This is a genomic window from Mammaliicoccus fleurettii (genome assembly GCF_002018435.1).
GTDB lineage: Bacteria > Bacillota > Bacilli > Staphylococcales > Staphylococcaceae > Mammaliicoccus > Mammaliicoccus fleurettii.
Map to the genome: position 1 here is coordinate 1 of NZ_MWJM01000016.1, position 42605 is coordinate 42605.

41 protein-coding genes are annotated in these 42605 nt (G+C 31.9%); 23 read left to right on the forward strand and 18 right to left on the reverse strand.

Annotated features, from left to right (window positions below):
- Positions 1–614: 614 nt before the first annotated feature.
- The 3 genes from B2G86_RS11065 to B2G86_RS11075 are packed head-to-tail and all read right to left on the reverse strand — an operon-like array spanning position 615 to position 2446.
- Positions 615–890, reverse strand: a complete 276-nt coding sequence (locus B2G86_RS11065) for a GNAT family N-acetyltransferase (RefSeq protein ID WP_078358185.1) — start codon at positions 888–890, stop codon at positions 615–617.
- A gap of 21 nt (positions 891–911) precedes the next feature.
- Positions 912–1838, reverse strand: coding sequence for a manganese-dependent inorganic pyrophosphatase (locus B2G86_RS11070; RefSeq protein WP_078358187.1), 927 nt, complete (start codon positions 1836–1838; stop codon positions 912–914).
- Positions 1839–1897: 59 nt separating this feature from the next.
- Entirely contained in the window at positions 1898–2446 is a 549-nt protein-coding gene (locus tag B2G86_RS11075) for a cysteine hydrolase family protein (protein ID WP_078358188.1), read from the reverse strand.
- 88 nt (positions 2447–2534) lie between these two features.
- On the opposite strand from B2G86_RS11075, the gene B2G86_RS11080 reads away from it, so the two are divergent.
- Both B2G86_RS11080 and B2G86_RS11085 read left to right on the forward strand, forming a co-directional pair.
- Positions 2535–3641 (forward strand): glycosyl hydrolase family 28-related protein, encoded by a 1107-nt coding sequence (locus B2G86_RS11080; RefSeq protein WP_078358190.1) that lies wholly within the window; start codon positions 2535–2537, stop codon positions 3639–3641.
- 12 nt (positions 3642–3653) lie between these two features.
- Positions 3654–4103, forward strand: coding sequence for an iron chaperone (locus B2G86_RS11085; RefSeq protein ID WP_078358193.1), 450 nt, complete (start codon positions 3654–3656; stop codon positions 4101–4103).
- Between the two features lie 57 nt (positions 4104–4160).
- On the opposite strand, the gene B2G86_RS11090 is transcribed toward B2G86_RS11085, so the two are convergent.
- The 12 genes from B2G86_RS11090 to B2G86_RS11145 form a co-directional block, all read right to left on the reverse strand.
- On the reverse strand, positions 4161–4970 hold the full coding sequence (locus tag B2G86_RS11090; protein ID WP_078358196.1) for a prephenate dehydratase: 810 nt from the start codon (positions 4968–4970) through the stop codon (positions 4161–4163).
- 14 nt (positions 4971–4984) lie between these two features.
- Positions 4985–6043: a nitric oxide synthase oxygenase gene (locus tag B2G86_RS11095; protein ID WP_078358199.1), complete on the reverse strand. Its 1059-nt coding sequence runs from the start codon at positions 6041–6043 to the stop codon at positions 4985–4987.
- A 65-nt stretch (positions 6044–6108) separates the two neighbouring features.
- Positions 6109–6741, reverse strand: coding sequence for a bifunctional phosphoribosyl-AMP cyclohydrolase/phosphoribosyl-ATP diphosphatase HisIE (gene hisIE, locus B2G86_RS11100; RefSeq protein WP_078358202.1), 633 nt, complete (start codon positions 6739–6741; stop codon positions 6109–6111).
- Positions 6738–7496, reverse strand: a complete 759-nt coding sequence (gene hisF, locus B2G86_RS11105; RefSeq protein ID WP_078358205.1) for an imidazole glycerol phosphate synthase subunit HisF — start codon at positions 7494–7496, stop codon at positions 6738–6740. The genes hisIE and hisF overlap by 4 nt, the downstream gene beginning before the upstream one ends.
- Positions 7493–8197 carry a 1-(5-phosphoribosyl)-5-((5-phosphoribosylamino)methylideneamino)imidazole-4-carboxamide isomerase gene (gene hisA / locus B2G86_RS11110; protein ID WP_078358207.1) on the reverse strand — a complete coding sequence of 235 codons (705 nt, stop codon included), beginning with the start codon at positions 8195–8197 and terminating at the stop codon, positions 7493–7495. The genes hisF and hisA overlap by 4 nt, the downstream gene beginning before the upstream one ends.
- Positions 8190–8771 carry an imidazole glycerol phosphate synthase subunit HisH gene (hisH, locus tag B2G86_RS11115; RefSeq protein ID WP_078358209.1) on the reverse strand — a complete coding sequence of 194 codons (582 nt, stop codon included), beginning with the start codon at positions 8769–8771 and terminating at the stop codon, positions 8190–8192. Before hisH ends, hisA begins: the two co-directional genes overlap by 8 nt.
- On the reverse strand, positions 8771–9349 hold the full coding sequence (gene hisB, locus B2G86_RS11120) for an imidazoleglycerol-phosphate dehydratase HisB (protein WP_078358212.1): 579 nt from the start codon (positions 9347–9349) through the stop codon (positions 8771–8773). The genes hisH and hisB overlap by 1 nt, the downstream gene beginning before the upstream one ends.
- Positions 9321–10331 carry a pyridoxal phosphate-dependent aminotransferase gene (locus B2G86_RS11125; RefSeq protein ID WP_078358214.1) on the reverse strand — a complete coding sequence of 337 codons (1011 nt, stop codon included), beginning with the start codon at positions 10329–10331 and terminating at the stop codon, positions 9321–9323. Before B2G86_RS11125 ends, hisB begins: the two co-directional genes overlap by 29 nt.
- Before the next feature lie 3 nt (positions 10332–10334).
- Entirely contained in the window at positions 10335–11591 is a 1257-nt protein-coding gene (gene hisD / locus B2G86_RS11130; protein ID WP_078358215.1) for a histidinol dehydrogenase, read from the reverse strand.
- Entirely contained in the window at positions 11581–12198 is a 618-nt protein-coding gene (hisG, locus tag B2G86_RS11135; protein WP_078358216.1) for an ATP phosphoribosyltransferase, read from the reverse strand. Before hisG ends, hisD begins: the two co-directional genes overlap by 11 nt.
- 14 nt (positions 12199–12212) lie before the next feature.
- Entirely contained in the window at positions 12213–13043 is an 831-nt protein-coding gene (locus tag B2G86_RS11140; protein ID WP_078358217.1) for an ATP phosphoribosyltransferase regulatory subunit, read from the reverse strand.
- A 185-nt stretch (positions 13044–13228) separates the two neighbouring features.
- Positions 13229–14395 carry an MFS transporter gene (locus B2G86_RS11145; RefSeq protein ID WP_078358218.1) on the reverse strand — a complete coding sequence of 389 codons (1167 nt, stop codon included), beginning with the start codon at positions 14393–14395 and terminating at the stop codon, positions 13229–13231.
- Between the two features lie 144 nt (positions 14396–14539).
- Between B2G86_RS11145 and B2G86_RS11150 the strand changes: the two genes are divergently transcribed.
- From B2G86_RS11150 to B2G86_RS11200, 11 genes are all read left to right on the forward strand, one after another.
- Positions 14540–16012, forward strand: coding sequence for a nicotinate phosphoribosyltransferase (locus tag B2G86_RS11150; RefSeq protein ID WP_078358220.1), 1473 nt, complete (start codon positions 14540–14542; stop codon positions 16010–16012).
- On the forward strand, positions 16012–16833 hold the full coding sequence (gene nadE, locus B2G86_RS11155; RefSeq protein WP_078358222.1) for an ammonia-dependent NAD(+) synthetase: 822 nt from the start codon (positions 16012–16014) through the stop codon (positions 16831–16833). Before B2G86_RS11150 ends, nadE begins: the two co-directional genes overlap by 1 nt.
- A gap of 64 nt (positions 16834–16897) precedes the next feature.
- Complete coding sequence (locus tag B2G86_RS11160; protein ID WP_078358224.1) at positions 16898–17467, forward strand: DUF2179 domain-containing protein; 570 nt, start codon at positions 16898–16900, stop codon at positions 17465–17467.
- On the forward strand, positions 17457–17633 hold the full coding sequence (locus tag B2G86_RS11165; protein WP_078358225.1) for an NETI motif-containing protein: 177 nt from the start codon (positions 17457–17459) through the stop codon (positions 17631–17633). Before B2G86_RS11160 ends, B2G86_RS11165 begins: the two co-directional genes overlap by 11 nt.
- A gap of 301 nt (positions 17634–17934) precedes the next feature.
- Positions 17935–19230: an adenylosuccinate lyase gene (gene purB / locus B2G86_RS11170; protein WP_078358226.1), complete on the forward strand. Its 1296-nt coding sequence runs from the start codon at positions 17935–17937 to the stop codon at positions 19228–19230.
- Between the two features lie 78 nt (positions 19231–19308).
- Complete coding sequence (locus B2G86_RS11175) at positions 19309–19611, forward strand: YerC/YecD family TrpR-related protein (protein ID WP_078358228.1); 303 nt, start codon at positions 19309–19311, stop codon at positions 19609–19611.
- 825 nt (positions 19612–20436) lie between these two features.
- Positions 20437–21138, forward strand: a complete 702-nt coding sequence (locus B2G86_RS11180; RefSeq protein WP_078358230.1) for a M15 family metallopeptidase — start codon at positions 20437–20439, stop codon at positions 21136–21138.
- A 107-nt stretch (positions 21139–21245) separates the two neighbouring features.
- Positions 21246–21929 carry a heptaprenylglyceryl phosphate synthase gene (gene pcrB, locus B2G86_RS11185; protein WP_078358231.1) on the forward strand — a complete coding sequence of 228 codons (684 nt, stop codon included), beginning with the start codon at positions 21246–21248 and terminating at the stop codon, positions 21927–21929.
- A gap of 12 nt (positions 21930–21941) precedes the next feature.
- Positions 21942–24122 carry a DNA helicase PcrA gene (gene pcrA / locus B2G86_RS11190; protein WP_078358233.1) on the forward strand — a complete coding sequence of 727 codons (2181 nt, stop codon included), beginning with the start codon at positions 21942–21944 and terminating at the stop codon, positions 24120–24122.
- A 3-nt stretch (positions 24123–24125) separates the two neighbouring features.
- On the forward strand, positions 24126–26129 hold the full coding sequence (gene ligA / locus B2G86_RS11195; RefSeq protein WP_078358238.1) for an NAD-dependent DNA ligase LigA: 2004 nt from the start codon (positions 24126–24128) through the stop codon (positions 26127–26129).
- Between the two features lie 11 nt (positions 26130–26140).
- Positions 26141–27328, forward strand: a complete 1188-nt coding sequence (locus B2G86_RS11200; RefSeq protein ID WP_078358240.1) for a CamS family sex pheromone protein — start codon at positions 26141–26143, stop codon at positions 27326–27328.
- 94 nt (positions 27329–27422) lie between these two features.
- Here B2G86_RS11200 and putP (B2G86_RS11205) read toward each other — a convergent pair whose 3' ends face one another.
- The gene (putP, locus tag B2G86_RS11205; RefSeq protein ID WP_078358241.1) at positions 27423–28955 is read right to left on the reverse strand and encodes a sodium/proline symporter PutP; all 1533 of its coding nucleotides are present in this window, start codon (positions 28953–28955) and stop codon (positions 27423–27425) included.
- A 256-nt stretch (positions 28956–29211) separates the two neighbouring features.
- Positions 29212–30735 carry a sodium/proline symporter PutP gene (gene putP, locus B2G86_RS11210; RefSeq protein ID WP_078358243.1) on the reverse strand — a complete coding sequence of 508 codons (1524 nt, stop codon included), beginning with the start codon at positions 30733–30735 and terminating at the stop codon, positions 29212–29214.
- Between the two features lie 165 nt (positions 30736–30900).
- Between putP (B2G86_RS11210) and gatC the strand changes: the two genes are divergently transcribed.
- The 10 genes from gatC (at position 30901) to B2G86_RS11260 (ending at position 41712) form a co-directional block, all read left to right on the forward strand.
- Entirely contained in the window at positions 30901–31200 is a 300-nt protein-coding gene (gatC, locus tag B2G86_RS11215; RefSeq protein WP_078358244.1) for an Asp-tRNA(Asn)/Glu-tRNA(Gln) amidotransferase subunit GatC, read from the forward strand.
- Between the two features lie 3 nt (positions 31201–31203).
- Positions 31204–32670: an Asp-tRNA(Asn)/Glu-tRNA(Gln) amidotransferase subunit GatA gene (gene gatA / locus B2G86_RS11220; protein WP_078358246.1), complete on the forward strand. Its 1467-nt coding sequence runs from the start codon at positions 31204–31206 to the stop codon at positions 32668–32670.
- A gap of 6 nt (positions 32671–32676) precedes the next feature.
- A complete protein-coding gene (gene gatB, locus B2G86_RS11225) occupies positions 32677–34104 on the forward strand; it encodes an Asp-tRNA(Asn)/Glu-tRNA(Gln) amidotransferase subunit GatB (protein ID WP_078358248.1) in 1428 nt (475 codons plus the stop codon).
- A gap of 292 nt (positions 34105–34396) precedes the next feature.
- Positions 34397–35857 (forward strand): helicase HerA-like domain-containing protein, encoded by a 1461-nt coding sequence (locus B2G86_RS11230; RefSeq protein ID WP_078358249.1) that lies wholly within the window; start codon positions 34397–34399, stop codon positions 35855–35857.
- Positions 35858–35928: 71 nt separating this feature from the next.
- Positions 35929–36894: a diacylglycerol kinase gene (locus tag B2G86_RS11235; protein WP_078358251.1), complete on the forward strand. Its 966-nt coding sequence runs from the start codon at positions 35929–35931 to the stop codon at positions 36892–36894.
- A gap of 60 nt (positions 36895–36954) precedes the next feature.
- Positions 36955–38328 carry a 23S rRNA (uracil(1939)-C(5))-methyltransferase RlmD gene (gene rlmD, locus B2G86_RS11240; protein WP_078358261.1) on the forward strand — a complete coding sequence of 458 codons (1374 nt, stop codon included), beginning with the start codon at positions 36955–36957 and terminating at the stop codon, positions 38326–38328.
- Between the two features lie 131 nt (positions 38329–38459).
- Complete coding sequence (locus B2G86_RS11245; protein ID WP_078358253.1) at positions 38460–39596, forward strand: PQQ-dependent sugar dehydrogenase; 1137 nt, start codon at positions 38460–38462, stop codon at positions 39594–39596.
- 99 nt (positions 39597–39695) lie between these two features.
- Positions 39696–40241: a DUF3267 domain-containing protein gene (locus B2G86_RS11250; protein ID WP_078358255.1), complete on the forward strand. Its 546-nt coding sequence runs from the start codon at positions 39696–39698 to the stop codon at positions 40239–40241.
- Positions 40242–40310: 69 nt separating this feature from the next.
- A complete protein-coding gene (gene dinB, locus B2G86_RS11255; protein ID WP_078358257.1) occupies positions 40311–41378 on the forward strand; it encodes a DNA polymerase IV in 1068 nt (355 codons plus the stop codon).
- 118 nt (positions 41379–41496) lie between these two features.
- Positions 41497–41712, forward strand: coding sequence for a hypothetical protein (locus B2G86_RS11260; protein ID WP_078358259.1), 216 nt, complete (start codon positions 41497–41499; stop codon positions 41710–41712).
- A gap of 44 nt (positions 41713–41756) precedes the next feature.
- Here B2G86_RS11260 and B2G86_RS11265 read toward each other — a convergent pair whose 3' ends face one another.
- Positions 41757–42311 carry a 3'-5' exonuclease gene (locus B2G86_RS11265; protein ID WP_078358260.1) on the reverse strand — a complete coding sequence of 185 codons (555 nt, stop codon included), beginning with the start codon at positions 42309–42311 and terminating at the stop codon, positions 41757–41759.
- Between the last annotated feature and the right edge of the window lie 294 nt (positions 42312–42605).

Here is a 42605-nt window from a genome sequence, read left to right on the forward strand (position 1 = left end):
ATATATTTTGTTAATACCCTAGAAAAACCAATGGTTGATTACATCTAAAGATATTACACAAAATTATGGACTTGACTCTTTTAAGAGTACCAGTATAAGCAAGTTTCAGCAAAATTGCTGATAAGAGGTGTAGTAAAAGCAAGTTTCAGCAAAATTGCTGATAAGAGTATCAGTAAAAGCAGGTTTAAGAGAAATTGCTGATAAGAGTATCAGTAAAAGCAAGTTTCAGTAAAATAGCTGATAAGAGTACCAGTATAAGCAGGTTACAGAGAAATTGCTGATAAGAGGTGTAGTATAAGCAGGTTTAAGCTAAATTACTTATAAGATTAGCCATAAAACCAGCTTTGATTACAAATAAAAAGTGCCTAAATTGAGAACGATTTTGTAAAGTGCGGACGCCTGAGGGAATAGTATGAGTGAGAGACTATAGGCTCGAACCATACCCCTAGGCAAGCATGCACGAACAAAATCGTAAGATTGTATAAAAGGTAGGCAAGCATGCACGAATAAATTCGTAAGATTTAAAAAATAAGCATATCACTGTAAACTTTAAAAATTCAGTTACGTGATATGCTTATTTTTTTGAGTTAGGAATTATATCCGGACTCTTATCATTATTTTTTTAATACGTCGTGTGTGCTTTGGTCTTTAGTCATAACATCTTGAACGTAAGGGCATACTGGATCAATAACTTTACCTTCTGATCGTGCTTTATCAATTACAATATCAACTAGCTTTCTAGCCATTCCGTGACCTCTTAAAGAAGGGTCAACAAATGTATGATCTACAACGAGCGTCTTACCATCCAAATCTTGATACGTAATTTCTGCCTCAAAATCATTTTCCGAGTTACCTACATAAAACTTGTTTGTACCTTGTTTGATTTCCATTGCAATCACACTCCTTATAAATTATTTACCTAATAATTCATCGATTGGTGGTACAACTTGTTTCTTACGTGACACAACGCCAGGTAATACTGCTACATTACCATTTAATTCAGTATTAAATGCTTTTGCAACTGCTTGTTGTTCTTTACCTAAAGCAATCACTGTTGAATCACTGTTTAATATATCAGTAATAACAAATACGAATAAATCGTATTGTTCATTTGCAATTATTGCGTTGATTTCATTTTCAACATCTTCTTGAATTTCAAGAACTTCTTTTACATCTACAGTGTTAACTTGAGCGATACGTACAAGTTTGTCACCCATGTTGAATGATTTAGCATCCATATTTAATAAAAATTCTGGTGTTTTACCTTTAACTGAAGCACCAGCTTTAAGCATTTCTAATCCATATTCATTTAAATCAACATTGGCAATTTCAGCTAATTCTTCACAAGCTTTTTTATCTTGGTCTGTACATGTTGGTGATTTAAATAGAAGTGTGTCAGAAATAATAGCTGAAATCATTAATCCAGCAATTTCAGGTTTAATTTCTATACTGTTTTCATTGTACATTTTTTTAAGGATTGTAGTTGTACAACCAACTGGCTCAGCTCTGTAATATAATGGGGCACCAGTTTCAAAATTACTAATACGATGATGATCAACTACCATTGTTATAGTCGCATCTGTAATATCATCTGCACTTTGTTGGAATTCGTTATGGTCAACTAAAATAACGTCTTTACCTTTTAAAGGTGTTTCTAATAATGCAGGTGCATCAACTTTGAAATAATCTAATGCGTATTGTGTTTCATCAGAAATTTCTCCAAGTCTAACTGCTTGAACATCATTTCCAAGTTCTTTTTGTAAATCTTCCATTACTAATGCTGAAGCAATAGTATCTGTGTCTGGATTCTTATGTCCAAATATAAATGTGTTTACCAATGTAAATTCTCCTTTAGCTTTGAATATTCTGTCACTTTATTTTACCACGAACATCTTGTCTATTCTACAAACGCGCCTATACTATTTTCAAAATGTGTAAGTGCCCAATCATGCCCAGCTTGATTAAATGAGGCTACACAATTTTTAGGAATATGAATTTTATAATTCAGATTATAAGCGTCTATAGCAGTATGGAGTACACAAATATCAGTACAGACACCAACTATCTCAACAGTATCAACTGCTCTTTCTCTTAACAAACTATCTAGATTCGTACCGAAAAATGCACTATATCTTGTTTTATCTAACCAAAATACATTTTTGGAATTTTGGATTTCTTCGTATTGAGATTTTAATGTGTTGTATAATTCTCTACCGTTCGTTCCCTTAATATTATGGGGTGGAAAGAGTTTCGTTTCAGGATGATAAGGATCATTTTCAAAATGGTAATCCATTAAATAAAAAATTAAATCTTGATTAGTATTATAATCTTCAATTTTGTTATATATATTTTTTTCGATTTTTTGACCAGGTTCACCACAAGTTAGTTTCCCATCAGTAGCAACAAAATCATTTGAATAATCTACAACTATTAATGCTTTCTTCAATTAAATTCCCCCTAATTGTCTATAATTTAATTTCAGTGTAATATGAATATATATGAAAGTATACGCTATATTAAGGTGGTTATGAAGTATGAAGAATATAGTTAACGTGAAAAATTATGGTGCTAAAGGTGGGTGTGGGTTAACCGATACAATTGGTATCCAATTAGCATTGTTACAAGCAAGAAAAGGACCAGTAACTGTTTATATCCCAAAAGGTGTTTACCATATCATTTATGAATTAGTTATTTATGAAAATACAACACTTATTCTAGATGATGAGGCAACTCTTATAAGAAAATCATCTAATGCAATGCTGAAAAATGGTCATAAATTTAAAAAATACTATGGATATAACGGCCATAGTAATATAAATATTATTGGTGGAACTTTCGATGCGTATGGACATACTAATAATACTAACAATACGATTATGTCGATAGGTCATGCTAGCAATATTCAAATTCATAACGTAACTTTTAAAAATGTTGTAGGTGGACATGCAATTGATGCGTGTGGTTTAGATGGTTTTTATGTGAGTAAGTGTAAATTTTTAGGATTTCGAGATGATAGTGGTAAGAGACTATTTAGTGAAGCGGTACAGATAGACATACAAACTAAGGGTGCATTTCCTAAGTTTGGAGCACCTGATGGTACGATTACTAAAAATGTCTTAATAGAAAATTGTTATTTTGGAAACTCTGGAGATCCAAATATGTCAGCATGGAACAGGGCGGTTGGTTCACATGCAAGTATGTATAATGCGTTTTATGAAAATATTCATATTCAAAATAATACATTTGAAGGCTTAGGAGATTTTGCGGTTACACTTTTAAAATCAAAAGAAACAACAGTAACAAATAATACATTTATTGATTGTGAAGGTGGCGTCCGGTATTTAGCAGTACCGACCGGTAAATATTCATTAGATATTAATCAGTTTGATAGAGGTGGACAAGCAGGTTCAACATTATTAATTGGAGAAAATACATTTAAAAACATTAAAAGTAAACAAAGTATTCTCGTTAAGAGTTATGAAAAAGTTAAGAATAAAGATATTTATATTTTCAATAATCATTTTGAAGGAGACACTTCAAATAACATTAAATTCATAAAATCAACTGATATATATTTAATGAATAATAAGCATTTAACGCGCATTGACAAAGATAAAGTAGATAGACTAATACAAATATAAGAGGTGTATCTAATGAATGAAATAGAAAGTTATATTGATCAAATCGATGCAAAAAGAAAAGAAGCTTATATTAAATTGTATGAAGTAATTCAAGAACATCTTCCAATTGGATTTGAACCAGTATTACAATATGGCATGCCTACATTTGTAGTACCACTTAATACTTATCCAAAAGGTTACTTAAATAGAACTGACGAACCACTGCCATTTATTAGTATAGGCGTTCAAAAAAATCATATTGCCTTATATCATATGGGATTGTATGGAATGGAAGAACTCAAAGAATGGTTTGAACGTGAATATGCAGAACGAGTTCCAACGAAATTAAACATGGGTAAAAGTTGCATCAGATTTACAAATACAAAAACGATTCCCTATGATTTGATTGGTGAGTTGAGTGAAAAAGTTACAGTAAAGGAATGGATAAATAAATACGAAACGGGTCATAGAAATAGTAAATAAATAAAAGGGTGGGACGAAGAAATCTTTTAATAAAATCAGATTTCTGTCCCACTCTTTTTATATATGTTTATCAAAATTACCTAGTACTTTCACATTAAATTCTAAGGTTTTCAATATCGTAATAACTTTTTTCATTTCTACATCATCTGCACTACAATCAGCTTGTACAAAGAAATGATACATTCCAAGTTGAGTCTTTAGTGGACGTGATTCAATCCATGAAAGGTTAATGTTAAATAGTGCAAATGTATTTAATATACTTGCTAGTAGACCAGGTTTATCTTGATCTGGAGTGATCAATAATATACTGTCTGTTGCTTTTTTAACTGGTTTTTCTTGAGCAGATAGTACTAAAAACCTTGTTGTGTTATGTGGATAGTCTTCAATATGTTGGTGTAGAGCGATTATTTCATTATTAGTTTCTTCTAAACCAATTGGTGCAATTGCAGCAGTATGGTCATCTATCTCATCTAAACTTTGTACTGTACTGTCTGAATACCGATATGTAAAGTTATGATTCTTAATGAATTTTGAAGTCTGATTAATAGCTGGTGCGATTGAAACGACTTCATTTATATCTTCTAATTTTGTTCCCTTTTTAACATAAAGTGAAAAGGAAATGTCTAAATGTAATTCATCTATAACATGAATTTTTTGTTCTGTTAATGAGTCTGCAATAATGTTAATCGTTCCTTCTATAGAATTTTCTATAGGAGCAATTGCTATATTTTGTGGATCTGTTTCTATTGCTTTAACAACTTCGTATAAATTTGATTTTGGTATATATTCTTCTATTTCATTTTGTTTATATTTTAATGCAGCCATATGTGAAAATGTTCCTAATGGCCCTAAATAATATAATTTCATAAAAGACTTCCTTTCTAATGGAATGGACAACCTTGTTCTGTTTGTTTATATAAAAAGTTAGGACTTCTCATTTCATTATCATAGCCTTTATGATAATTATGTACAAGTGAGGGTGAAAGAGGGGGAGCTAGCCAACTCCATTTACCTGTAACTTTTCTATTAACATTATTTTCATTGTCTTCGAACTTTTTAAACTGCTTTGATGCGTTGTAATGATCTACTATTGAAACTCCAGATTGTTTAAACGAATGAAAAACAGCGTAGTTAAATTCTACTAAAGCTTTATCTCTCCAATAACTTGATGTTGTTGATGTATCTAAATTAAAAGCTTCAGCTATATCTTTCAATTTGTCATAACGATATTCATCTGTAAAGTTTCTAACCCCAATTTCAGTTTCCATATACCAACCATTAAATGGAGCAGTATGATAATAAAGCCCACCAATTTCTAAATCCATATTAGATATGATAGGTACTGCATACCATTTTAATTGCAACTTTTCTAAAGCAGGAAATTGCTCATGTTTGATTGATACTTCTTTAATTAATCCTTCAGTATAAGAGTGGAATTGCAGCGGTTGTTTATTAATACGATAAATAAGTGGGAGTATATCAAAGTCAGAATGCTTACCTTGCCAATTTAGGTGTTGAGCGAGTTGAGTGGTTTCTCTCGACTTAGGATCACCATAATTTTCATACCCAGCATATCGGATAAGCTGTTCATTCTTAATTTCAATTTGATTAGAGTATATACTAATCATAGGTTTAATTTTGCCATTATTTGTAGCTTGTTCAATATGTTCTTCAATAGAGTGTAGAAATTGTTTTTCACTATTGATATGTCTTAAATCTCTGACAGTTAATTTGTCCCAAAAAAGGCGTCCTATACATCTATTAGAATTTCTCCACGCTACTTTAGCACCATACTCAAGTTCATCTTTATTATGTGTATATGTTCCTGTTTGATTTATTTCATCTTGTATTTCTTGAATTCTTTTATGCGCTTTTGTTTCATCTATATTAAGTTCTTTATACATATCTATAATAAAAGTAGTCGCTTTTTCTTGTATCATAATTACACCTCTATGTACTAGTATAAGCGACTACTATATTTTGGCAATATGTGATTTATGACAAATTACCAATTATTAATATTCTTGCGTTCACCTTTGAAATTACCTGATTTTTTGTGACGTTCTTTCAATACATCAACTACTTCTTCAAATTTCACGCCTCGATCATGAAGAAGAACAAATAGGTGGTAAAGTACATCTGCTACTTCATTAGTTAGTTCCAAGTTATCATGTTTCATAGCAGCTATAACAACTTCGAAAGATTCTTCACCAAATTTTTTTGTAATTTTATCTATACCTTCAGATAACAAATAGTTAGTATAAGATTTTTGATTATTTGAGTTTACACTTTCTTGAATTGTTGACTCTAACGATTCAAGAGAATAAGGTTCATCGGTATTGAAACAACTAATCGAACCAGTATGACAAGTTGGTCCATCTGGATTAACTTGTAATAAAATTGTATCTTGGTCACAATCTAATTTTATATCTAAAACATGTTGAATATTATTTGAAGATTCGCCTTTTTTCCAAAGACGATTTTTACTTCTTGAATAAAACCAGCACACTTTTTCTTGAACTGTTAAGTTATAAGCTTCTTCATTCATATAGCCAAGCATTAGTACTTGACCTGATTGGTAATGTTGCAATATTGCAGGCACTAAACCTTTTGAAAAATCAGGTGTTAATTGACTCATCGTACATTCACTCCTTCGTTAGATAAATGTGTTTTAACGGCTTGAATTGTTGTTTCTTTATCATGGAAGATACTAGCAGCAAGTCCAGCTGATACGTCTGTTTCTGTGAATAAATCGACAAAATGTTGACTATTACCTCCGCCTCCTGAAGCGATGACTGGAATGTTTACGAGTTTAGTAATTTCGCTTAATAATGTGTGGTCGAAGCCTTGTTTAACACCATCATAATCCATACTTGTTACAAGCAATTCACCTGCGCCTAAACTTTCTACTTCTTTGACCCAGTCTAGCACACGTTTATCTGTTCTTTGTTTACCACCGTGAGTATAGCAATACCAATCTTGAAGTTGTTCTTCCCACTTAGCATCAACAGCTATACAAATACATTGTTTTCCAAACTTGTCACTTGCTTCACGTATGAAATTAGGATGACGTAAAGCACTTGAGTTTAAAGAAATTTTATCAGCACCATGATTTAGAAGGGAAGAAATATCGTCTAGAGTACTTATGCCTCCACCAATAGTTAGAGGGATAAAAAGTTTAGAAGCAGTTTGACTAATAATATCTAACATCATTTGATGTCCATTTTCAGTTTTAGATATGTCTAAAAACACGAGTTCATCTGCTGCTGCTTGGTTATAATATTCTGCTAATTCGACTGGGTGTCCTATATCTCTTAATCCTTTAAATTTTATTCCTTTAACGACTCGACCATCTTTTACATCTAAACAAGGGATGATTCTTTTCTTGATCATGAAATACCCTCCCAGAATTCATCAGTATTTGCTGCTTTTCCAACTATAGCTGCATGGACGTTTAATTGATTAAGTTGATCGATATCATCTTTGTTTCTTATTCCACCAGATGCAATAATTGGAATTGAAGTTGATTGCACTAATTTGCCAGTTAACTCAAAGTTAGGTCCAGATAACTTACCATCTTTTGATATGTCAGTATAAATAATACCTCCGATTGGAAGATGTTCAATTCTTTTAATGAAGTCGAATAGATTCATACCTGCATCTTCAATCCAACCGTTTAATTTGATTTCTTCAACGTATGCATCAACAGATAAATAAATTTTGTTTGGAAACTGGTTTGTAATTTGTTTTAACCAATTTAAATCTTGAATACCTTTTGTTCCGACAATGATGTATTCAATTCCTTTGTCGAAATATGATTGAATCGTGTCGATGCTTCTAATGCCACCACCAACTTCAATTGGTAAATGTGTTAAATTAACAAGTTGTTCTATGTAGTCCGCTTCTGTTGGTTGCTGTTTTTTTGCTCCTATTAAATCGATAACATGAATTCTAGAGACTTGGTCAAATTTTGAATAAAAGGCGATGGCTTCTTCAGCTGTGCGTGCCATGGATTCCTTTGAATCATATTTACCTTCAGTTAATCTCACACTTGTTGAATCAATTAAATCAATTGCTGGCCATATTTCAATCATTTAAAAACCCCTCTTTCAATGCTAAATCTAAAATTTCAAGTCCATAGTCACCACTTTTTTCAGGATGAAATTGAATGCCAATAATATTTTTTTGTTGAACAATTGCAGTAATCGGTTGCCCATAATCTGCAGTCGCTATGACAGGTAAATTAGTTGAAACATGATATGAATGTATAAAATAAACATCACCATTTAAAATAGGATGCTCACTTTGTAAATTATTCCAACCTAAATGTGGTACTGGATAGGGACTTTCTATAGGTTTAACTTTACCTTCAAGTAGACCGAGTCCTTTAGTAGCACCTTCCTCGCTAAATTCAAATAGAACTTGCATGCCTAAACAGATTCCAATAATTCTATGTGTATCTTTTATTTCATTAAGTACTTTATCTAAACCACTTTTTTGTAATTGATTCATTGCATCTTTGAAATGACCAACACCAGGTAACACTACATGTGTACTATTTTTTATAGTCGTAATGTCTGATGTTAATTCAGCTTCATAACCTAAATGAAGAAGGGCACGTTCAATATTCTTAATATTACCTAAACCGTAATCCATAATTGCTATCATTATTCAATCACACCCTTAGATGATGGGACACCATCGAAATCATCTTTACTTAAGGCAATTTTTAAACTTCTTGCAAATGCTTTAAATATAGCTTCAATTTCATGATGCGTGTTACCACCTCTAATTAAATCTATATGTGTTGTTAATCTAGCATTAATTACAAGTGCTCTAAAAAATTCTTCTACAAGTTCAGTATCAAAAGTTCCAACTTTTTCACGAGAAAATTGTGCATTAAATGATAAGAAGGGACGACCGCTAATATCTGTTACAACACGCGCTAGGGTTTCATCCATTGGAATATAAAAAGTGCCATACCTACTAAATGATTTTTTGTCTTTAATTGCTTCTAAAAGTAATTGACCAATTACAATACCTATATCTTCAACTGTATGATGGTCATCTACATGTGTATCACCATCTACATTTACTTTTAAAGTTATACCACTATGAAAACTAAATAAAGTGAGCATATGATCTAAAAATCCTACACCAGTATTAATTTGAGATGCTTCATCATTAAATAACAAATGAATATTAATATCCGTTTCTTTAGTTGATCTTGCTTTTTGATAAGTCATATCTTTGCCTCCATTCTTTTACGACTTTTTCTAAGTCTTCTAACTGTGGTTCAGTTGCGATAGAGTAGCGTACAGTTTGCTTCATGTTAGGTTCATCATAAAACCTAGGTAAAAACCCTTTACTATAAATATATTTGCCTAAATCTTGAGCTAAGTTACCATATGTTAATACGAAATTTGTTTTTGATGGCAAAACATTAATAATGTCACTTACATTATTTTCGAATATTGTTCTAAGTTTTACACATAATTGTCTTTGTCGGTTCAATAAAGAGCTTACAAGGTCCTTATCATTAAATAGCGCAGTCGCTATTGTTAAAGTTAAAGTATTTAAAGGATAGGGATGTGCAATACTATTTAAAGTTTGAATCGTTTTTTTCGTAGAAATAACTATACCAACTCTTAATCCGGCAAGTGCGAATGCTTTACTTAATGTCCTCATTTGAATGATGTGATCTTTCAATTCGATTTCATAAGCATCACCAAAATCTAAATATGCCTCATCAATAACAAAGTATCCTCCGATTTCCTTCATCAACTCAGAAATTTCTTCTAAAAATTCTGGAGAGTATTGAATACCTGAAGGATTATGTGGAACACTCATAATAAAAAATGCTGGTTTGATACGACGTATTTCATTTTTGATTTTGTCTAATGAAAATGTATAGTCTTGTTCAGCGTCAACATAATGGATAGGGCGATTAATTTGATGAGCATATGCTGTGTACATGAAAAAGTCAGGGTTCAATGTTAATACTGGACCATCTGGTAAAGCAATCATACATTTTTGAATCCATTCATCAGAACCATTTGCTGCTGAAATTTGATTAGGTGATAATTGATAATAATTAGCATAAGCATTAATAAATGCATCATATTCTTCATCAGGGTAAAAGTTAAAATCTGAATTGGATATAATTTCTTTTAATATTTCTTCATCCAAAGCAGGAATTGGACTTTCGTTTTTGTTAATTCTAATCATATTTCACGACTCCTTGTTGTTTGTTAATCTTACTTCTAATGATTGTTTATGTTGGTATAAACCTTCTTCTTCAGCTAATGCAATTGCACTTGGCGCAATTTCTTGATAAGCATGTTCATCAAGATGAATAACAGAGTGGCTAGTTAAGAAATCATTTACAGTAAGACCATTTGAAAACCTTGCTGTCTGATCTGTAGGTAGAACATGACTTGGACCTGCAGCGTAATCACCAATTGCTTCAGGTGAGTATTGACCTAAAAACATTGCGCCAACATATTTAATTTTGCCAATATATAAGTCTGGTTCAGTCGTTTGAATAGATAAATGTTCTGGTGCGATATAATTTACTACTTCAATCGTTTCATTAATATCTGTTGTTAAAATAGGATAATGAAAGTTTTTTATGCTTTTCTCAATAATGTTTTTTCTAGGTGCTAGATCTATTGCTTGTTGAAGCTTTTGATTAACTTTACTTAAAAATGACTGATCTGTTGATAATAAGAAAGTTCGAGCTTGTTCATCGTGTTCAGCTTGAGCTAAAATATCTTGAATGATATAGTCCACATTTGAATGCTCATCAGCAATAAGTGCAATTTCACTTGGACCAGCGATTTGATCAATACCAACTACACCATATAGTAATTGTTTACTTAGTGAGACAAATTGATTACCGGGACCAACAATTTTATCTACTTTAGGTATTGATTCTGTACCATATGCAAGTGCTGCAATACTTTGAGCACCACCTACTTGAAACACACGATTTACCCCTGTAATATGACATGCTGCTAATATAGCAGGGTCAATGCCATCTTTTTGTGGTGGGGTAACAACTATGATTTCTTTAACATTTGCTACTTTTGCAAGAGTAGCTGTCATTAAAACAGTTGAAGGATAACTCGCTTTTCCGCCTGGAACATAAATACCTACTTTTTCAATTGGATGGTAAAGTTGATAAGTTTGTCCTGTAGTTACATTTTCGTGCTTTATTTTTTGTTGAAACGCTTTAATATATTTATGACTCGTTTCGAGTGCTGATTTTAATTCATGTGAGATAAGATTAATACTGTTCTTAATTTCATGTTGAGGCACTTCAATTTGTTCTAGATCAACATTATCAAATTTTTTATTATATTTAAATATTGCTTGATCTTTATTTGTTTTTACATCTTCAATGATGTTTTTTACACTTTCAGTATTACGCTCATCAGCAATTCTGTCTTGCTCAAATTGTTTAATAAACTGTGTTTTAGATAGCATTGATAGACACCCCAATTTCTTCTATAAATGATTCGATAACATTAGATTTACTAAAGAAAGCATGTTTATTTGTTATTAATTTTGCATTTATATCCCCAATAGATTCTTTTTCAACAAGTCCATTAGATTTTAAAGTTGTGCCAGTTTGAACAATATCAACTATTGCATCAACCATATTCACAACGGCAGCTAATTCTACTGAACCAGATAGGGGAATGATAGAAACATCTTGTCCTTTATTTTTAAAATATGCTTTAGTAGTTTTCACATATGTTGTGGCAATTTTTTTATATTCTGTAACATCTGGTTTACTTGCAACAGCAAAATGACAAAACCCAAAAGGTAAATCAACTAAGTTATTAACATTGAGTTTGTCTTTTTCATCAAGAATATCACTGCCCGTTATACCAATATCAGCAATGCCTTGTTCAACATAAGTTGGTACATCATGACCTTTAACTAAGATAAATCTGACATTTTCGACTTGGATTTGCAGTTTACGCTCTCTTTTATTAAGCGCATCTGACCATTTTGAATTACCATTTGAATCTATAAATTTAATAAAATCTTTTAAAAGACGTCCTTTACTTAGCGCAACTGTTAACATAATAACCTCCTAAATTAATTTAATTGAATACCGAACCCAAAACCTTCTAAAGTACCGTTATAGTGTCCACCCGATGCGATAGGGTTACGATTATTATTTTGATAAAGTTGTATAAAACTTCCTACATAATATGATTTTGGAGGCATCGTTGTAATATCTAAATGGATATGATTAATGCCTGATGCCTCAAGAGTAGATTTCCAATACTGTAACGATTTATATGTTGGATGTTCAACATCAGCAAAATTCGTTAAGAAATCTAATTGATGATGTGTTGGTGTTTTTAATAGTTGAACTAAAGTATGGTTTTGAGAAAGTAATTTAGAAATTTTTGAAATATTTCTTTCACTTATTGCTAGAAATAATTCTTCAGTTTGTTCTTCTTTAGGCAATAAAAGGTCGAATAATTGATAATGACCAATAACTGCAAAGTCTACATTAAGTTCAAGTTCCTTTTGAATGAAATCATGAATGTACTGATAACATTGCAACATATCATTTCTTGTTGGATTAAATATCTCTACACCTAAATTAGTAAATATATGTTCATTAATTGAAATAGGACCAGCGTATGTGACACGAGACGCTTTTAATTGATATTCGCGGCTATAATGCTGAATTTGATCAGTCCAGTCATTTCTTAAACTATAAAAAGCATCACCATTTTTCCAAATACTTCTAGTATCTAGACTATTTAAATCATCCTGAGTCAATTGTTTCCATTGTAGTTTTTCAATGAAGTTCATATCGATGACTTCAAAATCTTTAGAACTAAAATACTTTAAGAACTTAAGTTCCTTTTCTTTCTTATTAATAACGTCATCTTTATATTTTACATAATCCATATTATAAACCTCGCTTTTACTCTCTACCAAGTTAAAGTATTTTTTTAATTATAAATGATACTATAACATGCATAAACTAACTAATCAATTGAAAGTTCTGAATATTTAAATTATCAAACAACGGAAAATAAAAAAAACCAAATTGCATATGCAATTTGGTTCCTCCGTATTTTATATTTCGTATATTATTCTATTTGTTGTGGTGTTCGGTGAACTAATAGTAGTATGAACACGATAAATACAAATACAGCAATCATTGTGAAGAATATCGTTCCGTTTGATATTTGAATAATTGTTCCGCCTAATATTGGTCCTATCATACTACCGATACTGAATGACATTGCGATCATTAAGTTACCAGCGGGTAGGTTATGCTTTGGTGTTAAGTCTGTCATATAACTTACACCTAAACCATAAAATGATCCTGTAAAGAGTCCTGCAATTAAAAATAATCCCATCATTATAAAGGTTGTATTAGGTAAAAAGTCACCTAAGAGGAATATGATACTTCCAATTAAAGTTAAACAGAGTAATACTTTTTTTCTACCATGAATGTCACTAAACATTCCTAACGGTACTTGGAATAGAATAGCACCTAAGCTGAACGCTGGTAATATTAATGTGATACTCGTAACATCAAGACCATTTCTTAAACCATAAACTGGAAAGTTACTATGTAGTCCCGCTTCGAATAATCCATATAATAATGGAAACATGAAAGCAATCCATGATGTTTTTATGACGTCTCCGAAGTTCTTCAATGTATTAATCATGCTAATAGGACGCACATTCGATGAAGGAAATTCATTATGAATTAAAAGTACTAACGAAATGGTAATGATAGAGAGCATTGCTGAAAGAATAAATGGTAATGCTTCTGAAACGTCTACGAGTTTAGCTAATAAAGGTCCAAGCATAAACCCTGCTGAAAAACTGAATCCATATACTGAAATTGTTCTACCAAGTTTATGTTTCGGTGTCATATGTGTTAACCATGTTTGTGTACTAAAATGAAGCATGTTATCACCAACACCAATTAAAAGTCTTAAAATAAACCATATAGATAAAGTTTTTAATGTAGGGAATAACAATAAAGATAAGGCAACTATAGCGCCACCAATTAGTATCATATATTTAAAACCGGATTTACGTACTAGTCCTTCAATAAAGAATGAAGAAAGAAATACGCCAATATATAAAGAAGTTGCATGTATACCGTTTACTGAACTAGAGATCCCGTTACGTTCAAATATTACTGAAATTAATGGTAAGAGCATTCCTTGTGAGAAACCGGAGATAGCTACAATAATTGAAAGTATAATAAATAATTTTTTGAATGAAGAATTTTTCATTTGTTAGCCTCCCACTTAATTTTACATCTTAAGTATTTTATCATAGAGATAAATGACTTGATATATTTAAGTTACTTTTTAAAATTTAAATTAGAAAGTATGATAAAATAATATAAAATTATATAACCGGAGGAGTATTGAATAATGTATAAATATGAAGACGATAGTTTAATGTTACACACGGATTTATATCAAATCAATATGGGCGAAACTTATTGGAATGATGGGATTCATGAACGTAAAGCTATATTTGATCTATATTTTAGAAGTATGCCATTTAATAGTGGGTATGCTATTTTTAGTGGATTAGAGAGAATTGTACAATTTATTGAAAATTTCAAGTTTACAGATTCAGATATTGAATATTTGAGAGAAATTGGATATCAAGATGATTATTTAGATTATTTAAAAGCTTTACGTTTTACAGGTAACATTAGAGCGATGAAAGAAGGGGAGTTATGTTTTAATAATGAACCTCTCCTTAGAGTTGAAGCACCATTAATTCAAGCTCAACTAGTTGAAACAGCGCTATTAAATATCGTGAATTTTCAAACTTTAATTGCTACGAAAGCAAGTAGAATTAAGCAAGTGGTACGTGATGAAATTGTCATGGAATTTGGTACAAGAAGAGCACAAGAAATGGATGCTGCTATATGGGGTGCAAGAGCAGCGGTCATTGGGGGATTTGACTCAACAAGTAATGTTAGAGCAGGTAAATTATTTGGTATTCCGATTTCAGGGACACATGCACATTCAATGGTACAAACTTATGATGATGAATACATTGCTTTTAAAAAATATGCTGAAAGACATAAAAATTGTGTTTTCCTCGTAGATACATTCCATACACTTAAATCCGGTGTACCAAACGCTATTAAAGTAGCAAAAGAGTTAGGCGATAAAATTAATTTTATAGGTATTCGATTAGACTCAGGTGATATTGCGTATTTATCTAAAGAAGCAAGAAGAATGTTAGATGAAGCGGGATTCACTGATGCAAAAATATTTGCTTCAAATGACTTAGATGAAGAAACAATCACAAGTTTAAAAGCACAAGGAGCAAAAGTTACAGCTTGGGGTGTAGGTACTAAACTTATTACCGCATATGATCAACCAGCTCTTGGTGCTGTATACAAACTTGTGGCAATTGAAGATGAGAATGGTGAACTTTCAGATCGTATTAAAATTTCTAACAATGCAGAAAAAGTTACGGTTCCTGGTAAGAAAAATGTCTATAGAGTTATTAATACTTTAACGAACAAATCTGAAGGAGATTATATAACTTTAGAACATGAAGAGCCAAACAAAGAAGAACGTTTAAAAATGTTCCATCCCGTTCATACTTATAAAATGAAATATATTAAAAACTTTAAAGCTGTTGATTTACATCACGATATTTTTACAAACGGTAAACTTGTTTATTCATTGCCAGAAATTAATGATATAAAACAATTTGCATTTGATAACCTTGAGATATTATGGGAAGAAAATAAACGTTATTTAAATCCTGAAGAGTACCCTGTAGACTTAAGTAAAGCTTGTTGGGATAATAAGAATAAAAAAATATTTGAAGTTGCAGAAAGAGTTGCAGAATCTATTAAGGATGTGGAACAGTAATGAGAGATTTGCAATCAACCATAGTTAAAGAAATGAATGTAAAAAAAGTAATAGACCCTAATAGTGAATTTGAAGAGATTAAACATTTTTTGAAATCTTATATAAAAGCTCATAGTTTTGTGAAGTCATTAGTTTTAGGTATTTCAGGCGGTCAAGATTCAACATTGCTAGGTAAAATAGCACAGTTAACAGTAGAAGAATTAAATGCTGAAGAAAATGAACAATATCAATTTATCGCTGTTAGATTGCCGTATGGTGAACAGTTTGATGAACAAGATACACAAGATGCTTTAGATTTTATTAATCCAAGCAAACGTATAACAGTGAATATTAAACCAGCAGTTCAAGCAAGTATTCAATCATTAAAAGAATCAGGTGTTGAACTTACAGATTTTCAAAAAGGAAATGAAAAAGCGAGAGAGCGCATGAAAGTCCAATATTCAATTGCTTCAGCACATAGTGGTATTGTACTAGGAACTGATCATTCGGCTGAGAATATTACTGGATTCTTCACTAAGTTTGGTGATGGTTCTTGTGATATAGCTCCTTTATTTGGCTTGAATAAAAGACAAGGTAAAGCAATCTTAAAATATTTAGATGGTCCAGAACATTTAATTAATAAAGTACCTACTGCCGATTTAGAAGAAGATAAACCAGCTTTACCAGACGAAGAAGCTTTGGGAGTAACTTATGATGTAATTGATGACTTTTTAGAAGGTAAAAAAATAAATGAAAAAGATCAAGAAATTATTCAGAATCACTATGTAAGAAATGCACATAAAAGAGAAATGCCTTATACAAGATATACTTGGCCAAAATAATGCGTGACTTTCATAAGTTTGATTGATAAAATAATTCCAGTATTTTAATAAATGGAGGGTTTGCATGTCAGCTATATTAGATAATCCATGGCTAATGGTACTTTCTATATTTGTAATTAATATAGTATATGTATCCTGTTTAACAATGAGAACGATTTTAACACTAAAAGGATATCGATATATAGCCGCTGCTGTGAGTGTACTTGAAGTAGTCGTTTATGTTATCGGATTAGGTTTAGTAATAAATAGTCTTGACCAAATTCAGAATATATTAGCTTATGCACTTGGATTTGCAACGGGTATTATTGTAGGCATGAAGATAGAAGAAAAGATAGCATTAGGTTATATCGTTGTGAACGTTACAACTGCAGAATATGAAACAGATTTACCTAGAAAGTTGAGAGACTTTGGGTATGGTGTCACACATTATGTTGCAAAAGGAAGAGATGGAGATCGTCTTGTAATGCAAATATTAACACCACGTAGATTTGAATTGAAATTAATGGACACAATAAAACAGTTAGATTCAAAAGCTTTTATTATTGCATATGAACCTAAAAACATCCACGGTGGTTTCTGGGTTAAAGGTGTACGAAGTAAAAAATTAAAGGCGTATGATACTGATGAAGTTTAGAGTTGAAGAAAATGAAACGATAGAAATGTGTCTTAATAGAATGAAAGAACAAGGTTATACACCAGTGAAAAGATTTGAAAAACCTGTCTTTATTGAAAAGAAGAACGGTGATATTGAAGTACTTAGACAAGAAATACAATTTGTAGGCAAAAAAATGAATGATTAAATGATTGTTTGAAATCAAAATACCCTTGGAAGTTAGTCGAAAAATATAACTTCCAAGGGTGTTTTATTTTCATATTGTCTTTATTGTTTATGAAAAAACAAAGATGCGATTATAAGGACATATAAATTATAAATGGGAAACTACTTTCAATTTATTATCCGACTGTTACAATATATAATGAGAGAGATAAATGATTTAACAATCTAATTACGAACTTTATTTGATATTTTATAAATAATGTACGTGTTACAAAATGTTTGTTATAATGTAAATGACTAAAAAATGATAGGAGAATTTATCAATGATTGAACGTTATTCTAGAGAAGAAATGGCTAATATTTGGACTGAACAAAATCGTTTTGAAGCATGGTTAGAAGTTGAAATACTAGCGTGTGAAGCATGGAGCAAGTTAGGACATATTCCAGCTGAGGATGTTAAACTAATAAGACAAAATGCTAAAGTCGACGTTGATAGAGCTAAAGAAATTGAACAAGAAACGCGCCATGATGTCGTAGCGTTTACTAGACAAGTATCTGAAACATTAGGTGAAGAACGTAAATGGGTACATTATGGTTTAACGTCAACTGATGTTGTTGACACTGCGCTTAGTTATGTAATTAAACAAGCTAATGAAATTATAGAAAAAGATATAGAAAGATTTTTAGAAGTCTTAAAGAATAAAGCGATTGAACATAAGACAACGTTAATGATGGGTAGAACACATGGTGTACATGCTGAGCCAACAACATTTGGTATAAAAATGGCACTTTGGTATACAGAAATGAAACGTAACTTAGAAAGATTCAAACGTGTACGTGAAGAAATTGAAGTAGGAAAAATGAGTGGCGCAGTTGGTACTTTTGCGAATATTCCACCTGAAATTGAAGAGCATGTATGTAAAGAATTAGGTTTAGATTATGCACCTGTTTCTACACAAACACTACAACGTGATCGCCATGCTTATTACATTGCAACTTTAGGCTTAATTGCAACTTCTATTGAAAAATTTGCAGTAGAAGTACGTGGTTTACAAAAAACTGAAACACGTGAAGTAGAAGAAGCATTTGCAAAAGGTCAAAAAGGATCATCAGCAATGCCACACAAACGTAATCCAATTGGATCTGAAAATGTAACAGGTTTAGCTCGTGTTATTAGAGGATATGTTACAACTGCATATGAAAATGTACCATTATGGCATGAAAGAGATATCTCTCATTCATCAGCTGAAAGAATCATGTTACCAGATGTTACAATTGCTTTAGATTACGCTTTAAATAGATTCACTAATATCATTGATAGATTAACTGTTTATCCTGAAAATATGAAACGTAATATCGATAAGACATTTGGACTTATTTATTCACAACGTGTTATGTTAACACTTATTAATAAAGGAATGGTTAGAGAAGAGGCTTATGATATCGTTCAGCCAAAAGCAATGGAATCATGGGAAACACAAACACCATTTAGAACTCTAGTAGAACAAGACGAGAAAATTACGAACTTGTTAAATGAAACTGAATTAGATGAATGTTTCGATGAAAAGCATCACTTAAATCAAGTAGATACTATATTTAGAAGAGCTGGTATTGAATAAAATTCTTTATACTGTACTTTAATAGGTTAGTGCGTTAAAATGCAATTAATGAACTTATATTAAACAGGGGTTGATTTTTTGCAAATCGAAAAATTAAGAGGTAAAGCATTAGACGAACTATTTGATGCTGTACTAACGCTAGAGACTAGAGAAGAATGTTATCAATTTTTTGATGATTTATGTACTGTCAATGAATTACAGTCATTATCACAACGATTACAAGTTGCGAAAATGATCAAACAAGGATTCACATATGCACATATCGAGAAAGAATCTGGTGCATCAACTGCGACTATTTCTCGAGTTAAAAGATCTTTACAATGGGGTAATGATGCATACACGATGATACTTGAAAGAATGAATATTGATTTTGAAAAATAAATAGTAAGAATATTTTTTGAGATTGGGATATAAATGTCCTAGAAATTTATAATAATCATTTTGGTAGCTCATAGAGCTATCATCAGAATGCCAGCAAAGTAATAGACTTTGTTGGCATTTTTTTATGCGCATGCTTTCCGCGGGCAGATAAGGGTAGCGTTAAAAGCATTTCTAGGCAAAACCGCTGATAAGAGGTGCGTTAAAAGCAGTACTAGGCAAAATTGCTGATAAGAGGTGTGTTAAAAGCAGTACTAGGCAAAACTGCTGATAAGGGTAGCGTTAAAAGCAGTTCTAGGCAAAACTGCTGATAAGGGTAGCGTTAAAAGCAGTTCTAGGCAAAACTGCTGATAAGGTTAGTGTTAAAAGCAGTACTAGGCAAAACTGCTGATAAGGTTAGTGTTAAAAGCAGTACTAGGCAAAACTGCTGATAAGGGTAGTGTTAAAAGCAGTACTAGGTAAAACTGCTGATAAGAGTATCTATAAAAGCAGATTTGAATACAAAATGAAGCTTAAGACATAAATATCCTAAAACTTTAAAAAGAGCAGAAATTCAATTTTAATAATGAATTTCTGCTCTTATTTTTGTATAAAAATGAATATTTTCAACGATTTTGTAAAGTGCTGACGCCTGAGGGAATAGTATGAGTGAGAGACTACAGGCTCGAACCATACCCCTAGGCAAGCATGCACGAACAAAATCGTAAGATTGTATAAAAAGGTAGGCAAACATGCACGAACAAAATCGTACGATATGCTTATTTATTTTGATTAATTATTAAAATAGTAATATAATAATTAAATTCAGTAAATTAAGGAGCGTTACACATGAAGAAACTATTTTTAATCGTTGGAATATCTTCTATAGTGTTAAGTGCATGTGGCGTAAATAGTGATTCAAGCAATCATTCAAATACAGAAGATAAATCATCTACAGAAGAACAATCTAATGGTCAAAATAACAAAAATAATCAAAAAAATGAGCAACCTAATATTAAGAAGAAAGATGGCATAACTTATGTTGATGGTCATGTTTTCGCAAATAAGAAAGTAGACTTACCTAGTGATTACGCACCAGGTGAAAATAGAACTGCAAGAACTCAATTGAACCAACTGATTCAAGATGCTAGAAATGATGGATTAGATGTTGTTTTTAGAAGTGGATACCGTTCATATGAAGAACAAGAACAGTTATATAATGATTATGTAGCAAGAGATGGAGAAAAAGCAGCAAATCAATATAGCGCGAAACCAGGTAAATCAGAACATCAAACTGGATTAGCATTTGATGTGGGATCTAATAAAGCGACTGATGATTTTAGAAAATCTTTTGGTAATACAAACGAAGGAAAATGGATTAAAGAGCATGCACATAAATATGGTTTTATCGTGAGATATCCTAATGGTAAAGAGAACATTACAGGTTATCAATATGAACCTTGGCATTTAAGATATGTAGGTAAAGATTTAGCAAATGAAATAAATAAGCAAAATACAACATTAGAAGAATACTATAATTATGGTATGTAAGAAGCGAAAAGTTCGCTTCTTTTTTTATGTGAATCAACCTATTTAGTTTCGGAATTTAAAGGTAAAAATGCTATAATTAATCTTATGATATTTAAAGGAGTTTAACTATGTACGATATAAAGTTATGGAAACATGTGTTTAAATTAGATCCTGCTAAATCCATTACAGATGAGGATTTAATGATGGTATGTGAATCTGGTACTGACGCCATTATAATTGGTGGTACAGATAATGTTACAGAAGATAATGTATTAAATCTTATGAGTCGAGTTAGACGCTATCCATTACCATGTGCTTTAGAAATTTCTAATATTGAAAGTGTTGTACCTGGTTTTGATTTTTATTTTGTACCGAGTGTATTAAATAGTAATAAAGTTGATTACCACAATGGTATACTTCAACAAGCAATAAAGAAATATGGTTACATGATGGACTTTGATGAAATATTTCTTGAAGCTTATGTCGTCATGAATGAGGATAGTAAAGTTGCTAAACTGACAGATGCTAGAACTCATTTGGATATTGAAGATTTGATAAGTTATGCAAGAATGGTCGACAAGTTATATCACATGCCAATATTTTATTTAGAATATAGTGGGAAATATGGAAATGTTGATGAAGTGAAAGAAGTGAAAGAACATTTAGAAAATGCTCAGTTAATATATGGTGGCGGCATTAACAATAAAGAAAAAGCTAAAGAGATGGCTGAATTTGCTGATACAATCGTGGTTGGCAATATTATATATAAAGATTTGAAGAAAGCTTTACAAACAGTAAAAGTAAAACAATAAAGGAAGGTTTTTATGAACGCATTGTTAGATAGAATGAATGACGAACAAAAACAAGCAGTCCAAACAACTCAAGGCCCATTACTTATTATGGCAGGTGCTGGTAGTGGTAAGACAAGAGTGTTAACACATAGAATCGCATATTTATTAGATGAAAAAGAAGTTAATCCTTACAATGTGTTGGCTATTACATTTACAAATAAAGCAGCTAAAGAGATGAAAGAAAGAATTAGTCATTTAGTTGGACCTGAAGCTGAAAGCATTTGGATTTCAACATTCCACTCAATGTGTGTAAGAATCTTAAGACGCGACATTGATCGTATAGGAATTGAAAGAAACTTTACTATTATTGATCCTACTGACCAAAAATCTGTTATAAAAGAAATTTTGAAAAAGGAAAACATTGATAGTAAAAAGTATGAACCTAGAACATTTATTGGAGCAATATCAAACCTCAAAAATGAATTAAAGACTGCCGAAGATGCAGAAAAAGAAGCAAATGATTTCTATGCAATGATGGTTGCACGTGTATATAAAGGATATCAAAATAAATTATTGAGAAATCATGCGTTGGATTTTGATGATTTAATTATGATGACGATTCAACTGTTTGATCGTGTACCTGAAGTATTAGAATTTTATCAAAATAAATTCCAATATATTCATGTGGATGAATATCAAGATACAAACAAAGCGCAGTATACACTTGTTAATTTATTAGCAAGTAAATTTCAAAATATTTGTGTAGTGGGTGACTCTGACCAATCTATTTATGGTTGGAGAGGCGCGGATATTAAAAATATTTTATCGTTTGAAGAAGATTATCCAAAAGCACAAACAATCTTTTTAGAACGCAATTACAGGTCTACAAAAACGATTTTAACAGCTGCTAATGAAGTAATACGTAATAATTCAGAGCGTAAACCAAAAGCTTTATGGACAGATAATACATCAGGTGAAAAAATTAAATATTATGAAGCTACAACTGAAAGAGACGAAGCGGAATACGTTATTCGTGAAATCTTAAAGAAAAAACGAGAAGGCTATAATAATCAAGATATAGCTATATTATATAGAACGAATGCTCAATCTCGTGTACTTGAAGAAACATTCTTGAAATCAAATATTCCTTATACAATGGTTGGCGGAACGAAATTCTATGATCGTAAAGAAATTAAAGACATACTTAGTTATTTAAGATTAGTTTCAAACAGTAATGATGATATAAGTTTTGAAAGAATTATTAATACACCTAAACGTGGTGTAGGTCCAACATCTGTTCAAAAAATCGCACAATATGCAGCTATGAATAACTTGAGTTACTTTGATGCTTTAGGTGAAGTTGATTTTATAGGATTATCTAAAAAGGTCACTCAAGAAGGTGCTGATTTTTATGAGATGATGAATAACTTAATGCAACAGCAAGAGTTTTTATCTATTACTGAACTTGTTGAACAAATATTAGATAAATCTGGATATAGACGTATGCTTGAAAATGAACAAACGATTGAATCTCAAAGTAGACTTGAAAATATTGATGAATTCTTATCAGTTCCTAGAGACTATGAGAAAAATACACCTATAGAAGAACAATCACTTATGAATTTCTTAACAGATTTATCATTAGTTGCAGATGTTGATAATGCTGATCTAGAAGCGGGCGTTACATTGATGACAATGCACTCTGCAAAAGGATTAGAATTTAAAGTTGTCTTTATAATTGGTATGGAAGAAAGTATTTTTCCACACTTTAGAAGTTTACAATCTGGCGAAGAACATGAAATGGAAGAAGAGCGAAGAATCGCATATGTTGCTATAACACGTGCTGAACAAGAGCTTCATTTATCTCACGCCACAACGCGTACATTATTTGGTAGATCTCAAGCTAATATGAAATCTAGATTCTTAAAAGAAATTCCAGAAGATTTACTGGATGGTGTTAAGCCGAAAACTTCGTTTAAAACAAAACAGACTTCTGCACCGAAACGTGGATTTGCAGGACGTATGAATACGCAACAAAAACCAGAAACTTCATGGAATGTTGGTGATAAAGTTACTCATAAATCATGGGGAGAAGGTATGGTCAGTGCTGTAAATGATAAAAATGGTTCAGTTGAATTGGATATTATATTCAAAAAAGAAGGACCAAAACGTTTATTAGCTCAATTTGCACCAATTGAGAAAAAGGGAGAGTAAACTATGGATGAATTAAAAACAAGAGTTGAAGAACTTCATCAACTGTTACATCGTTATAATCGCGAATATCATGTATTAGATAACCCAACAGTACCTGATAGTGAATACGATAAGTTATTAAATGAATTAATTTCTATAGAAGAACAGCATCCTGAATTAAAGACGGCTGATTCACCAACTGTTAGAGTTGGTGGACCACCGTTATCTCAATTTGAAAAAATTAATCATGACACGCCTATGTTGTCTTTAGGGAATGCTTTTAATGAGGAAGACTTAAAAAAGTTTGACCAACGAGTTAAAGAAAAAGTAAATCATGTTAAATACACTTGTGAATTGAAAATTGATGGGCTTGCAGTTTCACTAAAGTATGTTAACGGACGCTTTGTGCAAGGCTTAACACGAGGTGATGGCACAACAGGTGAAAATATAACCGAAAACTTAAAAACAATACATGCAATCCCTTTAACAATTAAAGAACCACTATCTATAGAAGTTCGTGGTGAAGCATTTATGCCTAGAAAGTCATTTATGTCTTTAAATGAAATTAAAGAGAAAAATGGTGACCAACTTTTTGCCAATCCTAGAAATGCAGCTGCAGGTTCTTTAAGACAGCTCGATTCTAAATTAACCGCAAAAAGAAAACTTGATATATTTCTATATAGTGTAAATGATTTAACAGAAATAGAAGCGGCTAGTCAATCTGAAGCATTGAATAATTTAGACGAATTAGGATTCAAAACGAATAAAGAAAGAGAAACTTTTGATGATATTGATGGGGTCTTATCTTTTATTAGTAAATGGACGGAACAAAGAAATCAACTGTCCTACGATATTGATGGTATAGTCATAAAAGTAGATGATCTCAGTCAGCAAGAAGAACTGGGCTTTACACAAAAGTCTCCGAGATGGGCAATTGCATATAAATTCCCAGCTGAAGAAGTGTTAACAACTTTAAAAGATATTGAGCTTAGTATTGGAAGAACTGGTGTCGTAACACCTACAGCAATACTAGAACCTGTTAAAGTAGCAGGGACAACTGTATCAAGAGCATCTTTACATAATGAAGACTTAATACACGAAAAAGATATTCGTATAGGTGATAAAGTTATTATCAAAAAAGCTGGAGATATAATACCTGAAGTTGTTAGAAGCATTGCTGAAGATAGAACTGACGATAGTGAAGTTTACCATATGCCAACGCACTGTCCTAGCTGTGAACATGAGTTAGTCAGAATTGAAGGAGAAGTTGCGTTAAGATGTATAAATCCTAAATGTCCTGCACAACTTGTTGAAGGTATGATTCACTTTGTTTCTAGACAAGCAATGAATATTGATGGTCTAGGTGATAAAATAATAGAACAACTTTATCAAAATGATAAAATTAAAGATGTTGCTGATTTATATTACTTAACAGCAGAAGATTTGTTACCTTTAGAACGTATGGGTGAGAAAAAAGTTCATAATTTATTGACTGCAATCGAAGCATCAAAAGAAAAGTCTTTAGAACATTTATTGTTCGGATTAGGTGTTAGACACCTTGGAACAAAAGCTAGTAGAATTATATCTGAAAAATATGAATCAATTGATCGATTATTTGAAGTGACAATTGATGATTTAACATTAATACCTGATGTAGGGCATAAGATGGCTCAATCACTTGTTACTTATATGGAAAATGAAGATATTAAAGTATTAATAGACAAGCTAAAAAAGAAAAATGTTAATATGTCTTATACAGGTACAAAACAATCTGAAATAGAAGGTCATCCTGATTTTAGTGGAAAAACATTTGTGTTAACTGGTAAAATGGCAGAGATGTCAAGACCAGAAGCTACAAAAGTAATCCAATCACTTGGTGCAAAAGTAACAGGAAGTGTAACAAAAAATACAGATGTTGTTATTGCTGGTGAAGATGCAGGTTCCAAACTAGAAAAAGCTGAAAAATTAAATATCGAAGTTTGGTCAGAAGAAGATTGGTTAAACAAATATCGTAATATCAATGAATAGAGGTTAAAGATATGAAAAAAGGGTTTCTTATTTTAGCGTCTGTAATATTGCTTTCAGCATGTTCATCAGATACTACTCAAAAAGCAGATCAAGAAAAATCTGATAAAGAAAAAGAGCAAACAAAACAAATATCTACAGGAATGCAAATTTCTAGCGATTATTACCGTACTTTATTACCATTCAAAGTCAGTGCTGCTAGAGGATTAACACAAGACAACATGATTTCAAGTTATAACAGTGAAGCATTCGAAAGTGGTTTGTTAGATATAAGTAAACAAACATTTTCACCAGATGATTACCTATATAGAGATGGACAGTTTTTAGATAAAGATACAGTAAGTGCGTATTTAGCACCTAAATATACTAAAGCAGAAATTAAGGATATGAGTGATGAAGAAAAAGAGCAAAGTAAAGCTAAAGAAAACCTAGGACTCAATCCAACGCATGATGGAGAAACAGATCCTGAAAAAATAGCAGATAACTCACCTACATACTTATCTCATATAATCGAACAAGACTATTTCACAGAAAGTGATGCTAAAAAACAAAAAATATCTGGAATGACAATTGGTTTAGCAATGAATAGTGAATATGTTTATCAAAAAGAAGATTATGGTGAAACTTATACTAAAAACTTAGATAATAAAGAAGTTCAGAAAAAAGGTAAAGAGATGGCTGAAGAAATATTATCTCGCTTACGTGTAAGAGATGATCTTAAAAATGTTCCTATTAATTTTGCTATCTTCATTCAATCAGGTGAAGGTGATATTAAACCTGGAAAATTTGTTGCCCATGCATCTAGTGAAGGCGGTAAAAGAACAGTAAAAAGTTGGGAAAAAATTAATCAAAAAAATGTTACACTCCCATCTTCTGAAGCATCAAACTTAGACAAAAATTTAAATACTAATTTTGAACAGTTTAATCAAGACTTACAAAAGTACTTCCCGAATTTCACACAATCAGTTGGTACTGGTAAGTTTGATGATGACAAACTTACTGAACTTGAAGTGAAAATTCCACTTGATTATTATGGAAAAGCTGAAGTAATAGGGGTTACACAATATGTAGCTGATTTATCTCAAAAATATTTCAAAGGTGTAGATGATATTGAAATATCAATTGTTGATGGGGAAGAACCACAAGCTTTAATTACAAAAGATAAAGACGATGATGAACCACAAATTCATATTTATAAGTAGTGATTAGAATAGAAATTTATTTTATAAAAATGTTTCTCTATAACAAAAAAGCTCTGAACAACCTTTAATAGGGTGTTCAGAGCTTTTTGTTTAATTAGTCTTCTTTTAAAACACGATTCATATGATCTAAACTATCAATAACTTCTTTTGTTGGTTTTTTAGTAAATGAACTTACTACTACTGTAACAACGACGTTCGTAAAGAAACCTGGAATGATTTCATATAGTTCGAATATGCCGCCATGACTCTTCATCATAATCCAGAATAATACAACGATAGAAGAAGTAACCATACCTGCAATAGCGCCGTTCTTAGTTAAACCTTTCCAATATAATGACATTAATACAAGTGGACCAAATGCAGCACCAAATCCTGCCCAAGCATTACCTACAAGGTTTAAGATTGTGTCGTTAGGTGTCCATGCAAGTAATATAGCTATAACTGCAACTAATAATACTGCAAATCTACCTATCAAAACAAACTCTTTATCACGGTCTGCTTCAAGACCACGCTTTTTAGTTATGATTCTGTAGAAATCTTGTGTTAAAGCACTTGATGTTACTAATAATTGTGAAGATATTGTACTCATAATAGCTGCTAAAATAGCTGCTAAGAAGAATCCACCAACTAATGGATGGAACAATACTTGACTCATTAAAATAAATATTGTTTCTGGATTATCGATTGTATGACTTGTTTCATGAATGTAAGCAATACCTGTTAAACCTACTAAACATGCACCAATTAATGAAATAGCCATCCAACCTATACCAAAACGTCTAGCTTTAGGTAATAATTTGTGAGATTTAATTGACATAAATCTTACTATAATATGTGGTTGTCCAAAATAACCAAGTCCCCATGCAATTAGACCAATAATACTAATAGCTGAAGTACCTTTAAATAAATCTAAGTTTGATGGTTTAACTTCTGCCACTGTATTAAAAGTGTCTAAACCATTTAATGTTAATAATGCCGCAATAGGTACCATTACCATTGCTATTAACATAATCACACCTTGGAAGAAGTCTGTAAGTGAAACAGCTAAATATCCTCCAAAGAAAGTATATAATACAACTATACCACCCGTTATGATAATACCTAGTCTGTAGTCAACTCCGAAAGCACTTTCGAATAAAGTACCACCAGAAACCATACCTACTGAGGTATACAACGTAAAGAATACTACAATAATAATCCCTGAAATAATTTTTAATACATGTGTATCATCTGCGACACGTTTCTCAAAGAAATCTGGAATTGTAATTGCATTTCCAGTATGTTCAGTATAAACACGTAATTTCGGTGCTACTAATATGTAATTTAACCATGCACCTACTGTTAAACCGATTGCTAACCATGTTGCTGATAATCCAATGTTGTAAACTTCACCTGGAAGTCCCATAATCATCCAACCACTCATATCGGATGCACCAGCGGATAATGCTGTTACATAAGGACCTATACTACGGCCACCTAGCATGTACTCATCTAAATTGCTTGTTGATTGTTTATAAGCATAATAACCAATTGCTAATAAAACTACAAAGTAGACTATAATCATGAAGTAAGTCTGCCAGCCTGAAGCAACTCCAGAACTAGCGTCAATTTGTCCTAAAATAAACATATTCCCGCTCCTTTATTTTTTATATTTTTTAAAGTTGCACGTTGACCATTATACACAACTGAAATAATAATCAAAGGGTAAAAAGTAACTTTTGTGCTTATCTAGTCTACCATGTTTATTAAATTGTGTCACAATTTGTCCACAAATATAAATTATGATAAGTTGCTTAATAGCTTGTTCTATAAGCGTTTTCGCAAGATGTGATTTAATATTTTTATAAGTCTAAATTTTAATGAATAAAATTTTAAAAAGAATTTTAATTTTTTAATATTTTTTCCATTTCGTCGAACTTTTTAATGTCTTCAGGAGCTTTCGTAAATAGACTGACTAATATTGTTAATACGAGACTTGATATAAATCCTGGAATAATTTCATAGAATTCAAAAATGCCACCGTGATCTTTCATGAATATCCAGAAAATAACAACGATTGAACCAGATAAAATACCTGCAATTGCTCCATATTTAGTGAGTCGTTTCCAATATAAAGATAACAAGACGAGTGGGCCAAAAGCTGCACCAAAACCAGCCCATGCATTACCAACTAAATTTAAAATCGTATCATTTGGGTTCCAAGCTATGTACATTGCAACTATTGAAACGATTAATACTGATAAGCGTCCTACAAGTACGAATTCTTTTTCGTGATCTTTATCTTGTAATGTTTTGCCTCTTATTAACATATAAAAATCTTGAGTTAATGCACTTGAAGTTACAAGAAGTTGAGAAGAAATCGTACTCATTATGGCAGCTAAAATTGCTGCTAAGAAAAATCCAGCAATTAATGGATGAAACAAAATTTGGCTCATAACAATGAATATTGTTTCAGGATTATCCACTTTTACATTTGTTTGTTCGACAAAAGCAATGCCTAGAAGTCCTGTAATACAAGCTCCGATTAATGAAATTGCCATCCAAGATATTCCGATTTTACGAGCTTTAGGCATAAGTTTATGTGATTTAATAGACATAAAACGTACTATTATATGTGGTTGCCCAAAATATCCTAATCCCCAAGCAAGTAAACTGATAATGCCAACAGTCGTCGTACCTTTAAACCAATCTAAGTTCGTTGGCTTGAGTTGACCGACTTCTGCAAAAGTATCTAGTCCATTTAATTTTAATAAAGCTACTATTGGAACAAGGACTAAAGCAAGTATCATAATGACACCTTGAAAGAAATCAGTTAATGAAACGGCGAGATAACCACCAAATAATGTGTATAGAATAACGATACTCGCAGCTATTAATAGACCTACGTGGTAATCTATACCGAAAGCACTGTTGAATAACACACCACCTGCAACCATTCCTGAATGTGTGTATAAAGTGAAAAATACTATAATAACTAGTCCGGAAATCACTTTTACAATTCTTGTATTATCTGATAAACGCTTTTCAAAATAGTCAGGTAAAGTTATCGCATTATCGGTTAACTCAGTATAAATTCTTAATCGAGATGCAACGAGCATATAATTTAACCAAGCACCGATTGTAAGTCCTATCGCTATCCAAGTTGCAGATAAACCAGTGCTATAAACGGAACCAGGTAACCCCATGATCATCCAACCACTCATATCTGAAGCACCTGCTGATAGGGCAGTTACTAATGGCCCTAAGTCTCTACCACCCAACATATATTCATCGAGCGTACTCGTCGAACGTTTGTAAGCATAGAATCCAATTGCTAGTAGAATTGCAAAATAAACAGTAATCATGACATATGTTTCCCAAGTAGTTTCGACCTTAACATTCTTAAATGCATTTCCAAGTATAAACATGAAAAACCACCTCTTACTCATTGACATAAAATTCAGAAAAAATTCTGATAATTTATTATACACAATGTATGCGCTTTCATGAAGCTAATTTTCAATAACTTTAGATTTTTATATGAAAATTTGGTAAAATTGTATGATGTTAGATTAACTAAGGAGGCGTCGCACATGACGAAGGTAACATCTGAGCAAGTTGAACATGTTGCTAATTTAGCTAGACTTGAAGTTTCACAAGACGAAGTCAATGAATTCACAAAATCTTTAGAGAAGATCTTAAACTTTGCAGGACAATTAGATGAAGTTGATACTGAAAATGTTGAACCAACATTCCATGTATTGGATTTACAAAATGTTCTAAGAGAAGATAAGAGTGAATTAGGAATTCCTCAAGAACAAGCATTACTTAATGCTAAAGAAAAAGAAGCGGGACAATTTAAAGTTCCAGCTATTATGAATGAGGAGGACTAAGGCATGACAATTCGTTATGAAACAATTGAGCGTTTATCAGAAATGATTAAAAATAAAGAAATTAAGCCATCTGAAATTGTAAGAGATATTTTTGAAGCAATTGAAGCAGATGATATAAATGTCAAAGCATTCTTAGCTTTAAACAAGGAAGAAGCAATTAAAAAGGCTGAAGAACAAGATAAACTACAAGCTGAAGATAAAATGGAAGGTAAGTTATTTGGTATTCCAATGGGTATCAAAGACAACATTATTACTGAAGGTGTAGAAACTACATGTGCAAGTAAAATGTTAGAAGGCTTTATTCCTATTTATGAATCAACAGTGATGAAACAATTAAATGCTGAAAATGGTATTTTAGTTGGTAAATTAAATATGGATGAATTTGCAATGGGTGGTTCAAATGAGAACTCTTACTTTAAGACAACTGTTAACCCATTTGACCATAAAGCAGTACCTGGTGGATCATCAGGTGGTTCAGCTGCAGCAGTAGCAGCAAGCTTAGTACCATTTGCTTTAGGTTCAGATACAGGTGGCTCAATTCGTCAACCAGCATCTTATTGTGGTGTAGTAGGTATGAAACCTACATACGGTCGAGTATCACGTTTTGGTTTAGTAGCATTTGCATCTTCATTAGATCAAATTGGCCCAATTACACGTAGTGTTAAAGACAATGCATTAATTTTAGAAACTATTTCTGGACACGATGCTCAAGACTCAACAAGTGCGCCAATTGAAAATGTGGATTTCACATCTGAAATTGGTAAAGATATTAAAGGATTAAAAATAGCTGTTCCAGAAGAATTTATTGGATCTGGTGTTTCTGAAGACGTTAAGAACTCAGTTAATGAAGCAGTTAAGACACTTGAGTCACTTGGTGCAACTGTAGACCGTGTATCATTACCAAATACGAAATACGGTGTTGCGAGTTACTATATTATTGCATCTTCTGAAGCTTCAGCTAACTTAGCTCGATTCGATGGTATCCGTTATGGTTATCATTCAAAATCAGCTCATACACTTGAAGAATTATATAAAAAGTCTCGTGGAGAAGGTTTTGGAGATGAAGTTAAACGACGTATTATGTTAGGAACATTTGCATTAAGCTCAGGTTATTACGATGCTTACTACAAAAAAGCTCAAAAAGTACGTACTTTAATAAAACAAGATTTTGAAAAAGTATTTAATGACTATGATGTTATCGTAGGACCAACTGCACCAACAACAGCATTTAACATTGGTGAACAAGTCGATGATCCATTGACAATGTATGCAAATGATATTTTAACAATTCCAGTTAACTTAGCAGGTGTACCTTCTATCTCAATTCCTTGTGGTAAATCAAATGGTCGTCCAATTGGTTTACAAATTGTTGGTAAACCATTCGATGAAAAAACATTATACAAAGTTGCTTATCAATACGAAACTCAATTTAACTTACATGATGACTATAAAACATTACAAGGAGTGTGAATCTGAATGCATTTTGAAACAATAATCGGCTTAGAAGTACACGTCGAACTAAAAACAGAATCAAAAATGTTTTCACCATCACCAGCTCATTTTGGTGCGGAACCTAATACAAATACAAACGTAATTGACTTAGCATATCCAGGTGTCTTACCAGTAGTTAACAAGACTGCTGTGGACTGGGCTATGCGTGCAGCAATGGCATTAAACATGGACATTGCTAAAGAATCTAAATTCGATAGAAAAAACTATTTCTATCCAGATAATCCAAAAGCTTACCAAATTTCTCAATTCGATCAACCAATCGGCGAAAATGGTTGGATTGATATTGAAGTAGACGGAGAAACAAAACGTATCGGTATTACGCGTTTACACATGGAAGAAGATGCGGGTAAACTATCACATAAAGATGGTTACTCATTAGTGGATTTAAACCGTCAAGGTACGCCATTAATTGAAATCGTATCAGAACCAGATATTCGTTCACCTAAGGAAGCTTATGCTTATTTAGAAAAATTACGTGCAATCATTCAATATACAGGCGTTTCTGACTGTAAAATGGAAGAAGGATCTTTACGTTGTGATGCAAATATATCATTACGTCCATATGGTCAAGAAGAGTTCGGTACTAAAGCAGAGCTTAAGAACTTAAACTCATTTAACTATGTACGTAAAGGTTTAGAACATGAAGAAAAACGCCAAGCAGAAGTATTATTAGCAGGCGGAGAAATTTTACAAGAAACACGTCGTTTTAACGAATCAACTGGAGAAACAATTTTAATGCGTATAAAAGAAGGTTCAGATGATTATCGTTACTTCCCAGAACCAGACTTAGTACCATTATATGTTGATGATGAATGGAAAGAGCGTGTTCGTAAGACAATTCCTGACTTACCAGACGTACGTAAAGAACGTTACGTAAATGATTTAGGATTGCCAGCATATGATGCTCATGTATTAACATTAACTAAAGAAATGTCAGATTTCTTTGAAGAAGCTATTAAACATGGCGCAGATGTTAAATTAACTTCTAACTGGTTAATGGGTGGCGTAAATGAATACTTAAACAAAAATCAAATTGAATTAAACGATACTGCACTTACACCTGAAAACTTAGCAGGAATGATTAAGCTAATAGAAGACGGTACAATGAGTAGTAAAATCGCTAAAAAAGTATTCCCAGAATTAGCACAAAATGGTGGAGACGCTCATCAAATTATGAAAGACAAAGGTCTTGTTCAAATTTCAGACGAAGCGACATTATTAGGATTTGTTACTGAAGCTTTAGATAACAATCCACAATCAGTAGAAGACTTTAAAAATGGTAAAGGTAAAGCAATGGGCTTCTTAGTTGGTCAAATTATGAAAATTTCAAAAGGACAAGCTAACCCACAAGTTGTTAACCAAATACTAAAATCAGAATTAGAAAAAAGATAAATATAAAGATATAAGTTAGAATTGAGAGACTTATATTAATTAACGCTCATTCATTAGCTAAACCTAATGAATGAGCGTTTTTTTTATCGTGTAAGGGACAAAATTCTGAGAATTGTCCGTAAGAGGGGCTGTCACTAAGGAGCATAATTCGGAATTCTGCCAGTAAGAACAACCTATTTACGCTCTATTATTTGCTGAAAATAACTTTCTTCATTTATGTTATTGCTTGCATGGTCGTTGAGTTAAAGTACAATGGTAATAAATCATATTGATAATGGAGGACTGACTGCACATGACACAATTAAAAATTGCTAAAAATGAAAATGAAGTTAATTTAGAATTAAGTCAAGCTAATAGACATGGTTTAATTGCTGGTGCTACTGGTACTGGGAAGACAATTACTTTAAAAGTTTTGGCTGAGCAATTCTCAAAAGCTGGTGTTCCTGTTTTTATGTCTGATATTAAAGGGGATATTTCTAGCATAGCTGAATCTGGTTCTATCAATGATAAAATTCAAGAACGACTAGACTTAGTAAAGCTTGATGAATATAGCAATAATGCGTATCCTGTAACTTTATTTGATATTTTTCAAAAAAATGGTGTTCCTGTAAGAACAACTATTACAGAAATGGGTCCTCTTTTAATTGGTAAATTATTAGACTTGAACAATACTCAGCTTGGTGTTTTAGATATTGTATTTAAAGTTGCTGATGAGAGTGGACTATTACTAATTGATATGAAAGACTTTAAAGCACTCTTAAAAGAAATAAATGCTAATAGGGCCGAGTATGCTGAAAAGTACGGAAATATTTCTTCTGCTTCTATAGGTGCGATTCAACGTTCGTTGTTAAGATTAGAATCTGAAGGTGCAGAAACTTTCTTTGGTGAACCAGCTCTAGAGTTAGAAGATTTTATTAAATTTGATGAGTCTGGTAAAGGTATGATTAACGTATTAGACGCATCTGTCTTATATCAAAAGCCAAAATTATATGCTACATTCTTATTGTGGTTATTATCTGAATTATTCGAGAGTCTACCTGAAGTTGGAGATCCTGAAAAGCCTAAAATTGTGTTCTTCTTTGATGAAGCTCATTTATTATTTAATGATAGTTCCAAGGAACTTATTGAAAAAGTTGAACAAGTTGTACGATTAATTCGTTCTAAAGGTGTAGGGATTTATTTTGTAACTCAAAATCCAATTGATATACCTGAATCTGTTCTCGGACAACTTGGTAACAGAGTTCAACATGCATTAAGAAGTTATACACCTAAAGACCAAAAAGCAATTAAAAGTGCAGCACAAACATTCAGACAAAATGAAAATTTTGATACAGCTCAAGTGATTGGAGAATTAAAAACTGGTGAAGCTCTTATTTCATTCTTAAATGAAGAAGGACAACCAAATATAGTTGAACGTGCATTTATCCGTCCTCCAGAAAGTAAAATTGGTGTAATTGATGAACATGTCAAAAAAGACCTTATAAATAATTCGCCATTGAACGAAACTTATAAAGAAACATTTGATCGAGAAAGTGCTTTTGAAATGCTGCAGAAAAAAATAGAAAAGCAACCAGAAACATCTGAAGAAAGTAAAAGTTCTAAGAAAACTAAAAATACACAAAAAGACTCAGAACCAAAGAAAAAAGAGAAGTCTTCTCAATTCCAAAAAGAAACTTCAAAATTACTTTCTACGGTAGGGAGACAAATTGGAAGAGAAATTGTGAGAAATATTTTTGGAACAAAAAAACGCTAATCATTTTTTACTTTCTTATATTTAACATTTGCTTTAATATAAAGATATAAGAAAATACAAGAGGGATCACAATGAAGAAAAAAGCTAGGATCATTTATAACCCAACATCAGGACGAGAAGTATTTAAAAGGGCATTACCTGATGTGTTAATTAAATTAGAACAAGCTGGATACGAGACAAGTGCACATGCTACCACAAGTGCTGGTGATGCAACAAATGCAGCTAGAGAAGCATTAAAGTACGATTATGATGTTATCATTGCAGCTGGTGGGGATGGTACATTAAATGAAGTGATTAATGGAATAGCAGAAGCTAAAAAACGTCCTAAATTAGGATTAATTCCTATGGGTACTGTAAACGATTTTGGTAGAGCACTACTTATACCGAATAGTATTATGGAAGCCGTTGATACGATTATTAAAGGTGATTTAGTGCCAGTTGATGTAGGTAAAATGAATAATCGTTATTTTATAAACATTGCTGGTGGCGGAAAAATTACAGAAGTATCATATGAAGCACCAAGTAAACTTAAAACGATGGTAGGTCCATTAGCCTATTATATTAAAGGTTTAGAGATGTTACCTCAAATTAAGGCGACAGATATTCGCATTGAATATGATGGAAATGTATTTCAAGGTGAAGCAATGATGTTCTTAATTGGCCTAACAAATTCTATCGGAGGATTTGAAAAGCTTGTACCTGATGCAGATATTAATGATGGGAATTTCACATTGCTCATTTTAGAAAAAGTGAACATTGCTGAACTAGGTCATATTATGACGCTTGCTTCAAGAGGTGATCATATCAATCACCCTAAAGTTCATTATTCAAAAGCTAAAACAATAAACGTTTCATCATTTGAACAAATTCAATTAAATGTTGATGGAGAATTTGGTGGCGTATTACCTGCTAATTTCTTGAACTTAAAACAACATATAGAAGTATTTTCTAAACTTGAAAGAGTGAAGAGAGAACATGGTATTGAAACGGTAGAAAAAGAACGAGAAAGATTACACGAAGAACTAACAGAAGAATAAATACAGGGGGACATTATTTTGTCCCTTTTTTCTATGTTTAACGTGAAAGAAGGAGTTATTATGGCAGGTATAGTTAATAAAAACGAAATATACACAGGACAAGTGATCGATTTTACACATGAAGGACATGGTGTTGTTAAATTTGATCGTTATCCTATTTTCGTACCAAATGCAATAAAAGATGAAACGATTGAATTTAAAGTTATTAAAGTAAAAAAGCAATTCGCTATCGGTAAATTAATAACAATTAAAGAAGCATCTGAAAAAAGAATTGAACCACCCTGTGAGTATTATAGCGTGTGTGGAGGATGCCAACTTCAACATTTGAGCTATAGAGCACAATTAGAAATGAAAAAAGAACAAGTTGTAAACTTATTTAAACGTAAATCAAACTTTGAAGATACGGTTATTCATGAAACAATCGGAATGGAAAATCCATGGCAATATCGAAATAAATCACAAATACCAGTGGGTAAGAATGAACAAGGCGAAATTGAGTTAGGTTTCTATAGACAGAGAAGCCATGATATCGTAAATATTGACCATTGTATGATACAAGATGAAAAACATGATCAAATTATGATTAAACTTAAAGCTTTATTAGAGCAAATTAATATAAGCATTTATAATGAGCGAAAACATAAAGGTGAGTTAAGACATATCATATTGAGAAGCGGATATTATACTGGAGAAACAATGGTTATATTTGTAACAAACAGCAAACAATTAAGCCATAAAAACAAAATTATAGAATATATCACGTCAGAATTTGATAATGTTGTAAGTATTAAACATAATATAAACTTAGAAAAATCAAACGTTATAATGGGTAATACGTCACATACATTGTATGGACAAGACACGATTTCTGACAAACTCTCAGAATTTCAGTTTAAAATATCTGACTCTTCTTTCTATCAAATCAATCCAGTACAAACAGAGAAATTATATAACAAAGCTTTAGAATATGCACAATTAGATGGAGAAGAAACAGTTATAGATGCATATTGCGGAATCGGGACAATAGGATCTTATATGTCACCAAAAGCTAAACATGTTTACGGCGTTGAAGTTGTAGAGCAAGCTATAGAAAATGCGAAAGAAAATGCAGAAATCAATCATATAGATAATGCGACATGGGAAGCAGGAAAAGCAGAAGAAATCATTTTAAAATGGCAAAAAGAAGGTATAAAGCCAGAAGTCGTAATGGTCGATCCACCAAGAAAAGGATGCGATCAAACATTTATTGAAACTTTAATAGAACTTTCACCTAAGAGAATTGTGTATATATCATGTAATCCAGCAACACAAGTAAGAGATGTAGAGATATTAAAAGGAAGTGGTTATCAATTAAAAGAAATCACACCTGTAGATATGTTTCCACATACTACACATGTAGAGACAGTTGCTTTAATAGAAAAAATAACTGATTAAACAGCTAGCCATTATTACTAATATAATGAGAAGAGGCAGAGACAATTAATTTGTTTCTGCCTCTTCTTTTTGAGCTATTTTATTGTATGAATGCGCATACATCTGTATAAATAAATTAAGGAGGGTTGTTTATGAAGAACGTATTAATGAGTGCCATATCGGTCTGTTTTTTATTGTCTGCTTGTGGTAGTGATTCTAGTAAAGATGCTAGTGAGAAGACTGAAGAAACAAATAACCAAACCCAAAATAATGCAACTAAACAACAGGGTGAATCGGATAATCAAAAAGATAGCAAGGAAACTAAAGGTGTTGAAACAGTGGTTGATAACTTAGATACGCCATGGAGTATTGCGAAGACTAGTGATACTTTTTATTTAACTGAGCGTCCTGGCAAGATTGTTAAGATTAAAGGGGATAAGAAGATAGAACAGAAAGTGAACTTAGAAGAAGATGTATCAACTGATGCTGAAGCTGGTCTATTAGGTTTAGTTCTTGCACCAGATTTTGAGAATTCTAATGAAGCTTACGCGTATTATACGTATGAAAATAATGATGGACAGTTCAATCGCATCGTGAAGTTGAAACTAGATGGCGATACATGGAATGAAGAAGCATTATTGTTAGATGATATTCCTAGTGGTCAATATCATCATGGAGGAAGACTGAAAATTGGACCTGATAATAAGTTATATGCAACAACCGGTGATGCTTCTGATGAACAAAATGCACAAGATAGAAATTCACTAGGTGGAAAAATTTTAAGATTGAACCTTGATGGTAGTAAACCAAGTGATAATGCATTTTCTAATTCTTATGTTTATAGTTATGGTCATAGGAATCCGCAAGGCATGGTTTGGACTTCAGATGATAAGATGTATGCGAGTGAACATGGTAATCAAGCGAATGATGAAATTAATGAAATTACAAAAGGACATAATTATGGATGGCCAGTAATTGAAGGTAATGAAGAAAAATCTAATATGGAATCTCCATTATTCACTTCAGGATCAGATGATACTTGGGCTCCATCAGGTCTTGCTTATCATGATGGGATAATTTATTCTGCTGCTTTACGTGGTGAAGGTATAATGAAGTTTGATATAAATAATAACAAAATGAATAAAGTTGCTTCTGATTATGGAAGAATTAGAGATGTTTATATCGTAAATAATGAAATATATTTCATTAGTAATAATTCCGATGGTAGAGGAAACCCTTCAGGTAATGACGATAAATTGTATAAAGTATCTTTAAGTCAATTGAAATAATAAAATGACATAAATTGTGTAATGATTAGTAATAACGGCATTTATATTTTATAATAAGCATGTAAAGATTATTAAGAATTGGTTTTATGGGGGAGTTAGATGCTTAAAATTGACTTAATTAACAACGTTTCTATTTTAAAAAGATTAGCGTTATTACAGTTTGTTCTATTTCTTTCACTAATACTAATTAGTTTTAAAGTTATAGCAAATGTTGTATATGTTTATGATGAGGGGTTTTTAAGGAATATCGTAACCGGGATAATTGGTTTAATTGTATTAGTATTTGTACATGAATTGATTCACGGTATTTGCTTTAAATTATTTAATCCTTCTTCTAAAGTTAAATATGGTTATATGAATGGTATGTTTTTTGCGACAATGCCTCATGCTATATTTAATAGGAAGCAGTTTTATATTATTTTGCTAGTACCTTTTGTCATAATAAGTTTAGCTTTACTTGTCTCTTTATTATGGCTACAAGTATCTTCTATCATTTATATCTTTTCTTTTCATGGTGCAGCTTGTATAGGGGATTTCTATATGGCTCAAATTATTTATAGTAATAAACAGATGAAATACGTTGAAGATACTGAAGTAGGAATTAATCTATTTTCAGAGAACAAAGACCTACAATCAACAAGTTAATAGAAATTTTGATATAATATATAGGAATTTGGGCAACCAACTTCCTATTTTTTTGTAGAGGTGTATACAATGGAACGGCGAATAATTCATATCGATATGGATGCTTTCTTTGCTCAAGTGGAAGTGAGGGATAATCCAACATTAAAAGGTAAACCAGTCATTATAGGTGGACGAGCTTCTGGTAGAGGTGTGGTTTCAACAGCTAGTTATGAAGCTAGAAAATTTGGTGTACATTCTGCAATGCCAATGGCTCAAGCACATAAACTATGTCCTGATGGTTACTATGTTCGTCCAAGGTTAAATCATTATAGAGAAGTTTCGAATGACATCATGGCTATCTTTAAGAGTTATACAGATATCGTTGAGCCATTATCATTAGATGAAGCATATTTAGATGTTACAGAGCTCGTTAGAAGAGACTTACCAGCTTCAATGATCGCACAGTATATCCAAAGAGATATTTACGATAAGACGCATCTTACATCATCTGCAGGTGTATCTTATAATAAATTTTTAGCAAAACTCGCCAGTGGAATGAATAAACCGAGTGGAAGAACAGTCATAGATTATGAAAATGCACACGATTTATTGATGTCATTACCTATAGGAGATTTTGCAGGTATTGGAAAAGTAACCGAAGAAAAAATGAAAGAAAAAGGTATCCATACTGGGAAAGACTTATATCAATATAATCAAATGGAAATGATTCAGCTATTTGGAAAAAGAGGCGTCAGTTTTTATAATAAAGTGCGTGGTATTGATCACTCTCATGTTAAACCTACAAGAATTAGGAAATCAATCGGAAGAGAAACAACCTTTGAAACAGACCAAAATGATGATGATTTCATATTAAACACTATACGTCAGTTAAGTGGAGAAGTTGCTAATAGAGCAGATAGACATGAATTAGCCGGAAGAACAATTACAGTTAAGTTAAAAACACACGACTTTGAAACACTTTCTAAACAAACTAGTAGCAATACACCAGTATACGATGAAGTGGAAATATATAATATCGCATATGATTTGTATAATTCTCTTAAAGATACCGACATAGCTATCCGCTTAGTTGGTGTATCCATTGGGAATTTAGTTTCTAGAACTTACCGTAATTTAACGATATATGATTTCATATAAACACTTAACTTGATATTTAATTTTATCCTTAGTATTCTAATATAAGTTATGAACGAGTTTCATTTAAAAGAAAAAAGGGTATTATTTAATACTTACAAATAAGAAGGTAGAGATTGATATGAAATTTAAATTTTCAATTATAGCGATTACAGTGTTATTGATTATATTATTTATTAAAAGCTCCATTGATACAGGTACATTTGATGTAATAAAATTACTAGGAATTGTTGCAATTGCAATATTGTTATTCTGGTTAGATAAAAAACTAGAAAGACCTGTTAACAAAGCAAGCTTGAGAAGAGATTTAAAAAAAGAATTTCAACACAAAGAATAATATTGAAAAACAGTGAAGAAATATAACATTTCGTCACTGTTTTTTTATACATATTTTTTATCAGATAATGATTTGCCATATATACTTAGGACTGAATCTAAATCTGGGTAATGTTTTAAGAGTCGGTACGTTATGATCGCACATGCTTTTGCATCATTTAAGGCATGGTGATGTCCTTTAAAATCAATATTATAGTACGACATCATAGGTGCCAAGCCATATCGGGGGTTGTTTATAGTTTTTCTTGCTAATATACATGAACAAAAATAAGTTAAATCAGGAATCTCAATATCAAGTTTCATGAGTGATTTAAACAATACATTCATATCAAATTTAGCATTATGAGCAACGACTGGTAAATCACCGATAAAGTCCATCATATATGGAAAGACAATATCAAATGTAGGTGAATTAGTTACGTCTGAAGGTTTGATTTTATGAATTTTAATATTCATACTAGAAAAATAATCTTCAGGATTCACTAAAGTATAAAAATTTTCCGTAATTTGATGATCAACTACTTTAACCATCCCTACAGAACATATACTTTCGGGACTACCGTTAGCAGTTTCAAAATCTAGTGCTACGAATGAAGACATTTCATCACTTCCTTTAGAACGTAATTATAATCATATAAGGACATAAAGTAAATCATGATGAATTATAAATATAAGGTGTTAAAAGTTGATTGAATGACCGTAAGTGAGTGTGTGTAAGGGACAAAATTCTGAGAAATGTCCGTAAGAGGTGCTGTCTAAGGAGCACAATTCAGAATACTGCCAGTTAGCGCAATCTAAGGAGCACAATTCAGAATTCTGCCAGTAAGCCCCACAACCAAGCCCCACAACCAAGCCCCACAACCAAGCCCCACAACCTGTCTCTTATACACATCT

Coding starts and splice junctions, on each gene's coding strand:
- B2G86_RS11230 (WP_078358249.1), top strand. CDS start 34,397: ATGACACAATTAAAAATTGCTAAAAATGAAAATGAAGTTAATTTAGAA.
- dinB (WP_078358257.1), top strand. CDS start 40,311: ATGGAACGGCGAATAATTCATATCGATATGGATGCTTTCTTTGCTCAA.
- hisA (WP_078358207.1), bottom strand. CDS start 8,197: ATGATTGAAATATGGCCAGCAATTGATTTAATTGATTCAACAAGTGTG.
- hisH (WP_078358209.1), bottom strand. CDS start 8,771: ATGATAGCAATTATGGATTACGGTTTAGGTAATATTAAGAATATTGAA.
- B2G86_RS11095 (WP_078358199.1), bottom strand. CDS start 6,043: ATGATACAAGAAAAAGCGACTACTTTTATTATAGATATGTATAAAGAA.
- B2G86_RS11125 (WP_078358214.1), bottom strand. CDS start 10,331: ATGATTAGAATTAACAAAAACGAAAGTCCAATTCCTGCTTTGGATGAA.
- nadE (WP_078358222.1), top strand. CDS start 16,012: ATGAGAGATTTGCAATCAACCATAGTTAAAGAAATGAATGTAAAAAAA.
- B2G86_RS11140 (WP_078358217.1), bottom strand. CDS start 13,043: ATGGATTATGTAAAATATAAAGATGACGTTATTAATAAGAAAGAAAAG.
- gatC (WP_078358244.1), top strand. CDS start 30,901: ATGACGAAGGTAACATCTGAGCAAGTTGAACATGTTGCTAATTTAGCT.
- B2G86_RS11150 (WP_078358220.1), top strand. CDS start 14,540: ATGTATAAATATGAAGACGATAGTTTAATGTTACACACGGATTTATAT.
- hisD (WP_078358215.1), bottom strand. CDS start 11,591: ATGCTATCTAAAACACAGTTTATTAAACAATTTGAGCAAGACAGAATT.
- putP (WP_078358241.1), bottom strand. CDS start 28,955: ATGTTTATTTTAGGACAAATTGACGCTAGTTCTGGAGTTGCTTCAGGC.
- B2G86_RS11080 (WP_078358190.1), top strand. CDS start 2,535: ATGAAGAATATAGTTAACGTGAAAAATTATGGTGCTAAAGGTGGGTGT.
- hisG (WP_078358216.1), bottom strand. CDS start 12,198: ATGTTAACAGTTGCGCTAAGTAAAGGACGTCTTTTAAAAGATTTTATT.
- gatB (WP_078358248.1), top strand. CDS start 32,677: ATGCATTTTGAAACAATAATCGGCTTAGAAGTACACGTCGAACTAAAA.
- B2G86_RS11250 (WP_078358255.1), top strand. CDS start 39,696: ATGCTTAAAATTGACTTAATTAACAACGTTTCTATTTTAAAAAGATTA.
- B2G86_RS11065 (WP_078358185.1), bottom strand. CDS start 890: ATGGAAATCAAACAAGGTACAAACAAGTTTTATGTAGGTAACTCGGAA.
- rlmD (WP_078358261.1), top strand. CDS start 36,955: ATGGCAGGTATAGTTAATAAAAACGAAATATACACAGGACAAGTGATC.
- pcrA (WP_078358233.1), top strand. CDS start 21,942: ATGAACGCATTGTTAGATAGAATGAATGACGAACAAAAACAAGCAGTC.
- B2G86_RS11265 (WP_078358260.1), bottom strand. CDS start 42,311: ATGTCTTCATTCGTAGCACTAGATTTTGAAACTGCTAACGGTAGTCCC.
- gatA (WP_078358246.1), top strand. CDS start 31,204: ATGACAATTCGTTATGAAACAATTGAGCGTTTATCAGAAATGATTAAA.
- B2G86_RS11160 (WP_078358224.1), top strand. CDS start 16,898: ATGTCAGCTATATTAGATAATCCATGGCTAATGGTACTTTCTATATTT.
- purB (WP_078358226.1), top strand. CDS start 17,935: ATGATTGAACGTTATTCTAGAGAAGAAATGGCTAATATTTGGACTGAA.
- pcrB (WP_078358231.1), top strand. CDS start 21,246: ATGTACGATATAAAGTTATGGAAACATGTGTTTAAATTAGATCCTGCT.
- B2G86_RS11180 (WP_078358230.1), top strand. CDS start 20,437: ATGAAGAAACTATTTTTAATCGTTGGAATATCTTCTATAGTGTTAAGT.
- B2G86_RS11245 (WP_078358253.1), top strand. CDS start 38,460: ATGAAGAACGTATTAATGAGTGCCATATCGGTCTGTTTTTTATTGTCT.
- B2G86_RS11165 (WP_078358225.1), top strand. CDS start 17,457: ATGAAGTTTAGAGTTGAAGAAAATGAAACGATAGAAATGTGTCTTAAT.
- B2G86_RS11235 (WP_078358251.1), top strand. CDS start 35,929: ATGAAGAAAAAAGCTAGGATCATTTATAACCCAACATCAGGACGAGAA.
- putP (WP_078358243.1), bottom strand. CDS start 30,735: ATGTTTATACTTGGAAATGCATTTAAGAATGTTAAGGTCGAAACTACT.
- B2G86_RS11260 (WP_078358259.1), top strand. CDS start 41,497: ATGAAATTTAAATTTTCAATTATAGCGATTACAGTGTTATTGATTATA.
- hisB (WP_078358212.1), bottom strand. CDS start 9,349: ATGACTTATCAAAAAGCAAGATCAACTAAAGAAACGGATATTAATATT.
- B2G86_RS11090 (WP_078358196.1), bottom strand. CDS start 4,970: ATGAAATTATATTATTTAGGGCCATTAGGAACATTTTCACATATGGCT.
- B2G86_RS11085 (WP_078358193.1), top strand. CDS start 3,654: ATGAATGAAATAGAAAGTTATATTGATCAAATCGATGCAAAAAGAAAA.
- hisF (WP_078358205.1), bottom strand. CDS start 7,496: ATGATCAAGAAAAGAATCATCCCTTGTTTAGATGTAAAAGATGGTCGA.
- B2G86_RS11145 (WP_078358218.1), bottom strand. CDS start 14,395: ATGAAAAATTCTTCATTCAAAAAATTATTTATTATACTTTCAATTATT.
- B2G86_RS11200 (WP_078358240.1), top strand. CDS start 26,141: ATGAAAAAAGGGTTTCTTATTTTAGCGTCTGTAATATTGCTTTCAGCA.
- ligA (WP_078358238.1), top strand. CDS start 24,126: ATGGATGAATTAAAAACAAGAGTTGAAGAACTTCATCAACTGTTACAT.
- hisIE (WP_078358202.1), bottom strand. CDS start 6,741: ATGAGTCAATTAACACCTGATTTTTCAAAAGGTTTAGTGCCTGCAATA.